This window comes from Paenibacillus sp. FSL H8-0537 (genome assembly GCF_038051995.1).
Lineage (GTDB): Bacteria > Bacillota > Bacilli > Paenibacillales > Paenibacillaceae > Pristimantibacillus.
In genome coordinates this window covers 701199-758869 of sequence record NZ_CP150290.1, presented here as the reverse complement: position 1 = coordinate 758869, position 57671 = coordinate 701199, and the positions used below count along the sequence as shown (strand labels likewise).

The 57671-nt window shown below is 45.3% G+C and carries 58 protein-coding genes (2 of these 58 cut by a window edge); 21 read left to right on the top strand and 37 right to left on the bottom strand.

What is annotated here, in order from left to right; translation table 11 throughout:
- The 4 genes from MHB80_RS03195 to MHB80_RS03180 form a co-directional block, all read right to left on the bottom strand.
- Positions 1-53, bottom strand: partial view of an alkene reductase gene (locus tag MHB80_RS03195; protein ID WP_341280811.1) — the start only. It extends 1033 nt beyond the left edge of the window; the window shows 53 of its 1086 coding nt (coding positions 1-53); the start codon lies at positions 51-53; the stop codon falls past the left edge of the window.
- A gap of 48 nt (positions 54-101) precedes the next feature.
- The gene (locus MHB80_RS03190; RefSeq protein WP_341280810.1) at positions 102-854 is read right to left on the bottom strand and encodes an SDR family NAD(P)-dependent oxidoreductase; all 753 of its coding nucleotides are present in this window, start codon (positions 852-854) and stop codon (positions 102-104) included.
- A gap of 339 nt (positions 855-1193) precedes the next feature.
- Positions 1194-1766 (bottom strand): TetR/AcrR family transcriptional regulator, encoded by a 573-nt coding sequence (locus MHB80_RS03185; protein WP_341280809.1) that lies wholly within the window; start codon positions 1764-1766, stop codon positions 1194-1196.
- A gap of 155 nt (positions 1767-1921) precedes the next feature.
- On the bottom strand, positions 1922-4000 hold the full coding sequence (locus tag MHB80_RS03180) for a LamG-like jellyroll fold domain-containing protein (protein ID WP_341280808.1): 2079 nt from the start codon (positions 3998-4000) through the stop codon (positions 1922-1924).
- A 442-nt stretch (positions 4001-4442) separates the two neighbouring features.
- On the opposite strand from MHB80_RS03180, the gene MHB80_RS03175 reads away from it, so the two are divergent.
- Together MHB80_RS03175 and MHB80_RS03170 are read left to right on the top strand one after the other, a co-directional pair.
- Positions 4443-5357 (top strand): phosphotransferase, encoded by a 915-nt coding sequence (locus MHB80_RS03175; protein WP_341282845.1) that lies wholly within the window; start codon positions 4443-4445, stop codon positions 5355-5357.
- A 329-nt stretch (positions 5358-5686) separates the two neighbouring features.
- On the top strand, positions 5687-6109 hold the full coding sequence (locus MHB80_RS03170) for a GNAT family N-acetyltransferase (protein WP_341280807.1): 423 nt from the start codon (positions 5687-5689) through the stop codon (positions 6107-6109).
- A gap of 257 nt (positions 6110-6366) precedes the next feature.
- On the opposite strand, the gene MHB80_RS03165 is transcribed toward MHB80_RS03170, so the two are convergent.
- The 5 genes from MHB80_RS03165 to MHB80_RS03145 all read right to left on the bottom strand — a co-directional run bounded on the left by MHB80_RS03165 (position 6367) and on the right by MHB80_RS03145 (position 11174).
- Entirely contained in the window at positions 6367-6948 is a 582-nt protein-coding gene (locus MHB80_RS03165; protein ID WP_341280806.1) for a TIGR00730 family Rossman fold protein, read from the bottom strand.
- A 19-nt stretch (positions 6949-6967) separates the two neighbouring features.
- Entirely contained in the window at positions 6968-7288 is a 321-nt protein-coding gene (locus MHB80_RS03160; RefSeq protein ID WP_211720661.1) for a MazG-like family protein, read from the bottom strand.
- Between the two features lie 344 nt (positions 7289-7632).
- A complete protein-coding gene (locus MHB80_RS03155) occupies positions 7633-8379 on the bottom strand; it encodes a (2Fe-2S)-binding protein (RefSeq protein ID WP_341280805.1) in 747 nt (248 codons plus the stop codon).
- 4 nt (positions 8380-8383) lie between these two features.
- Positions 8384-9403: an ABC transporter substrate-binding protein gene (locus MHB80_RS03150; RefSeq protein WP_341280804.1), complete on the bottom strand. Its 1020-nt coding sequence runs from the start codon at positions 9401-9403 to the stop codon at positions 8384-8386.
- Between the two features lie 124 nt (positions 9404-9527).
- Entirely contained in the window at positions 9528-11174 is a 1647-nt protein-coding gene (locus MHB80_RS03145; protein WP_341280803.1) for a helix-turn-helix domain-containing protein, read from the bottom strand.
- A 409-nt stretch (positions 11175-11583) separates the two neighbouring features.
- Here MHB80_RS03145 and MHB80_RS03140 point away from each other — a divergent pair, with 409 nt between their 5' ends.
- Positions 11584-12153, top strand: a complete 570-nt coding sequence (locus MHB80_RS03140; protein ID WP_341280802.1) for a hypothetical protein — start codon at positions 11584-11586, stop codon at positions 12151-12153.
- Between the two features lie 59 nt (positions 12154-12212).
- Here MHB80_RS03140 and MHB80_RS03135 read toward each other — a convergent pair whose 3' ends face one another.
- Both MHB80_RS03135 and MHB80_RS03130 read right to left on the bottom strand, forming a co-directional pair.
- On the bottom strand, positions 12213-12782 hold the full coding sequence (locus MHB80_RS03135; protein ID WP_341280801.1) for a nitroreductase: 570 nt from the start codon (positions 12780-12782) through the stop codon (positions 12213-12215).
- Between the two features lie 30 nt (positions 12783-12812).
- Positions 12813-14783, bottom strand: a complete 1971-nt coding sequence (locus MHB80_RS03130) for an ABC transporter substrate-binding protein (RefSeq protein ID WP_341280800.1) — start codon at positions 14781-14783, stop codon at positions 12813-12815.
- A gap of 213 nt (positions 14784-14996) precedes the next feature.
- Here MHB80_RS03130 and MHB80_RS03125 point away from each other — a divergent pair, with 213 nt between their 5' ends.
- The 4 genes from MHB80_RS03125 (at position 14997) to MHB80_RS03110 (ending at position 18810) form a co-directional block, all read left to right on the top strand.
- Complete coding sequence (locus MHB80_RS03125) at positions 14997-16193, top strand: MFS transporter (protein WP_341280799.1); 1197 nt, start codon at positions 14997-14999, stop codon at positions 16191-16193.
- A 38-nt stretch (positions 16194-16231) separates the two neighbouring features.
- Positions 16232-16540, top strand: a complete 309-nt coding sequence (locus MHB80_RS03120; protein ID WP_341280798.1) for a hypothetical protein — start codon at positions 16232-16234, stop codon at positions 16538-16540.
- Between the two features lie 204 nt (positions 16541-16744).
- The gene (locus MHB80_RS03115) at positions 16745-18091 is read left to right on the top strand and encodes an Ig-like domain-containing protein (protein ID WP_341280797.1); all 1347 of its coding nucleotides are present in this window, start codon (positions 16745-16747) and stop codon (positions 18089-18091) included.
- Between the two features lie 326 nt (positions 18092-18417).
- Positions 18418-18810, top strand: a complete 393-nt coding sequence (locus tag MHB80_RS03110; RefSeq protein WP_341280796.1) for a hypothetical protein — start codon at positions 18418-18420, stop codon at positions 18808-18810.
- Between the two features lie 78 nt (positions 18811-18888).
- Here MHB80_RS03110 and MHB80_RS03105 read toward each other — a convergent pair whose 3' ends face one another.
- A complete protein-coding gene (locus MHB80_RS03105; protein WP_341282844.1) occupies positions 18889-19602 on the bottom strand; it encodes a helix-turn-helix transcriptional regulator in 714 nt (237 codons plus the stop codon).
- Between the two features lie 209 nt (positions 19603-19811).
- Between MHB80_RS03105 and MHB80_RS03100 the strand changes: the two genes are divergently transcribed.
- Positions 19812-20210, top strand: a complete 399-nt coding sequence (locus MHB80_RS03100) for a hypothetical protein (protein WP_341280795.1) — start codon at positions 19812-19814, stop codon at positions 20208-20210.
- Between the two features lie 231 nt (positions 20211-20441).
- Here MHB80_RS03100 and MHB80_RS03095 read toward each other — a convergent pair whose 3' ends face one another.
- The 8 genes from MHB80_RS03095 to MHB80_RS03060 all read right to left on the bottom strand — a co-directional run bounded on the left by MHB80_RS03095 (position 20442) and on the right by MHB80_RS03060 (position 25696).
- On the bottom strand, positions 20442-21329 hold the full coding sequence (locus MHB80_RS03095) for an IS3 family transposase (RefSeq protein WP_341280794.1): 888 nt from the start codon (positions 21327-21329) through the stop codon (positions 20442-20444).
- Between the two features lie 29 nt (positions 21330-21358).
- Positions 21359-21682 carry a transposase gene (locus MHB80_RS03090; protein ID WP_341280793.1) on the bottom strand — a complete coding sequence of 108 codons (324 nt, stop codon included), beginning with the start codon at positions 21680-21682 and terminating at the stop codon, positions 21359-21361.
- Between the two features lie 128 nt (positions 21683-21810).
- Positions 21811-22344: an isochorismatase family protein gene (locus MHB80_RS03085; RefSeq protein ID WP_341280792.1), complete on the bottom strand. Its 534-nt coding sequence runs from the start codon at positions 22342-22344 to the stop codon at positions 21811-21813.
- A gap of 43 nt (positions 22345-22387) precedes the next feature.
- Positions 22388-22882, bottom strand: coding sequence for a hypothetical protein (locus MHB80_RS03080; RefSeq protein ID WP_341280791.1), 495 nt, complete (start codon positions 22880-22882; stop codon positions 22388-22390).
- Positions 22879-23280: a ribosomal-processing cysteine protease Prp gene (locus MHB80_RS03075; protein ID WP_341280790.1), complete on the bottom strand. Its 402-nt coding sequence runs from the start codon at positions 23278-23280 to the stop codon at positions 22879-22881. The genes MHB80_RS03080 and MHB80_RS03075 overlap by 4 nt, the downstream gene beginning before the upstream one ends.
- Before the next feature lie 371 nt (positions 23281-23651).
- Positions 23652-24491: a hypothetical protein gene (locus MHB80_RS03070; RefSeq protein ID WP_341280789.1), complete on the bottom strand. Its 840-nt coding sequence runs from the start codon at positions 24489-24491 to the stop codon at positions 23652-23654.
- Positions 24484-25305, bottom strand: a complete 822-nt coding sequence (locus tag MHB80_RS03065) for an ImmA/IrrE family metallo-endopeptidase (RefSeq protein ID WP_341280788.1) — start codon at positions 25303-25305, stop codon at positions 24484-24486. The genes MHB80_RS03070 and MHB80_RS03065 overlap by 8 nt, the downstream gene beginning before the upstream one ends.
- Positions 25306-25327: 22 nt before the next feature.
- Complete coding sequence (locus MHB80_RS03060) at positions 25328-25696, bottom strand: helix-turn-helix transcriptional regulator (RefSeq protein WP_341280787.1); 369 nt, start codon at positions 25694-25696, stop codon at positions 25328-25330.
- A gap of 415 nt (positions 25697-26111) precedes the next feature.
- Here MHB80_RS03060 and MHB80_RS03055 point away from each other — a divergent pair, with 415 nt between their 5' ends.
- From MHB80_RS03055 to MHB80_RS03040, 4 genes are all read left to right on the top strand, one after another.
- Entirely contained in the window at positions 26112-27719 is a 1608-nt protein-coding gene (locus tag MHB80_RS03055) for a helix-turn-helix domain-containing protein (RefSeq protein ID WP_341280786.1), read from the top strand.
- A gap of 113 nt (positions 27720-27832) precedes the next feature.
- Positions 27833-28759, top strand: coding sequence for an ABC transporter substrate-binding protein (locus MHB80_RS03050; RefSeq protein ID WP_341280785.1), 927 nt, complete (start codon positions 27833-27835; stop codon positions 28757-28759).
- On the top strand, positions 28759-29328 hold the full coding sequence (locus MHB80_RS03045) for a nitroreductase (RefSeq protein WP_341280784.1): 570 nt from the start codon (positions 28759-28761) through the stop codon (positions 29326-29328). Before MHB80_RS03050 ends, MHB80_RS03045 begins: the two co-directional genes overlap by 1 nt.
- A gap of 278 nt (positions 29329-29606) precedes the next feature.
- Positions 29607-30083: a hypothetical protein gene (locus MHB80_RS03040; RefSeq protein ID WP_341280783.1), complete on the top strand. Its 477-nt coding sequence runs from the start codon at positions 29607-29609 to the stop codon at positions 30081-30083.
- A 72-nt stretch (positions 30084-30155) separates the two neighbouring features.
- Here MHB80_RS03040 and MHB80_RS03035 read toward each other — a convergent pair whose 3' ends face one another.
- The 5 genes from MHB80_RS03035 to MHB80_RS03015 form a co-directional block, all read right to left on the bottom strand.
- On the bottom strand, positions 30156-30344 hold the full coding sequence (locus tag MHB80_RS03035; protein WP_341280782.1) for a VOC family protein: 189 nt from the start codon (positions 30342-30344) through the stop codon (positions 30156-30158).
- 42 nt (positions 30345-30386) lie between these two features.
- Positions 30387-31313 (bottom strand): hypothetical protein, encoded by a 927-nt coding sequence (locus MHB80_RS03030; protein WP_341280781.1) that lies wholly within the window; start codon positions 31311-31313, stop codon positions 30387-30389.
- Between the two features lie 122 nt (positions 31314-31435).
- A complete protein-coding gene (locus MHB80_RS03025) occupies positions 31436-32593 on the bottom strand; it encodes a glycerate kinase (protein ID WP_341280780.1) in 1158 nt (385 codons plus the stop codon).
- Positions 32594-32704: 111 nt separating this feature from the next.
- Complete coding sequence (locus MHB80_RS03020) at positions 32705-34324, bottom strand: DUF4179 domain-containing protein (RefSeq protein ID WP_341280779.1); 1620 nt, start codon at positions 34322-34324, stop codon at positions 32705-32707.
- Positions 34296-34862: a sigma-70 family RNA polymerase sigma factor gene (locus MHB80_RS03015; protein WP_341280778.1), complete on the bottom strand. Its 567-nt coding sequence runs from the start codon at positions 34860-34862 to the stop codon at positions 34296-34298. The genes MHB80_RS03020 and MHB80_RS03015 overlap by 29 nt, the downstream gene beginning before the upstream one ends.
- Positions 34863-35405: 543 nt before the next feature.
- On the opposite strand from MHB80_RS03015, the gene MHB80_RS03010 reads away from it, so the two are divergent.
- The gene (locus MHB80_RS03010) at positions 35406-36479 is read left to right on the top strand and encodes a hypothetical protein (RefSeq protein WP_341280777.1); all 1074 of its coding nucleotides are present in this window, start codon (positions 35406-35408) and stop codon (positions 36477-36479) included.
- 9 nt (positions 36480-36488) lie between these two features.
- Here MHB80_RS03010 and MHB80_RS03005 read toward each other — a convergent pair whose 3' ends face one another.
- On the bottom strand, positions 36489-36728 hold the full coding sequence (locus MHB80_RS03005) for a helix-turn-helix transcriptional regulator (RefSeq protein WP_341280776.1): 240 nt from the start codon (positions 36726-36728) through the stop codon (positions 36489-36491).
- Positions 36729-36928: 200 nt separating this feature from the next.
- Here MHB80_RS03005 and MHB80_RS03000 point away from each other — a divergent pair, with 200 nt between their 5' ends.
- Together MHB80_RS03000 and MHB80_RS02995 are read left to right on the top strand one after the other, a co-directional pair.
- Complete coding sequence (locus tag MHB80_RS03000) at positions 36929-37576, top strand: Imm50 family immunity protein (RefSeq protein ID WP_341280775.1); 648 nt, start codon at positions 36929-36931, stop codon at positions 37574-37576.
- A gap of 664 nt (positions 37577-38240) precedes the next feature.
- The gene (locus tag MHB80_RS02995; protein WP_341280774.1) at positions 38241-38696 is read left to right on the top strand and encodes a GyrI-like domain-containing protein; all 456 of its coding nucleotides are present in this window, start codon (positions 38241-38243) and stop codon (positions 38694-38696) included.
- A 253-nt stretch (positions 38697-38949) separates the two neighbouring features.
- On the opposite strand, the gene MHB80_RS02990 is transcribed toward MHB80_RS02995, so the two are convergent.
- The 6 genes from MHB80_RS02990 to MHB80_RS02965 form a co-directional block, all read right to left on the bottom strand.
- Entirely contained in the window at positions 38950-39522 is a 573-nt protein-coding gene (locus MHB80_RS02990; protein WP_341280773.1) for a hypothetical protein, read from the bottom strand.
- The gene (locus tag MHB80_RS02985; protein WP_338554265.1) at positions 39503-40000 is read right to left on the bottom strand and encodes a sigma-70 family RNA polymerase sigma factor; all 498 of its coding nucleotides are present in this window, start codon (positions 39998-40000) and stop codon (positions 39503-39505) included. Before MHB80_RS02985 ends, MHB80_RS02990 begins: the two co-directional genes overlap by 20 nt.
- 255 nt (positions 40001-40255) lie before the next feature.
- The gene (locus tag MHB80_RS02980; RefSeq protein WP_341280772.1) at positions 40256-40696 is read right to left on the bottom strand and encodes a hypothetical protein; all 441 of its coding nucleotides are present in this window, start codon (positions 40694-40696) and stop codon (positions 40256-40258) included.
- Between the two features lie 136 nt (positions 40697-40832).
- The gene (locus MHB80_RS02975; protein ID WP_341280771.1) at positions 40833-41552 is read right to left on the bottom strand and encodes an SDR family NAD(P)-dependent oxidoreductase; all 720 of its coding nucleotides are present in this window, start codon (positions 41550-41552) and stop codon (positions 40833-40835) included.
- Positions 41553-42363: 811 nt separating this feature from the next.
- A complete protein-coding gene (locus tag MHB80_RS02970) occupies positions 42364-42684 on the bottom strand; it encodes a hypothetical protein (protein ID WP_341280770.1) in 321 nt (106 codons plus the stop codon).
- A 5-nt stretch (positions 42685-42689) separates the two neighbouring features.
- Complete coding sequence (locus MHB80_RS02965) at positions 42690-42869, bottom strand: hypothetical protein (protein WP_341280769.1); 180 nt, start codon at positions 42867-42869, stop codon at positions 42690-42692.
- A 422-nt stretch (positions 42870-43291) separates the two neighbouring features.
- On the opposite strand from MHB80_RS02965, the gene MHB80_RS02960 reads away from it, so the two are divergent.
- The 3 genes from MHB80_RS02960 (at position 43292) to MHB80_RS02950 (ending at position 45554) form a co-directional block, all read left to right on the top strand.
- On the top strand, positions 43292-43570 hold the full coding sequence (locus MHB80_RS02960; RefSeq protein WP_341280768.1) for a DUF2564 family protein: 279 nt from the start codon (positions 43292-43294) through the stop codon (positions 43568-43570).
- Between the two features lie 211 nt (positions 43571-43781).
- Positions 43782-44156 carry a BlaI/MecI/CopY family transcriptional regulator gene (locus MHB80_RS02955; protein WP_341280767.1) on the top strand — a complete coding sequence of 125 codons (375 nt, stop codon included), beginning with the start codon at positions 43782-43784 and terminating at the stop codon, positions 44154-44156.
- Positions 44157-44165: 9 nt separating this feature from the next.
- Positions 44166-45554, top strand: a complete 1389-nt coding sequence (locus tag MHB80_RS02950; protein WP_341280766.1) for a M56 family metallopeptidase — start codon at positions 44166-44168, stop codon at positions 45552-45554.
- Positions 45555-45798: 244 nt separating this feature from the next.
- Here MHB80_RS02950 and MHB80_RS02945 read toward each other — a convergent pair whose 3' ends face one another.
- The 3 genes from MHB80_RS02945 to MHB80_RS02935 all read right to left on the bottom strand — a co-directional run bounded on the left by MHB80_RS02945 (position 45799) and on the right by MHB80_RS02935 (position 48417).
- Positions 45799-46524, bottom strand: a complete 726-nt coding sequence (locus MHB80_RS02945) for an ABC transporter substrate-binding protein (protein ID WP_341280765.1) — start codon at positions 46522-46524, stop codon at positions 45799-45801.
- Between the two features lie 138 nt (positions 46525-46662).
- The gene (locus tag MHB80_RS02940; protein WP_341280764.1) at positions 46663-47544 is read right to left on the bottom strand and encodes an AraC family transcriptional regulator; all 882 of its coding nucleotides are present in this window, start codon (positions 47542-47544) and stop codon (positions 46663-46665) included.
- 96 nt (positions 47545-47640) lie between these two features.
- The gene (locus MHB80_RS02935; RefSeq protein ID WP_341280763.1) at positions 47641-48417 is read right to left on the bottom strand and encodes an alpha/beta fold hydrolase; all 777 of its coding nucleotides are present in this window, start codon (positions 48415-48417) and stop codon (positions 47641-47643) included.
- A 302-nt stretch (positions 48418-48719) separates the two neighbouring features.
- Here MHB80_RS02935 and MHB80_RS02930 point away from each other — a divergent pair, with 302 nt between their 5' ends.
- Positions 48720-50828 (top strand): methyl-accepting chemotaxis protein, encoded by a 2109-nt coding sequence (locus MHB80_RS02930; protein WP_341280762.1) that lies wholly within the window; start codon positions 48720-48722, stop codon positions 50826-50828.
- Positions 50829-50971: 143 nt separating this feature from the next.
- On the opposite strand, the gene MHB80_RS02925 is transcribed toward MHB80_RS02930, so the two are convergent.
- Together MHB80_RS02925 and MHB80_RS02920 are read right to left on the bottom strand one after the other, a co-directional pair.
- Complete coding sequence (locus MHB80_RS02925) at positions 50972-53014, bottom strand: helix-turn-helix domain-containing protein (RefSeq protein WP_341280761.1); 2043 nt, start codon at positions 53012-53014, stop codon at positions 50972-50974.
- A 221-nt stretch (positions 53015-53235) separates the two neighbouring features.
- Positions 53236-55947 carry a YDG domain-containing protein gene (locus MHB80_RS02920; RefSeq protein ID WP_341280760.1) on the bottom strand — a complete coding sequence of 904 codons (2712 nt, stop codon included), beginning with the start codon at positions 55945-55947 and terminating at the stop codon, positions 53236-53238.
- A gap of 441 nt (positions 55948-56388) precedes the next feature.
- Between MHB80_RS02920 and MHB80_RS02915 the strand changes: the two genes are divergently transcribed.
- Entirely contained in the window at positions 56389-56628 is a 240-nt protein-coding gene (locus MHB80_RS02915; protein WP_341280759.1) for a hypothetical protein, read from the top strand.
- Between the two features lie 82 nt (positions 56629-56710).
- Positions 56711-57671 carry the 5' portion of an MDR family MFS transporter gene (locus MHB80_RS02910; RefSeq protein WP_341280758.1) on the top strand. The gene runs 467 nt beyond the window's last position, so the window shows 961 of its 1428 coding nt (coding positions 1-961); the start codon lies at positions 56711-56713; its stop codon lies off the right edge, out of view.

The following is a 57671-nucleotide window of genomic DNA, read 5'->3' as shown; positions in this document are numbered from 1 at the left end:
CGATGAGGTAATTCCAAAGCTCCAATTTTCGTTTTGCTCCACAATTTTTTCAAACGGGCACTCTCCTTCTTCAATGTAGTCAATAAATATAAGAAGTGAATTTATAATTCTGAAATAACCGGATAGATTTGGCCTCGCAGATTGAATTCATAGTTCTGGTCTACAATTCCTACCACTTCGTTGCTATCATAAAGCTTCACCATGAAGCCCGCCATTTCGTTGGCAGTATGGTACTTAGGCATGTTCGCTTTGTAATCAAATTCTTCTGCTCCTAATGATTTCTTCACGAATTCCGTTTCCGTTATTGCTGGTGCTAACACCTTTGCCTTTAGTTTTGCACCTTTCAGTTCTAATTCTTTTGCAAGCCCTTCTGTGAAGGCACTAACGTAATATTTAGATGCAGAATAAGAAACACTCCCAACAGCAATGGCATATCCAAGTGCGGATGAGACATTAATTAACTGAGTTCCTTCGACCTCTGCATAATCTCGCACATATAGGGTAGAGAGGATCGTCAAGGATTCGATGTTAACACGCAGCATCGTTTGGACTTTGTCCAAATTCTGGTCTGCTACAAAAGCAGCTTCGCCGAGCCCCGCATTGTTAATCCAAGTCTCAATTTGGTATTCCTTTAGCTCGCTATATAGGGTGTAGGCCTGATCTGTAACAGACAGGTCGCTTGTACGAACAATGACCTTTACATTAGGGTCCATTTCCTGAATGGTTGATTTAAGCTCCTCTAATTTATCCAATCTTCTTGCTACCAAAATTAAGTTTTTGCCACGTGCAGCAAACGCCAATGCCGTCTCATATCCGATCCCTGAGCTCGCTCCTGTAATAACTGTGTATTTCATCTTATTCTCTCCTTCATAACATGCAGATTCGTGTAAATGAGTTGAAAGCTAATTATAGAACGATCGTTCTTAATAGGGCAAAAAAAAAGGAGTTAGATCTAACTTGCTGTTAGCATATCATTTCTAGAACGAACAGTAAAGAATTTTTTTATAATTGAAACTTATGGCTAAAACTTATGGCTAAAATGATCCCTTTGGGAGCGGCACGCCTTGGTTTGTTCCAAGCATGGGATACAAGCTCCTACTTGCACTAGAGGGACAAGAGGGAACTTGCACACCAGCAACAAACAAGCTTCCATTTAGCGGACTCCTTTTGCCAGCCATGCTGGAATACCACTTTTAGTCTAAAATGGACAGTGTCATATCAATAATATTTTTTAATTTTTGTTGATCCTTTGTTGTCTTAACCAGCGTACGCAGCCCCAACCACGCATTCATTAAATAATGGGAAACCATTTTAGGTTCAAAGTCAGTCTTGATTTCACCCGATTGCTGACCCTCCAGTACAAGGGTAGTCAACAATTCCTCTGTTCGTGAATAACTATCCTCAACCAGGGATGCAACTTCTGGATCCAGCACACCCAATTCCACACCTGAATTCACGAGAAAACACCCTAGCGGCTCTCCTTCATTTTTTATTGTCGCTTCAAACAGCTTCCGAATGATTTCCTTGACCGACAAACGCTTTTCAACCAAAAATTTCATTTTATTGGCTTGCTTAGCTTCATATCGTTCAAGTGCTTTTATAAACAAGGCATGCTTATCCCCAAACGTATCATAAATACTTCTACGATGGATGCCCATAAAGTTGACCAATTCATTCATTGAGGTTTTCTCGTACCCTTGTGCCCAAAATAGTTGTATGGCCTTATCTAATACTTCATTAATTTCAAATTCCTTCGATCTTGCCATCGTCATCACCTCGAATAATCATTATACATTTAAGTGAACGATTGGCAAACTGCAAATAAACAGAGGAAAGAGCAAAGGAGATTCTAATCACCTTTGCTCTTTCCTACAAGCCTACTGTATCGGTTGCTGCAAAATTTGGACGCTTAGCTCATCGCTTAACTCGTTTGCAGCCAATTCACTTTAGCCCACGAAAGCTTGCCTGATCCTGATCCATTTGCTGCAACAAGCCTTGCTTTTAACGTCGCTGGATCATCTGCGGCATAGCTATAAGGAAGCGTTGTGAAGCCGTTCCAGGAGAAAGGGATAATGGCTGCTGGCACAGGAGATAGCGGGCTCCCCGCCGTATCGCTATTTCCTCTAAACGTGGTGCCATTCAGCGAATAGATCGTATCTGTGGCTGCTATTTTCCCCGTATAGACAGCATTGCTTGCATCCTTCTGATTATTGCGAAGCGGGTAATAAACGTCGATAATGACTGATTTTTCGACCAGCACAGCTCCATTCTCTGTGGAAATCGCTCCGTTGCTCGTTATGCCAAAATGATAGCCATTGCCAGAAATGGCTGTCTCCATCGCCGAAGTAATCCGTGATCTGGCGCTCCAAGCGCCTGCGCTGTCTATGACGATGTTGTAGGCGTGGACGTTTCCAGCTCTCAGGCGAGGCATCCGGTCCTGCTGATCCTGATAATAGTTGTGATGAAGCGTTACTTCAAGCGCAGCATTATCGCTGGCCAGCTCCGTTGATCCAACCAGATGTCCTTTCTTTTGGCTGGCAGCCACCGCGATAATATCATCCTTGCTCAGGCCCACTGCACTGCTTCTTAAAAAAGCATACATCGGATAGGCGGACGGGTTCGCTTCCATCGCATTGATTTGCTGGGTAACCCAGCTGCCTGCGCTGCGGTCATCACTTAGGAAGGAGGACCATGAAATGGTGACGCCATTGCTTCCTTTTTTCACATCGACCAATCCGTCATACGCTTTGTGGAATGTGCAGTGATCGATCCAAAACTTGCTGCTTTCTTCGATTGTGATATAGTCCCAGTCATTTTTGTCGTAATCGCCCTTGGTCGCTTCATCCCACTCCCATAGCTCATCAAATGCAAGATTGCGAATGATGACATTCGAGCTTCTTTTGAAGGTAAAAGCAGCATGCTTGATCGTCGCACCGTTGGCGGAGAAAATGGTCAGGCCTGTGAAGCCATCCACTGTAATTTTGCTGACGCCTGTATGGAGAAGAACCGGGTGCGTTAATGCGCTGTTGTGAGAGGCGAACGGTGAGACTTTCGCTGCTGCCGGGATCTCATTCCAGCCCAAATCGAGGTCATTCATAATTTCCACAACCTTGTAGCCTGAGCCTTTCTTCAGCGCAACGGCAAGATCTGTCGCATTATAAACTTTAATATAAGCGGCGTCCGTTTCTGGAAGGGCCCCTCCTCCTGTGTTCCCTTCGGCAAAGCCAGCCAAATTATACTCGCCCGTCTGCCCAGCCGTTGGCGAAGGCGTCGGTGTTGGCATTACAGTTGGGCTAGGTGAGGGAGTAGTAGTTGGCTGCACCGTCGGAGTTGGCGTTGGCGTCGCGCTTGGCGTAGGTGTTGGTGTCGTTGGGACCACATTTAGATTGTTAACGCTTACATTATCGTACTTAGCAATAGACTTTAACGTAACCAAGCCTGCCGCACCCGCAGTCAAGCTCGAATCAGTTGCCGAAAGCTCCAGTTGGCCGTTCACATACATTTTAATCGAGGCTCCACTCATTTCGAGCTTCACCTTATACCATACACCTGTTGCTAGGCCAAAATTCGTTTTGCTGGCTAAGGTCGTCGTGGAACCACTTACTTTTTTCCTTATTTCAAGCGTGCCTCCACTGCTATTATATAAGGACGCTGCATAAAAGTTATTTCCATTCAAGTATCTGCCCGTAACATACGTTCTAGTCGACCCATTAAAGTCAACGATCTTCACATCAGCTTCCACCGTATAATCCGTCCAAGACAGGCTGCCAGCAGAAGTGCGGCCCTCGCTTGTACTCGACTGGGAATACACCGCATTTCCATTGTCTTGAACAACAGACCAGCTTCCGCTAGTGGCCGTCCAGTTGCCCACCCCGCTATCAAAACCATCCTCCAATAGTGCAGCGGCGCTGGCCTGATAAACAAAGCCGACTGACCCCGCTGACAGGACAAGCGCTAAGCACAATACAAAAATCACATTTCTCTTTATAAAATATTCCATTTCCATTTTCCCCTTCCATATTCTAGTGGTTTACATTCTAATTATAGTAATTAATAGTAAAATTTGAATAGTCTCAAAGACCTAACTCATCAACATTCAAAAGCTAAACGAATCACCACACTTCTTGTCCATGAAGATGCAGCAGCTGCCAGCAGAAAATAAAGTATTTTCTTAGTGCTTAGGTTAAGATAAGTCCCCTGTTTAAGCACTACATGCTACCCGCGTACGTTCTTTAATTAGTAATTGGAAATGGATATAATGAGGAGGACGTAGCCCAAGCGAATGCGCGGGAGCGTCCTTTTTATTGAACTAACGGGAAGGATAGAGGAACAGACGGTAAGGTTGTTCTCGAACAGAAGAACAAATTAATGATATGATGTTGTAAATGGAACAGGCTAGTCGAGCCTATTTTCTATTTTCGTGAGGGAGTCGATAAATGGGTATGGGAAGTACGAATCAATGGGATGCGGAATGGGAAGTATCAGAAGAATTAGCTCATAAATTAATAAGCAGTCAGTTTCCACAGTTAGCTTCACAAAGCGTACAAAAACTAGGATACGGCTGGGATAATACTGTTTTTCTTGTTGGGGCCGAATATGTATTTCGCTTTCCAAGAAGAGAAGTTGCAATGAATAGTTTAAGGATGGAAGGAAAGGTACTACCTAAGCTTAAAGATTATTGTTCCATTGCATATTCGATACCGCTATTTTTTGGGGAAGGGGATTATAATTATCCTGCGCCTTTCCTAGGCTACCCCTATTTATCAGGAAAGTTTCCAATCGGATTAACTGACAAGCAACGTGCGTTATCAGCAACAACGCTCGCGCAATTTTTAAAAAGCTTACATGCATTCCCTGTGCAAATTGCCCAAGAAAATGGAGTTCAACATGACCACAGAAATTTGATTGATATTGCAATGCGTAAAGAAAAGTTGCATAGCTTCATTTCCAACCTTGCCCTTCATTTTAGTGAAGAAGAGTATCGTGAATTATCGAACTATTTGGAACAGCTTGGGACTAAAAAAGTGAACCCCAAAAACGTATTCCTCCATGGAGACCTTCATTTTAAAAATATGCTGGTAGACGAGAATGGAATAGTTTCAGGGATTATCGACTGGGGCGATATCAATATCGGACATCCTGCTTGCGACTTGAATGTCGCGTATAGCTTTTTGCCTCCGGATGCACGTTCAGACTTTTTCAAAGAATATGGGGATGTCGATGAAGAAACGAAGATATTAGCCCGATTAATAGCCATATACATTCCCATTTTGATCATGATGCAGGCAATTGATTATAAAGATGAAAAGTTGGTTGCTGAAGCAAAAACGATCATAAAACGTGCTCTCGCTGATTAAGAAATGTCATTCCGCTAACGGATACGTTAGACTGACCCTACAAATTGAAACAGCGACAGCCAAGGACGAGAAAATATAGTCCTAGACTGTCGCTATTTTATTGTGCTATCGTTCGCCGTTAGCTCAATGGTGGCTCAGTTCTTCGCAGCCACAAGTATAACTTTAGCTCCCTTCATCTTCAACGCTTACTCTAATGTAACAATGAGGGATATTGAAGGGACACATGTCTCGTTCATTTTAACGATAGCATGGTCAAATGTTCTATACACTTATTAGACATCTATGCTAGAATTCAATTTGATATCTTGCATCGAAAGGATGTTGTTATTTTGATTAGAAAAGCGTTTCTAAGAGATTCCCAAGAGATCGCTAGGCTTTCAAGCCAATTGGGCTATCCAGTGGATGTCTCCCAACTTGAAGAGAGACTCAAATATATCTCTAACCACAACGACCATATTGTTTATGTGATGAAATCAAACCACGTTTTGTTCGGTTGGATTCATGCACATGTACGTTTTTTAATCGAATCGCCACCATTTGTTGAAATAGCTGGACTTGTCGTCGACAGTGCCTATCGAGGAAATGGGATTGGCAAACAATTAGTACAAGCATGTGAGCAATGGGCAGCAGAATCCGGATTCACAAAAATTAGAGTGCGTACCAATCAGACTAGATCAGATGCCGTCCAATTCTATAATCGAATTGGTTTTACAATAAAAAAATCGCAGCTTGTGCTCGATAAAGAAATTTAGATCGACACCACTCATTTCTTTTTGGTGGCACAAATAACCCAAAACTTGCGAAAAAATTAGTGTCAATATTCTCATTGTTTTCCCCATTAAACTGCCTGTTAGCTCAATGAAAAAACGGGCTTCCGTAGCGCCTACTCATCAATGTATATCATTCAACTATATTTTCCCGTTAGCGTAATGAAAAAGCAGCCGTAGTTTGGCTGCCTCTGCTCAAATGGGCTATTACAATATAATTTCAGGTAAATAAAGTTCAAAAATTAAGTGCGCGGTTCGGTGAGATACGTTTTGACTGAAGGAGCCTTATAAATCGAGAACTGCTTCAGAATCCCTTCTGGAGTATTATCTGTAATGACCATAGCACGATACTTCGATTGCATGAAATGGTCGCGTTCCATAGTATCAAACATGGATACAAGTGGATCAAAATATTGATTGATGTTCAGCAATCCACATGGCTTTTGATGCAATCCTAACTGACCCCATGTGAAGATTTCAAAATACTCTTCTAATGTTCCAGGTCCACCAGGAAGAGCAATAAACCCATCTGCCAATTCCGCCATCTTTGCTTTACGCTCATGCATCGAATCCACCATTATAAGCTCTGTTAAGCCCGTATGCGCTATCTCACGGTTTTGGAGAAATTGAGGGAGTACTCCAATAACAGAACCTCCATGCTCCAGCACAGCATCAGCAACAATACCCATAAGTCCGACATTAGCTCCACCGTAAATTAGAGTGACTTGTTGTTTGGCAAGCTCTTGTCCTAATTTAAGTGCGTTTTCTTTATAAATTGAAGAAGCTCCTTCACTAGAACCACAAAATACAGCGATTGATTTCATAACCCATCTCCCATTTATTTTAATTTTCTGAATAACGTGCCTGAAGCTTTTGTTTATGCGATATCAGGATATCTTCAAGCGAAATATCATATTTATTGGCGATCACAATGAGATTGCCCAAAACATCTCCAAGTTCTTCTGTTAATTCAGACTTATTCTCTTGAAATGTGCCTGCAACCTCATCTGGACGATCCCTACCAATCTCTAATGCACGAATTGCACGAGCTACTTCCCCAGTTTCCTCAGCAAGAAATCCAATTCGGACAAATATATCTAAGTCTGACCAGTTACGATTCTTGTAATATTCCTTAACCCATTGTTGAAATTCAATGATATCCATGTTTCCCTCCAACATAACAAGATTGCTCGATCTCAAAAACTCGAAAATAATAATAGCATATTGAAGTTTAATAATCTATTAAGCCAATTTCATCGGTTGCTTTATGTGAATTAATCATTGGAACTAATCTGCCTGTTAGCTTAATGAAACATCGTTAGTCAAATTCTTTATTTTTCAGTCTAGAAATTTATTTTCTTCTGACAGTAGCATCCTTCGCTTAACTGCTAGGCAAGCTAACAAAGCAATTGACTCAATAACAAAAGAAAGCCTGCGCCCTCTATATGAGCAAGCAGACCTTCTTCTTTGTATCATGCAATTTTAGTTAAGCCATATAGTCAGACACTCTATCTCTGCACAATTGGGCAGTTGCCGCAATAGCCACGAAACGCTGCGAGCCGATAGGCGAGGCAGCAGGTCGCCTTCACAAATATCATCTGATCGGGAGCAGACGGATGTGCCATAAATTTGGGCGTCATGCGAAAAGGATTGCGGCGCAGCCCGAAAATTTCCGGCTCCATGTCCCAAGTCCAACGCCTGAAACGCTCGCGGACTGCTGCCTGGCTCTCCTCATTGGCTGCCTCCATAGCTTCATCCTCCATATAGTCATAGAGCGAATTATAAATCTGCTTCCACAGCAAAGCAGCAGGGGTTTTTGAGGCCTGCGAAAGCGCAGCAACAATCGGCCTCACTTCATCCCGGTAAAAAATAGCTAACGCGGCTTGAGCATTTCCAGCAGGTGCCTCGGCAGAAATCGCGGCGGGAATATCCTCACTCCAGCCCTCATGAATACGAAAGGAAAACAGCGGCATACCATCCATTCGGCTGAGCTGAACCGACATATTCGTATTCTGTAAAGCTGCTGCTTTACTAACTGCGGCGGCGAGCATGCTGTGCATGGCTCCACAAACGCCCGCATACCAGCTGCAAAAAAAAGCTGCTGCTGCGCGCATGTCCTCGGTCCCAAGCATCGGTGCATACTCTCGGAGCAGCAGCTCAGCATTTTGCGGCTCGCTCAGCTCCACCAGCGTATAGCTCAATACCGTGTTTTCTGCTGCCACCGAAGTAACAAAAAATTTCTCCGATAAAGACATTCCTCTATTGGCCTTTATTTTCAAAAATCTGAAGAATGGCATCTATCGCATAGCTGTTCGCCAGAGGGGACATGCCCAGATTAAACCATTCCTCTCCGCCTACCAGATAAACCTGATTTTTCTTCACGGCCGTCATGTTTTTCCATAAGGAGCTGCTTTGGATTTCCTTGTAATATTGCTGGATGGTTTCATTGCTATCATCATTCATCTGCAAGATAATATGATCCGGGTTGTATTCCGGCAGTTTCTCGAGCGATATCGTAATGGAAAGCTCATTCTGAGGGAAATTCTCAACCGCTTTAAGCCCCAGCGTCTTATGAACAAAGCTGCCGCGATCAATATTTTCGCCATAAAGAACAATGCCATCCGGCATAATCATCATATACATGACCGTTTCGTCGCCAACGATTGTATCGAGCTTCTCTTTGGCTGCCAGTTCCTGATCAACTAAATCTTGAATGACCTTATCCGCAGCCTCTGGCTTGCCTAATACGCCGGCAATGTCCTTCAGCTCATCACGCCAGTCATCGCGTTGCGGCAGCAATACAGTTGGTGCAATCTTCGTAAGCTGATCGTAGTCTTTGTCTGACCACCATATCGGAGCAATAATCAGATCAGGCTCAGCGGCTAATATTTTTTCAAAATCAGGCGTCGTGGCGATGCCCATTTTAGTTGTATTTTTGAATGGCTCCTCCAAATAAACCGGGAACTCCGGATGAAAATTTTGCACGGCAATTGGCGTAACGCCCAAGGCTTGCAGAAATTCCGGATACACAACGGAAAGCCCAATCACCTTGCTAGGATTTGCCGGAATCGTGATTTCGCCTTTCTCGCTTGCTACAGTACGAACGCCATCCTCTGCCGTCGCACTTGGCTGGCTGGATGATTGGGCCGCCTCTGGCGATGCGGATGGCGATGCTGTTGCGGTCGTATTTCCTTGTCCATTGCTGCCTGAGCAAGCAGCCATCACTAGCGTCAGCAGCGCGATCATGACTAGCAGTAATCCTGTCTTCGATTGTTTCATTTTTTTCTGTACCCTCCTGAGCGATCGATATGTCTAATTTCTCTTTTGAAAATGAGAATCAACATCACTGTTAGGAGTATAACGGATACGTTCCTCTTCGCCTATCGACGATCTCGCCAACATTTTATGCACGATTACGCCAAAGCTTTAACACCTCGTCCAAAACCAAATCTTGCGTGAACGCTGTATATTCGGTCCATGGGTAAGAAGGAAGATAGTCGATTCGCTTGTTTCTAACTGCCTTCAATTGCCCCCATGCCTCTGCCTGCCGCAGCTCCTGCCAGGCCGCTTGTGCCAATGCATCGTCATCTACAATGAGCAGCAGCCTATCTGCATCCGTATGCATCAGCTCATCCCGTGTCCATTGCTGCTCGGGCTGATCTGGAACAATGCCCGCCGCTGGCGTAATTTTGAGATCGTCATAAAACACCTCGCCCAAGCTTCTGCTGCCCAAAATGTGAATCGCCTGCCCTGATAATCGGGCAATGAGCAGACGATCCTTACCCCATATTTTTTTCACCTGCTCCCGCACAGCACGTGTTTTTCGTTCGTACTGATCGAGCCAGGCTTCCGCTTCTGAGGATTTGTCCAGCCACTCCGCAAGCAATCTTAGCTGCATTCGCCAATTATGCTCCAGCCGCGGTATTAAATAAGTTGACGCCAGCTCTTCCAGCTTTTTCTTCGCTTCCGCGCTCGTGAATTCTTTAAGCCCGACGATGTAGTCCGGATTCGACTTGCGGATCTGCTCTATTTTCACATCATCCTCCTGCGCCAGGGGCAGAACCGAATCGATGTCGTATTTTCGGCGGTAATATTCGGTCCATGGATGGTCGGCTGGAGCCGCATGAGGCGTAATATGCAGCGCCAGCAAATGTCCGATCATATTGGCATGATAAGCCACGATCCTTTTTTTAGCATTTTTCATATATGCAGCCGGCGGCGTGCCCGTTATTTTTTTAAATTTGCGCCGAAAATACAGCTCATCCGGATAACCGACGTAGCTCGCGATATCCTTAAGCTGGTATTCCGAATCGGGCTTCATCAGCTCCTGGGCTTGCCTAATGCGATATCTCGCCAAATATTCAATGGCACTCCAGCCATAGGTTTGCTTAAACAGCCGGATAAAATGCCGCGAGCTAATTCCAGCCTCCCGCGCCAATAGCTCAATTGTCAGCTCCTCGCGGTAATGCTGTTCCATATATAGCTTGGCACGTTCCATGGCAGCCTCGGAATCCGTGTCCCATACGCGCTGGCCATCTCGCAGCAGGCTGTACAGCAGCTCATAAAACTGAATTTGGCCGCGCAGTCGCTGTAAATGATCCTCGCTTTTCATAGAATTGCCTATTGCCTCGCAAAGTGCACACCATTCAATCATGGAGGATGCCACGATTTCTCCTTCGATGGGAAACCGCAGATTTGGGAGCTGCGGTTCGTTCTGCGTTTGCCGCTCCGAAGTTTCAGGCTGTGCAAATACATCAAAGCGCACAACGTATAGTCCGCGCTCGCCCGGAGCCTCAAGAAAGGCCTCGATTAATTGACCAGGCGTACAAACAAAAGCACTGCCTGCCCTTAGCTCCAAATACCGGCCGTCCACGGTAATCCAGCCCTTGCCGGATGCTATTAGCAGCAGCATATGCGATTCAATGAACTGCAGCCGAAACGACCAGCTCCCCGAGTCGCTATTATTTTTCTCGACTCCTCTAAGCTTGAACCACATGTTGTCCAGCAGCTCATATTTGCCCGCTTGCAAGCCGTATTCATGATCAGACATTTTGCTCGCCACCTTCTTCTCATCCGCTTTATGCTTATCATTTTATAGGAATAAGCCACGATAAGAAATACAACGATTCTCACCCTAAAGTCTATTCTCTTTATGGGTTATAGCAGGAAAATCAAGGGATATCGCGAAGATATAACCTTTAACAAAATATGAAGCATTTCGAATTAGTTGGTATCAAAAACAATCCGATCGAATAACTTGGAAAATAATGGGCTTCCACTCCCGTCACTCGCCTTTTTCCATATTCCTTTGCCTGAATACAATGAAGTGTGGAATGATGTCACCAATGAAACTAGACCATGGTCGGGGAACATCTATTACCTTAGAAGGTTCCACAGCATTCTGTCCTGTATTAAAGTTAAGAGTAGACGTACGTTCTTGAATGTGGAGGTCATATGGAATGAGTATAGAAAAAGAAATTTACGTACTTCTAACGGACACGGGAACCGTCTTAACCAAGATTATCCGATCGTTCACGAAGGATCCGCTGAATCACGCTTCGCTTGCTTTCGATTCGGACCTGCGCGAAGTGTACAGCTTCGGCAGGAAAAATCCGAATAATCCGTTCTTCGGAGGATTCGTGCGGGAGGATGTAACGAGCACGTTTTTCGGTGAGTCGATGTGCGCCCTTTATCGCTGCACGGTAAGCCCCGTGGTTTATGACAATCTAAGAAATCAAGTACAGCATTTTGAGCAAAATCAAGATCTGTACAGCTATAATTTGGTCGGGATGTTAGGTGTCGTATTCAATATTGAATGGGAGCGCAAGCATTCGTACTTCTGCTCGCAATTCGTGGCGACGATGTTCCAGCGAAGCGGAATGATCCTGATCGACAAGTCGCCACTGCTCGTAACGCCTGGCGATCTGCAGCATACGCCCACGCTGGAATTGGTGTATCATGGATATTTGAATTCCTATGTGGGCTGTCAGACCAGCATAGCCGCGGCAAGCTCGTTTCGCACGGCATAAAAGGGATCCCGGAAGAAGTCGGGATCCCTTATTTTTTCATAAACGGAACGAAATATCTTTTATTCCCCCGTAACACAGGTTAACAGTTTCCCCACCGGTGTGCGAGGTCTAGGCTTAGGTGTCTTATCGGGATCAAAATAACCAAGATGCAGCGTGCCAATAATGCGTTCGCCTGGCTTCACGCCCGTAAGCCTGCAAAAATCCGGGTCAAAATTGTATTCATTCGTCTTCCATACGACGCCGATTCCCTGCTCCCACGCCAGCAGTTGGATATTTTGAATCAGCGCGGAGCCTGCCCCAACAGCATCCTCCCACACGCGCTGCCTAGCGTCGGCCTCTATGACGATGAGCAAATGGGCTTGCATGCGTTCGCAATAATCAAGCTGCAGCTTCTGTCCCCATTTTTCCCGCTCGTCCTCCGAAAACGTATGCAGCACCGCATCTGAAAACTGCTGCCTTCCTGCGCCCATGAACAAAATGAATCGCCAAGGCTCCTTGCGCGAATGAACCGGAGCCCATACTGCCGCATCCAACAGGTTGATGACGGTTTCTTTCGCCAATGTCTGCCCGTTAAATTGACGTATCGTTCTTCTTTCGCGAATTAGCTGCTCAATTGCCGATATGGCCATTTCGCACCACCCTCCTCTTCTCGCCTTCCCTTATTGGGTAAGAAACTGAACCGTTTCTTCGATAATTTTCGTTTGGCCGATGGGGCCGCCGGGACCTTGAAACCATAGGCCATAATCCACCAAGTGAACATGGTTATTTTGAACGGCCTTCAAGCTTTTCCACACTTCAGTCTTTTGCATTTCAGTCGTTTCTGTAGGATCGGAGGATAATAAAAAGATGTGATCTGGGTTAATAGACGGCAGCTTCTCTAGCGAGATCACCTGCATCGATTCGGCTGGGTCCGGTATAGACGCTGGCGCTTGCAAGCCTAAATCGTCATAAAGAACTTCATAGTTCCGTTTGCTATAATAGCGCACTTCCTTATCGGACAGGCGCAAAAACATAACTGTTTCATCACCGATCGCTTGCTTAATTTTCTCTTTGCCCTCTGCAGCCAGCTTCTCGTATTCCGCAATGACCTGATTCGCCTGCTCCGTTCTTCCGAGCATGTCACCGATTTTAAGGAGACTCGTTTTCATTCGAATGATGCCCTGCTCATCCTTCACTTTTTCCGCGAACAACGTAGGGGCAATTTTATTTAAGTTAGCGAAAGCTTCGCCCATAAAATCTTGACCAATAATCAGGTCTGGCTCCAAAGCTAAAATACTCTCAAAATTCGGCTCCACCTGCCAGCCTAAATTTTTCTGCCCTTGCAGGCGATCGGCAAGATAGGTCGGAAATTGATCGCTGCCTTCTTCATTGCTTGATGCCGCCTGCGGCACGATGCCAAGCGCCAGCAAATAATCGGTAGCGGCGGGAAATAAAGAGATAATATTTTTTGGCTCCCCTTTAATAACCGTTTCTCCCCATGCATGCTTAATGACTTTTTCCTGCGTAGATGGCGGCTGAGTGGCTTGCTCGCTATTTGTTTGCTGCGCTGCACTGCTGCTTTGACTATTGCCACTCGCAGCAGTTGTGTTTGTTGTGCCAGAGCATGCTGACAGTAATAGAGTAAGGCTAAGCATAAGAAGTAGCGTAATCGACTGTTTCGGTTTCATTGGTATGCGTGAATCCCCTTTTTGTTTATATTGATAATGATTATCACCATTATGAATATAACGGCGAAAGGTACGCCTGACAATGGAGGATTCTGACTTACCCGTAGCATTATACTGATCGAATGGCAAATGAACGTAGTTCGTTTTGAAGCGTCCCGGCGAAATGCCTGCATATTTTTTGAAAATACGATTGAAGTACATCGCGTCTGGGATACCTACGCTTTCCGCAATCGTCTGTAGGGACGCATCGGTATGCAAAAGGAGCTCTCTCGCTTTATTGATTCGAATGCGGGTCAAATATTCAATGAGGCTGCTTCCTGTCTCTTTTTTAAACATTCTTGATAAATGCCCCGAACTGCAATCCAAAAGCTCCGCCAACCCATCCACCATAATCGGCTCTGCATATCGCTCGTTAAGATAACGGACAGCTTGCGTTACGATATTAGGCTTAATCGTTGGAATGCCCTGTGTATCCAGCTGCCGCAACAGCTCGTGGACAAATTGATAAAATAAGGTTTTGACTTGAAATTTAGAGAGCGCATCCGCTTGTCTCCATATTTGATCAAGGCTTGTAACATAGTTGTATAAAGCAATCGGATAATTGGGAACGAAGGCGTACTGAATGTGAAAAGGCAGCTGCTGCTCCAGCAGCGCTTTAAGCTCTCTGCTGCTGGGCAGCGGAAGGCTGGCCCGATAATAAATCATATAATATTCGAAGCAGTCCTCGACATCGGAAATATCCAGACCTATGCCCTTGCCGCCGTGCAGCACCTGCAGCTTGTTCACCTCATAGGAATTTCCGTCCAGAGCAACCTGTGCGCCGCCTCTTGTTGTGTAGATAAAACCGCTGGCTGGCAGCCGGTAGCCCTTCACCTGCTCCCCAGCGCGCATAACCAGATGCCGAATATCTAATATTTTAATAGAAGCCTGATTCCAAAGCTTAACATGCTGTTCTACATCCATCGTTTCACCTTCCGCAAAGTCCAGATCTGTATGCCTCTCTATTTTATCGAGAATAATTCTCAGCTACAACTTAAATTTGTTTAACGCCATTTATAAATAGCTTGATATTACACTCAAAAACCTAAATAATGATGAAATAGGTCTAATTGCTTGGATACATATTGTAAAGATTGGACTCTTAGTTTGCACAGCAGAAAGGTTGTCATTTACATCATGGAGTTCTCTCAACGTTTGACCCAGAAGCAAGCCGCCAAAGAGCCGTTCCCCGTCTCGATTCTCTCGCTTACTGTCGGAGCATTTGCCATTGGCATGACCGAGTTTGTCATTATGGGGCTGCTGCCTAATGTCGCCACAGACCTGCATGTCAGCATTTCGGCTGCTGGACAGCTAATTACGATGTATGCGCTTGGCGTAGCAATCGGCGCTCCCATATTAACCATGCTCACGCAACAAATCCCGCAAAAGCAACTGCTATGTCTGCTGATGATTTTATTCATTCTCGGCAATGTCATCTCGGTTTTTGCGCCGAGCTATGCCGTCCTGATGGGCGCGCGTGTCATTACCGCATTGACACATGGAACCTTTTTCGGCGTCGGAGCAGTGATTGCCTCTAATCTCGTGCCGCCAAATAAACGGGCCGGAGCCGTATCCATCATGATGGCCGGGCTGACGATTGCCAATATTATAGGCGTTCCTCTCGGCACCTTTATCGGACAAAACATGGGCTGGCGCGCCTCTTTCGGAGCCATTGCCATCATGGGCGTTATCGCCCTGGCAGGCATACTGATCTTCATTCCAAAAATAAAGCAGGAACAAACGGCGAGCATCGTTCAGCAGCTTGCCGCTCTTGCCAGACCCAAGCTTCTTGTCTTCCTGCTAATCTGCGCGCTAGGCAACTCCGGGTTATTCGCCGTCTTTACGTATATTACACCGCTGCTTACGCAGGTGTCAGGCTTTGCAGAGCACAGCGTCACGTGGATTTTAGTGCTTTTCGGCTGCGGTGTAACGCTTGGCAACATCGTCGGCGGCAAGCTTGCCGATTGGAAGCTAATGCCTGCCATATTGGGACTTTATGTTTTCATATCGGTCATTTTGGCCATCTTAACTTTTACGATTCATAGCCCTATAGCGGCTGTTGTGACGATTTTCCTTTGGGGAGCCGGTTCCTTCGCGGTCATGCCCGGGCTGCAGGTCCGGATTATGAGCCTGGCGAAAGCGGCGCCCGCCCTCGCCTCCACCTCCAGCCATTCCGCAGGTAATTTAGGAAATGCTGTCGGCGCTTTTATCGGGGGCTGGGTCATCACCCATCTGTCCTTAAATGCACTCCCGTGGGTCGGGGCTGTGCTTGTCGGGCTAGCACTAACGCTGGGGCTGGCAACCTATATGACAGAACGCAAAGCTGCCAACTAAAAAATAGTCATTCCACATCTTAAATTGGAGGGTTTTCAATGAGCAAACGCTATCGCATTACAAGAGCCTTGCAGAATAACAATTCGTCGGCACTGACGATTTCTTTGGAAGAATGCAAACAATATTTTGCGTCCAAGCCCGATTTTTCGTATACATCGGTATTTACCGTAACAGGGGCTACCACCATGTCCATTGAGGGAGATTTCTTCATGTGGAGCATTGGCGATGCTTCGATTCCCTTCCGGCATTATCAAGGGGATATATACGTTTCTGGTACGAACGATGTGGTCATTCCTAAAGTCATTGAGGTTGCAAGCGAGCTCGTCGCTGATGTCGTGAACGAGTAGTTTTCGAGCCCATTCTAAACGATTACCTCATGCACAAGCAGCCCCCACCTCCACTACAACATGGATGCGGGGGCTATTTCTCGCGTTTTTCTTCTTTAATTGTATAAATTTTAACAAAAGGTTCACAAAAATAAAATTGTAAAAAATAGATAAATATGTAATGATTATTCTTGTAGTCTACTAGAATAAAAAGGAGAGTTTACCATGCTCAAGCGGATTTTATTGGCGGTTTCTCTACTAGTCACGTCAGTATTTGGCGGGTTTCCCTTCATGCCTAGCGCGAATGCCCAGGCCATTCCCGAGGTAAGTCTGACAACCAGCAGCACACAATTGCCTTCCTTCGACATTCCTGAAAGCAGCAAGCTTGACCTTAATGATGCCTTGCCTGCACCTTCAGTCATCTCTAGTTCGACACAAAGCCTACAGCAGCGCTCCCTCGACTCCGTCACTCAGGCGGTATACAATACCGACCCTGGCAACGCCTATACGATCAATACGGGCCAAGTCTACTTTGATTATATTGACCAAGCTGGCGGGCAGAAGTGGTTTAATTTCCAAACGACCGCGCCTAGCAAGCTGACTGCTTTTTTACAAACGGTGCAATCCGCATCTGTCGATTATGATTTGCACTTATTCCGCTTAGATTTAGATACCTTGCAATTGGTAGAGGAATATTATTCGGTTTATGGGCCGCAAATGGATGAGCAGGTAAGCCGGATTGCTCCAGCAGGCATCTATTATCTGGCTGTAAATACGGTATCAGGCTTTGATGCAAGCAATCCATTCTATTTCACAGTCGTTCAATCCTCTGTCTATGACAGCGCCGAGCCTGATGACAACTATGTGTATGCCAAGGCAAAAACGAGCGCCTTCACCGTCAGCCAGACGATCGACAACGCTTTTGACGAGGACTGGATCAAATTTACCGTAAGCACCGCTAAGCAATATACGATTTCATTCAACAATCCGGCGGCTGGCACCACCTATCAGGTTAATATTTATAATCAGAACTTAAACCAGCTTGCTACCATTAACCAAAATTCAAGTGGAACCTATAACATGAGTGCCGGCACCTATTATTTTAGAGTATTAAGCACTTCTTCGTTCAATGCTTCACAGCCTTACACCTTCAGCGTGAGCAATGCCGCTTCGGTTGTCACGGTAACAAGCATCACCTCTGATCCTAACGTTTCAGGTTATATGACTTATGGATATGGGAATAAATATCGTATTCAAAACTATATAACCGTGACGGGATCAGCTAGAGATTCAAGCGGCAATGCAGCTGCTAATGTCCCTATTACCGTGAGCATCAGAACCGTCCTTAACAATCTGCTTTATACGGCCACTACGACGACTAATTCCAGCGGCGGCTTCACTGCCACCATATCCAATATTCAGCCTGGTGTTGGGCTTTACGGCTATGATAACTGGGTATCCTACCATTACTTTGATATTATTCCGATCCAGTTCAGCTCCAATAATGCTGTTTTGAGTTCAAATGAAACGACGCTTTACCACTTTGCTTATCAGATTTATCAGCCTCATTAAACATTAAATATGAGATTGTAACAGCAGACTATATGCATAATAAATGCATATCAAATACGGTACGAAACAAAAGCCAATGCTTGCGATCTATCGCGGCGTTGGCTCTTTTTTTGAAAGTAGCTTCCTACTTTATTTGTGGCGATCAGCCTTCACAGGGCAGGAAGGTTAATAAGGCAAGTCAAGTAACCATTTGTTCCTTTATATAGGTCTTTGCTTGTGAATCACATCGCCCGTGTAAATCTATTAGAACTCTTCTCTACTTGAGCTTTGTGCTATAATACCAACGATTTACATAAATTAAGTAACAATAGGAGGCCGAAGAAGCCATGGGTAAAAAGAAGGCGGAAACGATCCGCACCATGAAATATCGTTACAGTGGGCCTAAAAATGGGATCGGCTATTCCTTTAGCCCCATCCGTTATGACGAAGCAGCAGCAAATAATCGAATTTTTATTTATGATGAAGATTTCAGCGATATGCTGCCATTTATTCAGAAAAAATACCCGCTTGCCGATATACGCACAGGCGAGATTTATGCTGCTTTCGATCCTTGCTGGGACAACCCCATTCCGAAAGCGGTCTGGGAACAGGTCATACAGGAGCTCGATGCCCTGTCTGTAGAAGACCCTGGCCAGCTTGCCTTCATTCATTCGTTCACCGCCTGGGTTCGTGAGGTGCTGGAGCAGGCTGATGAAATTGTGATTTACGGCAATTTGTAAACTGCCTGTATGGACGCCCATTCATTCGAATCTACCTCGATTAGCCGAGGCAGATTCGCCTCACAGTCTCTGTTCCTTCTATAAAATAAATGGACGATCCTTTGCTGCTCGCTGCTGGCGTTCTTTAGTCTGATAGCGTGCAGGCGACAAGCCGGTCTGTTTTTTGAAAATACGACTAAAATAATACACATCGGGATAACCCACCTGTGAGGCAATATCGCGCAGTGAAGCATCTGTCTCCACCAGCAGTCTGCAGGCGTGGCTGATTCTAATGCGGATTAAATATTCAATGGGACTGACACCGATTTGCTGCTTGAAGCTGACTGCCAAATGGCGAACGCTATAATTCAGCCTCTCCGCAAGCGACTGCAGTGTTATGCTGTCTTGGTAATAATCATGCAAATAGCGAGTGGCACTCGTGACAAAATCGGTTTTTGCGATATTTTTCTCCTCCGACCTCAACTGCCACAACAGCTCATGGATGAACTGATAGAACAGTCCCGTCGCCTGCAATCTTCCCAGCTTCTCCCCCGCCACCCATGTACGCTCCAATTCGCAAAGACAGTTATATAGGCCCAACGGCTCACAGGGCTGGAAACCGTATTGAATATTAAAAGGGTTGCTGCGCTCCAGCAGCCTGCCAATTTCCTTCCAGCGCAAAAATACGGGCTTTGTCCGGTAAAACAGCAAATAATACTCGAATGGCTCATTTGTGCCGATATTCAACCGCATTTCTTTTGCTCCATGCAGCAGGAAGAACGGTTCGGCCTGATAGATGCCGCGATCCAGCATCACACTTGCACCACTACCGCGTGTACTATATAGAACACAGCTGGAGGGCAGGCGGTGGCCTTCCATTACTTCATCAGCGGTCATTTTTATATGGCGTATATCAGAAATTTAATTGTTAATGTGAAAAAGGCGATATTTCATTTTGGCTGCGAGGCATATTAGAATAAGATTACGAAGGTTAGTAGAATTCATATAAGCAGGTGATCAAGTTGTCGAACAAGCTGCGCAGTATAGCAATTGAAGGGGTAGACTATAAATATACGCTGTTGATGCGCGTGGAAGGCCAGACATGTGTTCATGAACTGAAAATTTTTTTAAAGGAATCAAAAATCAACCCTATGCACATTCGCATCCGCACATGGGATGATCCTATCGCTGGGTGTCCACTGAATTCGGGATTTATATTGGCTAATAATCGTAACAACATGCCTGATGAGGTTTACAATCTCAATCATCCAAGGCGGGTTCGGGAGTGGATCTTATATGGTTTAAGCAGTGGTTGGTGGGACGGATCAAAGACGGTTGTCATCGAGGACGGACTTGCCGCTATGATGGAGATGGGATATGAGATAGAGCGAATACAATCTAGTGCGTCTGCGCAAAGTTAAACTTGGCGGACACAGAAGCCGCTATTTAACAGGATCACGGGTTAAGGCACTACCTGCGGACACAGGAGCCGCTAATGCCCTAGAAATGGATATTTTTACAGGATAATGAGGGCGATAAAGGCTTTCCTGTCCGCTTGCGGCCTGAATTCGCAGAAAAATCCACAATAGCGGAAACCCACGGTTTAACCCCCTAAAATTGGACACTAGCCCATTCATTCTCGCAAAATCGTACTAAAGCGCAAGGGTCTTAGGAGATAGCATTCCCGTTTGGACCCTGCGTAGATATTCCGTTGGAGGCCAGTCATATAGACTGCCGTGAATACGGTCATGATTGTAATAGTGAACGAAACGGTCCACTTCGGCAAAGGCTTCCTCATTACTTTCAAAACAGTGGCGCTGGTAGCATTCCCGTTCCAAAATACTGTGGAACGACTCAATAAATGCATTTTTGTTCGGGGTACGAGGCGGGATTCGCTCGTGTTCCACCCCCACCTGCTCACAATACGCATGGAAGGCTTTACTGATGAATTGGGGGCCATTGTCTGTGCGAAGAATCAGCGGGATCTCCCTTTGACCCACCTTGCGGGCTTCTATTGCCTTCTGTATGGTTTTCAGGATCTCTGGCGTGCGGCAGGTAGAACCCCGGTAGTAGGCAACAATATTCCGGTCAAACACATCGATGATGCTAGCCAAAAAAAAGTGTCTGCGCTGACCCGTTACGTATCCGTACTTAATATCCATCTGCCAGAGCTGGTTGGCGCCAGTGACCACGCGGTTGTTTGCGATCTTTCGAGGGACCACGCTCATTTTCTCCCGCTTTGGAGCCAGCAGATTCAGGGATTTACAGAGCCGATACACCTTCTTTTTGTTAATGAGAAGCCCGTGTTTTCGCCGCAAAAGGACGGTGAGCTTTCGGTAACCAAAAGCCGCATTGGGTCCCTGTACCAAGCGCCGCAGCCACGTCTGAATGCGCCCATCCGTCACCTGCGTCCCTGTCTGGTCGTATGAAAATCCCGGTACGGGACGGCCTTTACCAGCAGGACGCTGAGGCTCTGGATGCAGGAGACGGTAATAGTAGGTGGAACGAGGAACCCCACAAATTCGCAGCACGGTACGCACGGGGTAGCCTTGTCCAATCCAATGGTTCGCTACTTCCAGTCGGGATACTTTTTTTTAACCAGGTCTCGCAGGACATGGATCTCCAGTTCTTTTTCACCCAACAGTTTAACGGCGTCCTCGTATTTCTTCTGGAGGTCTTGGAACTGTGCAGCATCTTGCTGGAGCTGCTTGTCCTCTTTTTGCTTTTTTTCCATAAGGTCATCCACCTCATCTTGATATTGGCGAACCCAGTTTCCGAGTGTTTTGGGGGAGAGACCATGCTGACGGGCTACCACCTCTATCCGATACCCCAACAGCACCTCCACTACAAACTCCTTCTTCGTTTGCACTGTGCACCGAAATCGTCTTTTCATGGATACTTCCTCCACTTCTTGTAGTTTAGCTGAAGGGATTGAAAGTGTCCAAGTGGATTAGGGGGCTAAAAAGCCCAGTCCTCCAAAAAAGGATCGAGCTTCCAGAGCTGCGTGGTCTAGGTCTAGGGTTAAAATACATGCTCATTCAATCCACGAATGGTGACAAACCTTCCATTCCAAATGTGCTCGTGATGCTCAATGATTTGAGGTGCAGTCAGAACCGCATTCGCAAGGGTGCTGTGGCTATTTTTCGCCAAAATATTAGACTTATAGCCACGACTGTACGCGGCTCGAATCGTTGTATCCAAACAAAATTCGGTTTGTGCTCCAGCAAAAATAAGCTGTTCAATTGATTTACCCTCCAATAAAACGGGCAATTCGGTGTTGTGGAACGAATCCCATGTTGTTTTTCGGATGACGGCATCCCCTGGCTTAATATCCAGCTCGTGGTAGAGCTGCCAATCCGGTGAATCTACGTAAAGTGCGCCATTTACGTTGTCATATACCGTATGCTGGATAAAAATCACTGGAACATCTGCACTGCGAGCAGCCGCAATCCATTGGTTAATGCGGAGCACCAAATCCTCTTTCTGATGTAGGTAATTTTCTGGCAAGTTAAAAAAAACCTCCTGCACATCAATAACGATTAACGCTTGTTTCATCCGTTTTCCCTCCATTTTATAATTTAGTAGTCACGAATATTTTTTAAGGCTTAGATGCTATGATCGGTGAATAATATAACAAAATTCTTTTTGGCATTTCAAAGTCCGCAAATTTCACGGTTAATTCTGTATCCAGACCTTCACCAATAATTTTGAGAATTGTCCCTCTACCAAATTTACGATGCCAGATTTGATCACCTAGATCCAGAGCTTCTAGCGTATCTATTTTTGGAGAAGGTAGTTTATGTTGTGGTATATCTCTGCATGCTGATGAATTCAAATTTGAATCTGATGCTGTATAAATTTCACCATCGTCTCCTTGGACAATAGCGTTTATTGGGGAAGCTATTGCGATCATTAAGTTGATTATATTTCCATTTGCACCACACAAGGTAAGCCTCCCCCTTTGAAATAAGAAAGGAATTTGCTCGTTAGCATCAAGAAAATGAGCAATTCGGGCTAGATCCTCCTCTGTTATCGGGTTACTGTCGCTGTTTACCCAATGGTCTGCCTTTGTAATATGAAGATCATAACTCAACTCTTCCCCACCCTTATTTCCTCAATTACTAAGTATTGTTCGCCATAGGATCGCTGAATGTCTTCCATACCTAGCCGGAGTGATCGCAATAAAATTTGCGAATCTCGACTGACTTTTTCATGAATGATGCATTTCATATAGTTCCTGCCCATGTCTACCTCAGGACTGTCATCTGTAAATTCATTGATAGAATTAACGGCATTAATGGTAAGCGTGGACACGGCTGCGGCAATAATATCTAAGCCATATTTGGAAAATCCCGTGCTGCCCTTAGCTACAAAACCATAAATATCCTGATTGGCGAAGGTGAAAAAGGTTATTACGAAAGGATCTCTATGTTCCTCTGCTAATATGTCCCTTTGTCTATCCATTCTTATGTTGATATCATCATGCTCCATGAAATCCATCTCCTCGATAGTTAAAGAATGCTAAGTCCGCTATTGAAAATGGGATAATCCCCCTGCTGCTGCTTAAATTTGACTATAGCATGCTATTCAACCTACGTATAGCTGATTTGAAGGTAAGACAGACGTTAAACCTATTTCCCCCTCACCGCCTTGCATAATATATACTCGCATCCTCGGCTAGCGGAAATTCGCCCTTAAGCTCTACTCGAACTGCACGGTCGAGCGTATTGACCATTTCACGAAGAACACTTCATTAATACCGCACAAGTAACTAAAATAGAAAAAGAACCTCAACTTTTCTGAAAAAGGTTCTTTACTTTTACTATTATGTAATTCTGTGATGTTCTAGATTATAAGTTCAATCAAAAAATGATTTTGTATTTATCAGGATTTTTACAAATCTCTATAAAGGAAGGAGTGTCCACCACAGCTTCATGCAATGCTGAGCTTCCATCCCCAAAATGTTCAACATAAATGGAGGACTTGGGATTAGGACGCATCCGCTGAATATGATCAGGCAGAATAATACCTGTTTTAATAGCTTGAAAAAGAGATACGTCTGTACTCAAATAGGAGAGAGGTGGAACTGGAGACACATCTAAATTTAACGATGGAGAGTTTGCTTCACACAGCAATTTTTTCTTCAAAGCAATGATTCCAAAATCACTTGTTGCAATAGATATATTAGAAACTTCATCTCGATAATGAGAACACAAGAGGAACGCCAACGTAAGGATAGAAACCTCTCCAGCATTTTTCTTTGTCGTTAGCGCACCTGTTTGTCTCGTTGTGAACCCCTGTTCATAAAACAGCTCAATCCAATCATCAGGCAACTCATCTGCTGGCATCCGTCTGTATTGACCAAAAAACCTTTGAGCTTCACCATAAGGAGAGGCCAGTCGAAACAATTCCATCAATCTTGTATCCTGATAGCCAACCATCGGTAAATAATCTTCAAACTCATCAATATAATGAATAGCGGTTGGGATACTTGTTACATACTCCGATTTACCAGTGTGGTGTACGTACTCGGCGTGTACCCAACCTGGGATAAAAACCATATCATAAGGCTGAAATAAATCGCTTGGAGGTAAGGTATCTTGATGCTGGTAATAAAATTGGAGATTATTTGTGTCCAATATCAATATTTTAGCATTCGTTTTTCCTCGTAATTGACCTTCGATGTCCCGATAGCTACTCATTCGACCGCTCCTTTAGTTCCCTTTGAACATTTTTATACTTTTCCTCCCATTCTTTTACGACCTTTAAGTTATCTTTAAATAACTCTACATCAGGGTGTTGCAGAATCTGATTCTTGATCGCATTAATAATTGAATTGAGATTTGTTACAAATGAAGGTTTAATTAAGTTATCATCCAAAGCATGTTCTTGAAAAATAGTTTTCCAATCATCTGGTGTCCATTTCTTATCAAAATACAATTTGATTTGATTTTGGAGTTGTTCATTATTATTCTTTTTTGCGATCTGATACAATTGAATTAAAACAGCCTTGTAAGGTGCTTTAAACGATTTCATACAATGGGCAATTTTCACGATAAAATCCTCATACTCCAGAGAGTAGAAGTAATTAAGTAGGTCCGCATATCCAAAAATCATTTGGCTGGCAAAATAGTCTGCTTTACGTTCGTTGAGGTCAAACTCTGTCATGATATTATAATTTTCTTCGTTGTGACTATTGATTTCTTCATTTTCGGTTAAATGATAGATTTCATGCCAATAAATAAAGTACTGGTAGATTCTTGGTTGTGCCGTATTAATAATAGGCACGGCTTTGTTGCTATGAAATTTCCGAATAGCTCCTCCCCAGTTCCCATCAGGAATGGGAATTTCGACCAAATTGTGTTCCTTTAAAATCCCTAACGCTTGTTCCTCAATCGGGAGAGATTTCCACTTAATTAACCGTCTTTCAATGTAACGAATGTGCTCTTGTACTTGTCGATCAATTTGTTCGTTTAGGCTAATGGTTTCATCTAAATTTTCACTTGTTATTCTCACTTATTTTGTTTTCCACCTTTCATTAAACATAGATTGAGTAAATATCAAGTATGTTATCTAAACCCTCCAATAGATTTATGGCTTTATCACTCCTATTATTATCGATATCACCATAGTCTGAATAAGCATAAGCAAGTGGTGGTGACTGAACGGGTATAACTTGTACCGTAATCAGATAGTCCGCTGGTAATTGAAAGGTTTCATTAATTTTCGAAATTTGCGTGTTAAACGTCGTTTGATTAGGACTCTCACCTTTAATAATTTGATCAATCGTTGGTCGAGATATACCTGTTAGTATGGATAATGAACGCTTCGAATAACCATGTAATCGAATGAAAGCAACTAAGTTCTTTGCAATTTTTTTTTGATGTTCAAAAAAATTGATAATCATATCACACCTCTCTTCTCTATATAGTCAATATTATATCTTCCCCTATACGTAATTGTAAAATTCTTTTTTACAACAATGTAAAAACTTTATTAGTATATGCCGATTCCCTGAAAATATACCTCCTTTTTTATCCTTTTTTGAATGCTATCAGGAGTCCGAAAAAAGGGTGCATATTTTGCAAGCTTTTTTTGTAGCGAAAGGGGAAAGAGTGATGCTCTACATCATGAGCTTCTACTAACCTATTGTGCAAATTATATTTACAACGCAGCAGCCGGAATATACAATGGGCATACCCGTACCTATGGAGGAGCTTATGAATATTGGAAATATCGGCTTTAATCACAGCCACGACAGCGATTTTATGATTAACAGGAAATCGAACATAAGCTTTTATTACTAGCTAGGAGGCGCCTACATGTCCGGCAAAAATGTTCCGTTCCAGGATCTGTTCGTGACGATGACAAAAGTAGCAAAGGATGCCGTCCCTATAGGGGGGCTAGTCCTTATTCCACCGAAAAACGAGCATCAGCTGTTATTTGTGCTAGGCGGCACAGCGAAGGTCCAAGTAGATCATAAGCACAGTCAGCCTATTTTGGCAGCCGATACTCATTTCATAATAAAGCCGGGGCAGTCGTTGCAGATAACGAATCAAGGCAGTCATTTATTGGACATCAGCATCATTGCATGTGAAGTTGTTCAGCTCAGCCGAGCGGATCATAAACTGTCAGCGGCTTCCGTCAAAACATTTGCTTATTTTCAATATGAGACCGTGTCGCATACTCCTCGTTCACTCCGGGCTATGGTGCAGAAGCTTCAAGAGCCTTCCACTTTCATAGACATGCAGAAGCTGCTTGAAAACCAGTTTCTATTTCAGAAGCTTATCTATCTGCTGATGGATTCCCATGCTTCGCAAACCGATGCTGACCCTCGCCATGCCGTCGAGAGCACGATCGAATATTTAAAGCTTCATTACGATGAAGCCATTACAATTGAAGATTTGGCGGGCATCGCGCAGCTCAGCAGACGTTGGTATACAACGTTGTTTAAGGAAATAACCGGTGAAAATCCGAGCGATTATTTAATCAGACTGCGTATCGATAAAGCCAAGGAATTGCTCACAATGTCCAAAGAAAGCCTGTACGCTATCGCCCGTAAAGTCGGCTTTGAGGATGAGCATTATTTTAGTAGAAGGTTTAAGCAAAAGGTTGGTGTATCTCCCCGTTTTTATTTGCATAATCGGCGTATTCTGGGGACGACGGTCACTCATCCCGAATTGATGTACCTGCTGGGAACCATACCGATTGCTGCCTTTTCTCCGGATCAGGAATTCCCCAGTTATTTGCTAGAGGCATTCAAGCAAGTACCAAAGCTGAACAACAGCCATCACTTCGATCCTGAATATTTCAAACCGTTCAAGCCCGATGTCATATTGGCTGCAGAATGGAAGGATTATGAAAACTATGATGCCCTAAGCCGAATTGCCCCCACCTTCCTGCTGCCAAGCCATAATGATTGGCGGGATGAGCTGACAGATGTGGGCGAGATTTTGGATAAAAAGAAGCAGGCCCATCGTTTTATTCGCTGGTATGATGACAAGCGCGATGAGGTTCGAGAACAGCTTAAGCTGCTGACAAATAATGAAACGGTTGCTTATGCTCGTATGACCCAGGAGGGCCTCATCGTGTTTGGCAATCAGTCATCGAGAGGAAAAATACTGTATACCGAGCTTGGTTTGATTCCACCTGAAAAGTCGCTGCTGCATATCGATGGAAAAATTTTGTCAGTCGAACAGTTAGCTGGGCTGGGAGCTGATCACATCATTTTGCAAATAGGTGAGCAGGCTGACAGCAGCCGGGAAGCTTTATTACAGCAGCCCGGATGGAGAAAATTAATGACATCCCCTACAAGTCGGATATATACCGTGGGGCATCGAGAATGGTACAATTTCTCCTTCTCTCCCCTGTCTACTGGATTTGCCATGCAGCATATGCTGCAAATGTTCGAGCGCGGCGTAGTTCGCTGACATAGGGAAATGCGCGAAAGTCCACGTCTGCTTCCCTTTTCTCCATTCCCATTTGGCTGACACATCCTATAATGAGAATGAGAATTATTATTACGTTTGAGAGGGATGGAGAAATGAATCGCGCACGAAAATGGGGTTTTGCAGCTATCGCGTTATCACTGCTGCTTATAGCTGCTTGTGGAGGTAAGGAGAATAATACAATAAACAGTCCAGTTACACAGACCGATGCAGCCGAGAAAACGCTTCGGGTAGTGGCGACTACGGTAACATATCCAGATTTTTTATATTCGCTAGGTGTCATTCCAGTAGCTGCTGAAAATGCAAATGCCGAATTTCCAAGCTATTTAAACGGGGCATTCGATGCTGTGCCAAAGCTGGGCGGCGTTCTTAACCTGGAGGGTATTTTGGCGTCAGAGCCTGATCTAATTATCGGAGCAAATTGGCGGGACGCGAAAAATGTTGATCAATTGAATAAAATCGCAAAAACGATTTTACTCCCTGATCGTGACAATTGGCGCGACGAATTGCGCGATATGGGCGATGCACTTGGCAAGAAGGAGCAGGCTGAGCAGGTTATTGCGGATTATGAGGATCAAATCAAAAAAGCAAATGAAAGTCTAAAGCCCCTAGTCGGATCAGAAACGTTCATGTATATGCGAATTATTGGCAAAGACAGCTATGTCATGGGACCTCTAGCGAGCCGCGGCAAAGTGATACATGGCGAATTGGGACTGAATGCAGTAGCCACTTTCCCTAAGGACGAGGAGAGCATCGCCATTTCGCTCGAAATGCTGCCAGAGTTTAATCCTGATCACATTATTCTTCAGGTAGAAGCTGGAGATGATGCAGCGAGCGCACAAAAAATATATGAAGATATGAAAACCAATGCGGTATGGATGGGCCTTAAAGCTGTGAAGGAGAACCATGTCTATCTTGTCGGAGATAAAGACTGGATGAACTTCAGCTTCTCCCCCGCAGCTACATTGAATGCCGTGAATGAAATTGTCGAGACGATTAAACAGCATAATGGAAATGAATAATGAGCCATTCTATTGAGCGTGTCATTCGTGAACGTCGAACGATTAAGTCATTCACGGATCAGCCCTTGTCGAAACAGACGTTGTTGGATTTGCTCAATGCAGCGGTATGGGCGCCCTACCATTCAAGTGAGGAGCCCTGGCGGTTTATTATTTTTATGAATGAGGATCGTCGCCAGTTTGCCGATGCCGTCCTAGCCACTTACACAGAGGATGAGCTTGCGCGTTTTGGCGAAGGCGTAATGAAGGAATATTGCTTGGAAACTCCTGTCCATCTGCTCGTCGTTATTAAACAGGATAAATCCGAAATCAGACGGGAAGAGGCGCTGCTTGCAGCCGCCACCTTGATTCAAAACTTGCAACTGCTTGCCTGGGAGCAGCGAATTGGCTTTGTGTGGAAGACGAATGAATACAATCGGGAAGCCGATTTTCACCGCAGCGTTGGCATTCAGACGGATGAGAAGCTTGTTGGCACCCTGCATATGGGCTATATCAACGAGGATAAAATCCCTAAAGCAAGAAGAAGAAAATCGGCAGAGGACCTCATCACATGGCATGAAGGCTCAGATTAGAGAAATCTATACACCGATTTGTAATTCGCCAGCAGCCGCTAGCTGCAGAAAGGATCGCTAGATCCTCTCTGCAGCTAGCGGCATTTTTTATAGGCTGCAGCTTGGTCCGCCTTTGTTAACAGCAGCTCGTACCCTACTATGAAATTAGGACCAGAGCGAAAGCCTCAGTTACAGCAGGTATTTGCTATGGTAAACTGAATGGCGGTATTGTTTTTTCTTTCCAGAAACCGTTGGTTGCTGTATAAAAACAAGTTCATCTAAAAAAAGGGGTTGTCTCTATGAAAAAGATCGATAGACGATGGTTAGGCGGAGTGGCCCTTATATTGTCACTGTTCACTCTATCAGCGTGTGGCTCTTCGGGACCGACACAGACGGATTTTGACAGCCTGCAGGAGCGGGTTGCGGGACTGGAGCAGCAGCTTGAAGCTAAGGAACAAGAGCTTAAAGAGCTGCAAGCTACGGTTGTAGCTATTAATCAATCTGGCAGCAGCGTCGATGCCTCTGCGCCAAGCGATAATGGACCCGCTGACAAAGGGGATAATGTTCGAATTACCTTTGATCAGTATCAGCAGATTGAGATTGGCATGACCTATGATGAGGTGAAGGATATTGTTGGCGGCAACGGCAGAGCTTTGAGCGAAACCGCAGATATGGTCGTCTACTCCTATTATGGCGCAGGGGATACAGGGGCGAATGCTGTACTCTCTTTCAATAAAGGAAAGCTGTTATCCAAAGCACAAGCAGGACTCGACTAAAACGGACGATTGGGCAAAAAGAACAGACAGCCTTCACTCATTAATAACATGAGATGCGGGCTGTCTGTTTGTTTAATTTCTACTGTGGACTCGCTTCGATGGGATTGAGCGCAAACAACGAATTACGACCCCGTTATTTTCAAACTCCGCATAATGCCCTTCTTCCACAACCGTCTGAAATCCGAGCACTTCACGATAAAAGCTGGCCAAACGGGATACATCATTCGATAATACAGTAATGCCTTCTAATTGCACTTTCATCCTTGCAGCTCCCCTACTCGCTTTGTCCTATTAGCAACATAACTAAACTAATTCTTCGATCGCCACTTGATACAAGCAGCTGCCTTCACTAAACAGCAGGCGGTCTTCTCGAAAATCCCAGGTATGCGGTTTAAGCAGCTCCCCCTGCTCATTCAAAAACTGGATCTTATGCCCTGCACTCAAGCGGCCTGGTTTTTCATTTTTCTTCAAAATAAAGGTCTCATGCTTGCCGTAACCGCCATCAAACAAAAAATGGTACCCGTCCGTACAAAACCCGGCAGAGCCGGAAATATGCGGGTCCATAAAGGAAACCTTGGCCTGCTCGGGTCCACCGGAAATACGGCCTAGCAAGAAGTCCGTATAAAAGTAGAACCAGACCTCTTGTTCATTCACAACATTCAGCGCATAACAATCGGCGATGTCCGACGTATGGTCTTCATATATTTTGTTGCCAAGCTCATCCCAAGCCAGGAGACCCTTGGACCCGATTGGATTCCCCCACCCATTATTTCCAAAGACGCCTTCGTCGAAATAACTGGTCCAAATGGTGCCTTTCTCCGTTACCTGCACACTCTGAATGCCATCTCCCAGCAAAAACTCGCGAACGGTCTCGCCTTTATAATTACATACTTTGGCGTTCAGATCATATTTGCCAACACCATAATAAGTGCAGCGCGCGCCGACCAACAGCAGTTGATTCCGCAGCGGCTGGACATAATGATAATTGAAATGCTGGCCCTCCATTATCACTGCTTCCATATAATCGTCTTCTATAACGAGCACCTTGTAGGTGTACGTTTCCTTTAGCACCGAAGGAACGAACATACCTTGTGTCCGTTTCGGGATGCGGTTAATTAGCAGCACATACACACATCCATCTCCGCCAAGCTGGGCCGAAACCACATCAAAACCTTCCATATGTGCTGACATATCCGCATAAGGCTGCAGCTTCACCTTTTTATCAAACATATCCATTCCTCCTCCTCATACTGATCAAAAGCACCGTCTGTATTCAATAACTGAATTATGTCTGAGCGCGGTACTCCTGAACAGGGTGGAAGTATGGCAAAGGCGGCACAAGGAAGGCTTGCCTACCTTCTATCGGTAATCAGGCCCAGTTTCAGCACCCTCGCAATATTCTCGGTAGTACGCTCCACATTATCCGGTCCTTCCTTCAGAAGCTTCTCCAAATCGGATGCTCCCGGAACAATGCCGAATACCGCATCAATGCCCTCGGCGTATAACGTTTCGATTCCTTCCCCAATGTATCCAGCGATTGCTATGACCGGCTTGCCCGCCTCCTTGGCAGCGCGAGCTACACCGTATGGGGTTTTGCCAAATTTCGTCTGAAAATCGATGCCGCCTTCACCCGTAAACACGATATCGGCCTCAGCCAGCTTGTCTCGCAGCTCTGTATATTCGATTACAATTTCAATGCCCTTGCGCAAAACCGCCTGTGTGAAAATCAACAAGCCTGCGCCCAGCCCGCCGGCTGCGCCTGCTCCCGGTATATCCCGCACATCCTTATGCAACTGCTGCTTCACGACATCTGCATAATGGGACAGGTTGGCGTCCAACTGCTGCACCATTTCCGGCGTCGCGCCCTTCTGCGGACCAAATACCTGCGAAGCGCCATGCGCCCCGCATAACGGATTCGTTACATCGCAGGCGACAATAAATTGCACTTCCCGCAAACGCTCGTCCAGATTCGACACGTCGATACAGGTCAAGTGGTCAAGAGCCCCTCCCCCGCGCGCAAGCGCATTTCCCTCTGCATCAAGAAATTTCGCACCGAGCGCTTCAGCCATCCCGGTTCCTCCATCGTTGGTGGCACTGCCGCCAATCCCGATAATTATTTTGCGAATTCCCTGATCCAAGCAAGCCTTAATCAATTCGCCTGTCCCGTAGGTGGTCGTGCAAAGCGGATTTCTCATTTGCTTGTTCACCAGATGAATGCCACTGGCCGATGCCATCTCGATGACCGCCGTTGCACCATCACCCAGAATGCCATATGCTGCGGCTACAGTCTGGCCAAGCGGCCCGCTTACCTCTTTATGATGAATCGTACCGCCGGACGCATCCACAAGGGATTGCACCGTCCCTTCCCCTCCGTCGGCCATTGGAACATGAATATAACCTGCTGTCGTATAGACTTTGCGCAGCCCTTTTTCCATCGCGATACAGACTTCTTTTGCCGTCATGCTTTCCTTGAATGAATCTGGCGCCAGCACAAATATCATTTCCTTCATTTTCCTTCACTCCATCATGTCAACTTCACCTTGCTTTACTTCATGATTCGCTACCTTAATACCTTTATTTTTGAGCATCGTTCAGTTAAATAAACATCCATTACTGCTTGCTTATTGCGGAATGACACCAGTCGTTCCGGTAGACGGAATGACGAACGACAAGTCAGCATCCTTGTACTGGCGATTGATGACGGTGCGTTTGATCGTCAGTTGTTTCGGCATGCTGTTCATGCCACCCATCATGAATTGGAGATCAGCACCGTCGTCCAAATTCGGATTTTCTTCGCTATATCCCCCGCCTGCATACATCTGGTATTCCTTGCCGTTCTCGTCAACGGCGATCCAGGTATCCGACGCGAAGTTGGGGTTGCTGAACGTGCCGCCAATTGGAATTCTTCCGTAGCCATCTGAATCGATCGTCAATCCTTTGAGCAGGAGTGAATCGCCAGCGTCTTCGAATAAGACAGGTTTTTCCGGGGAAGCTTGAGACGGATCAAAGACGACCGAGGCCTCGCTTTTTTCACGGATTACATAGCTGTCCAGTACAAACCGGATCTGCTGCTTGTCATAGGCAAAATCATCGAATTGGTAAAACCATTTCGTCAGCCCGCTCCATCGGTCAAGCTCGTAGCGACGGCTTGAAAATTCCATTTCCGTCATGCTCGGGCTCTTCTCGAGCACATGGCCTTGTTCATCTTCCAGATGGTAATTAAGCAAATGAAATCCACTTTGACCGTTTATTGCACGGCTTGCCGCATCTGGCGTCAGCGACGTCGTAAACTCGAGCGAGCCTCCGCTCGGCGTACGGGTTGCTCCTTGCATCTGAATCCGAACGCCGCTTGGCGTCTCATAAGAAATGTCGATAGGGGTGAACAGCGTCTGGGCTTTCGCCTTGCTCAAATCGATATCTACATGTAGCGTCCATCGCCCCTTGACTGTCTTAGACGAAAAGTCATCCGAACCCGGTATTCCTTGATGCAAGGCGATCTGGTTAATATAAGCGCTGAGCTGCATCTTGTCCTTCAATACTGGCCGTCTAAAAACAAATTCGAATCGGCTCGTAGTCGCATTGCCTCCCGTCATGATTCCATAAGGGATATCTCCAATATGCCCTCTATCCACATCAAAAAGATTGAAATTCCCATTAGTAGATTGAATTTCGCCAGCTACCGGATTTCCTTTCGCATCATAAATGTCGATTCCTACAATGAGACGGGTCGAATCGGCTATCACTTCGTTGACCTTCAGCGTATAGCCTTGATCCTCGGCGCTGGCGTCGGAATGCTGTACCAGTCCTGCTTCCTGCGCCTGCTTCATGCCACTGTCCACATAGCTGTTCTGGGCAAAAAGCGACCGCACCATATCCGCAAGCGTCGGCTGTGCGTATAACAGCGTGCTTCCCGCGAGTACAACGGCAGCGGCGGCAAGCCCCCAGGCTTTGCGTCTCGATGACCTTCTAGCCGCTTGATGCCGTTTCACTTGGCAGGCAATAGATGAGGCACCGGGCTCAAAATCAATTTTATTGCCATTTTCCACTGGCTCTATGTCAATGCCCTCCAGCTCCAACATCACCCTATCGGTAAAATCATCTTGAAGCTTGTCCTCAAACAAGACGTTTTCTATTTTCTTATCTTCCGCTGTCGCTATTCCACCCCCCGCTTTAAGATCGGCTTTTTCAGCTTTTTCAGCTTTTCCAGCTTTTTCAGCTTTTGTACGATTCCAAAATGTCATAACGTTGTCCCTCCTTGGCTTCTACCATTTTCCGCAGCCTGATTTTAGCGCGGTGAACGATGTTGGTGACCTGCCTTATCGACATGCCCGTTACGCTGGCGATTTCCTCGTGGCTCAACTGGTTCGTGTAGCGGAGAACCAGCACCAGCCGATAATGCTCTGGCAGCCTCTCCAGCAGGCGGCCGAGCTCAGAGCGCAGCTCTTTTTGCAGCAGCTTGGATTCTGGTGTCTGGCGTTCGCCGCCTTCATCCAATACGGGTGGTTCTGGTTTTTTCCGCCGCCAGCCGTCCTTCTGCAAATTAACAGCGATTGTATAAAGCCAGCCAGCAAAGCTTTGCACCGGATTATGCGATGCCAGCTTGCGGTACGCCTTGAGCAGCGTCTCCTGCGTTAAATCCTCAGCATCAGCCTCGGAAGCTCCCATTTTGCGAAATAACCCGTAAAGCTTATTCTGATAGCGCCGGACGATATCTGCGTACGCTTGTTTATTTCCGTTCAGCACGGCTTCGATAATCATATGATCGTCTCTCAGCTCCACTTGCTCCCCTCCTTTTACGGCCCAACTTTTGTTTATCTCACTGCTAAGACTCCCCATCCCTGTACATTCTCTCACTTGATTTTAAAAGTTTCTGAGCCTAATGTGGAGAATTGGCATTTATTTCAGCAAAAAAAGCCAGCTGGCCGCAGAAACAGCCGTCCGTCCGACTAAGACACGTGTACGGCACAAAGTTAGATTTGGCGGACTCAGCAGACGCTATTTTAATAGAATGATGGGTAATGGGACAGGCTGCGGACTCAGGAGACGCTAATGCACTTCCAATAGCCATTTTGCCAGGATTATTAGGTAGATAACGGTTCTCCTGTCCGCTTAAAGCCTGAAATCGTTGAAAAAGCTAGAATAGCGGCGCCTCAGTCCGCCAAAAAAAGGGCGAGCTTTCCAAGCCGCGTAGCCTCAGCAACAATGGCCTTAGTCATTAAGCAAGAAGCAGCAGGCCGACTCTATTTTGTAGGCACGCCCTAGTATTTGGAAGATGCATAGGAATAGCTTAAAATAGAGCTACTAATGAAAAGGGGTGGGAACATGCCATTGTATCACGTTTCTTTGCCAGCACTTAGCACCTCCCCAGGCTCCATCGCTGTTATGCAACCTTTGCCCGATGAGCAAAATAGGTCAGTGCTTGCCTTAAATCATGCATGCGAGTTGTGGAAGCTGAATCTTGCTACAGGACTTACTGAACAACTGCTTCAGATTGATATCCCTGAGCTTAATACTTATCATCCGGTGCAAATCGTCGTCAGCAAAAATGGACAATATGCCGCGATTTCGAACCGTTTTGGCCGTCATGCCGCAGTTTATGATTTACTCGCCCGCCAACCAATCATGAAGCTGTCTCGCGATGACTACCATTCAGAGGTATGTACCTTTCCGTTAGCTTTTGCCGAGATTGACGGGCGTTCGCTACTTATTCATGGCACAGAATGGAACCGTCTAGACTTGACTGATGTGAAATCAGGGGAGCTTCTAAGCAACCGTCCCCAGACCAACTATGACGACGATGGCTATCTTAATTATTTTCATGGCAAGCTTTACGTGTCACAGGATCAGCATTGGGTCGTAGATACGGGCTGGGTATGGCAACCGGTCGGTGTTATTCGGTTCTGGAATGTGCGAGATTGGATGAACAACGCTCGTGAGTCGGAAGATGGCGCTTCCGTAGGCACACCTTGGCATATGCTTGTGGACTGGGATTTGCCCGTCGCTTGGGTAGATGCACACACTATGGCAATCTGGGGACAAGTGGATGGCGATTTTTTCGAAGAGGAGGATTTGCCGGATGAAGGCGCATTGCCTGTCGTTATTTTGTTCAATGTGGTGACGGGTGAACGCTCTATTTTATTAAGAGAGGCTCCTGCCTATAAGACCACTTCGCAGCAAGAGGGTGTGTTTCCTCATCCACAAGGACAATTAGCAGCAGATGGCGTTCGCTTGTTCTTATGGGGAAAAAGGATGAATATGACCGTATGGAACAGGCATGATGGTGTACAAGAAGTGACGGAGAAAGACTTCTGTCCCGATATCTATCATGAAGAGGCGCGGCTATTTTTACAATTGGATTTGCAGGGCGAAATTTCAGCTTGGCGATATACGCCTTAGATGAGCCTCCTATTCGACTCTGGGAGGGACTTCGGCTTCGATCGCGATTAATTCATACAGGTCATTTACCGAGCATCCAATCGTATCAGCGATGGAAATCGCTGTCTTCAAGGGCATCATTCTTTTATTTTCTATAAAATCGTTTATCCGTTCGTGTTTATAATGCAGCGCTTCGATTAATTGACCAATGGTCATGTGTGCTTCCGCTAACCGCTCAAGCAGCAAGCAGCGCCCAAGTTCAAATTTCATTTTATCTCCTCCTAGAACTATATTTGACCTATTCATAAGAAAGTGGATCAGCTGCCTGTTTCCGCCCTTAAAATAATGCCCAAATGTTCGCCACTTTATCAGTTTCGAACAGCAACTACTATTTTACCCTGTAAAGGTGAGGTTGATATGAAAAAAAGTTCACTGGACGATGTAGATTCCGCTAAGGAAAAAGCATGAATATGGCAGCAGAATGGAGCATCCGTGTACTGTCAGTAGAGCCAGAATTGCTACATTTTCCTGATGTGCATCAGGATACGATAGGGTATCGCACAAAGCTCATTCATCCGCAGAAAATAGAGCTGTATCGCTATGAGTGCATTCAAGTGACCGCGGGCACTGCTGGCACTTCGTCCTGGGTAGCTTTCACAGCGATAGTGATGGAGATCAACCCGGAATCGCTACTGCTCTTCACAGCTCCCATGTATCAGGAGCCGTTAAAGGAAGCACATACAATCAAGCGGATTTTCTCCCCACTCCATTCGATTCAAGGTGCGGAGCAGATCATCGCGTGTTTTGGTTATTTCCCGCCCTTTCACTACGATGAAATATGGGATGCAAGGTGGGATAGTGAAAATGAAGGCTCTAGTGATGACAAATGCTTGACCATTGCCATTAAGCCCTCTTTAGTTGAAGCGGCAGTGAACAATGTCATCTTCCGTTTTGAGGGTGTCTATGAAGAGAATCTCTCTTCTATCGAGGAGCACAATACTATTCTTCAATTGGAATTCGCTTACCAAGAAGAAGCGATACGGGTTGTCATCGACTCAGAAGAAGGCTTTGGCGGACAATTTCTGTGCCGCAGCGTCCGTGTCAGTTGGGGAAATTAAATAAGGCTGACGCCGGTCAATGACCGATGTCAGCCTTGTGCTGTATATTTCCTGCAAGCTACTGTTGCAGAAGCGCTTTATTTTTATCAAAAAAACGGGCATTATGCGAGGAAACACCAGCCATATCAGAAGCCGCTGGCTCAAGATAAAGCTTTGCGCTATTGACGGCTAATCATCTATGTAAGAAATACTCATAGTATGCGCCTTGCATGAGTAATACGATCTCCCCAATAATCCCTATACCAAAAAAACAGAAATAGTAAGTTGCCGATGATACCTCTTTGTTGAATAGCTCTTTAAAAGCCTGAATAAACACGCGGTCGAATTTGAACCAACTTAGAATCCAGCCAATAATGAGAAAAGTAAGGATCGCCATATTCTACACGCCACCTCCAAATAACGATGTTTGGTTAAGTTTATTCTATTATAGCAGGAAATCCATCAGACCGATAAAAGCGAAAGGTATTGAGTTAAGGAGAAGCTGACACAGCCCTTAAATTTGCGTCTGCAAATCTTTATCCCGCTAATCTTAGCCGTCAGCTGCGTTTAGATATCCTTACTATTGAATAGTAATAATGATTATTCCAAAAAAAATAATGAATATTATTTTATAGCATGATAGCATTCCAATTGTATTCCAATCTATTTGCGAAAGGAAAAAACAATGGATATTAAAATCGAAACTTTGCCGAAATACCGCATTGCCTATGTGCGACAGGTTGGGCCATATGGTCCTGCCAATTCTCAAGCCATGGAGAAGCTGAAAAATTGGGCCAAAGGGGAACATCTGCTTACTGAATCGACAATCCTGCTCGGGGTGCCGCAAGATAACCCTGAAACAACACTACCGGAGAACTGTCGATATGATGCATGTATTGTCATTTCAAGGGAATATCCAGATGATGATTCCATTTGCGAGGGCCAGCTTGATGGTGGAACGTATGCTATTTGTACAATCAAACATACAGCGGAAGCCATTCAAAGAGCATGGAATGAAATTTTTCCATACTTACAAAACGGCGGATACCAAATGGACAATAAACCGATTTTAGAAAGATATATCGGTGATATGCTTGAGAATGATTTTTGCGAAATATGCGTGCCTGTTAAACCCCTATAAATTCCAATAACACGTAGATGGAGTTATGACAGGTCAATTGCTCACAAGAGCTACACTTAATAGCCGGAGATTACCACTGCTTACTCCTACGAAAGCTTGAAGGTGATGGCAGGCAACCGCAGCGATTACAAAATGGAAGAATCACATCGACAAACACAAATAGGCCGCAGTCACTCGTATGAGAGTGACTGTTGGCCTTCTTTGTGCAACGGTAAACTTCAAAACCATCTGCGTTACGCTCCTGGTATCTATCTTATTTCTGCGGAGCCATATTATTGTAGATGCGTGCTGCATTCACTTTTCCTGTGCTTACATCCTCTGTCGTAAATCCAGATACGATATTGCCGACTTTAAACTCCTTTTGCAGCAGCTCTTCAGACGGCTCGGCTGCCGTTGGCCCTTCGATGCCCATTCCAGTTTCTGAGGTTACGGTTACCCATAAGTCACCAACCTTAAAGCTTTTTCCATCTGTGCTCACTTCCGTAATCTCACCCTCGATATTGACAACCGCTTTGCCACTCGTAGGAGGCTTCGTTGCAACAGCAGCCGACTCCGGTGTTGTATTTGGCACATTTGTTGTATTTGGTGTATCCTGATTCATCGCGAAGATGCCTACCGATAATACTGCACATGCTGCAATACCAACTGTCCAGCCTGTTAACGTTCTTTTTTTAGCTTTTTCCATTTTAAACGACTCCTTTTGATTGCTGCTATTTGGTTGTGCTGTCTTTTCCATTTCCGACATTAGCTTCTGATAGGTTGCCTCTTTAAAATTCTCACTTGTTTTCACACGGGACATCGCGGATTTATAAACAGATTTCTTCATCCTCCAGGCCTCCAATCTTGTCTTTTAAGATAAGACGTCCTCTTGCGAGCCATGTTCCTACCGTTGCTGACTTAGTCTGCATGATATCCGCAATTTCCTTGATGGAATATCCCTCATAGTAGTGCAGATGAATTGGAATTCGATATTTCTTGTCCAAGGCCAGTACAGCCTGCAAGATCCCATTTTCTTCTGGTGGGAGATAGCTAAGATCTTCGGGAACAGGATTTCTGCTTTTGAACCATCCGGTTTTCAGCATATTTTTACTTTTATTAATGGTTAATCGAATCAACCACGCTTTTTCGTGTTCACTGTTTTCAAACACAGGGCGCTTCTGCAAATAGGTGAGAAATACCTCTTGGGTCACTTCTTCTGCATCAGCTATATTTTTCAGGTACGTAAAGGCTATTTTAATCAAGCTGTGTGAATATAGATCCAAGGCCCGCCGTACAGATTCATTGAGCTCATATGAATTGTACACCTCAGCACCCCCTTTCACTTTTAATACAACTGAGAGTTCTAATATTTTTCATTGCGTCTACTTTTTTTTAGCATGTAATGATTTCCACTAAAATATCCGTTTCATTCAAAGGGTGAGAACAAAGCCATGAGCCTCTCATGACTGCCCCTTACATTGCAATATTAAACATGTGCCGATTGCTGTAGCTATAAGACGAAATTAAAAAAGGCACCTGCTCGGGCGCCTTTTTGGTTCTATTCCCACTTACTTCACCTTCTAGCGCCACCGCTCCCCGCGCTTCTTCACGTAGTTCGTCAACACATACCGCCAAGGAATAATGAAAGGAAAAATCACGACCAACAAACAGGCTGAGGCCGTCTCCCATGTTGACTCATCCATTTGGCCAGCTGTCCATAATGGCAGTGCAACAACGATCAGCCAAATGGACTTCCACCCCAATTCCCACAGCAGCAAGGGCAGCATCTGCAGCGGATAGCGCAGTCCCAGTATGGATAAAACCGAAAAGGAAGTCAGCATGCAGGCAACCACTCCATCCATTAGCTCCCACGACTTCTCCTGATGAATGATCTGATCGATCACTGTTGGCCATTGCACAATACCGAGCCCCACAACAATGAGAAGGTAAAGCGCCCTCAACAAATAAAGACGTAGCAATGAAACCTCGTTTATTTCTGTGTTTTTTTTGATCAAATTCATTCTTATTCCCCCTCTATTCAATATAAATTGGCTATTCAGTCAGTCATGAAATAAATATAAAAAAACAGTCTGGCATGTATCCAGACTGCGCTAAGAGGTTCATGCACCTTAATATGTATTTTGTATCGAATCATGATTAGGTGTTCATATCCGTTAAAGCTGGGATATTGATTTCTTTCACACACGATGCCTTGGACAGACTGACTACGCATTTCACTAGAGCAACGATATCCTGAAGTGGAATTCGTGTCCCATTATAGGCGGAGAGGGCCCGCTCACTTCCTTCTTCATAAGGAATTTCAGCTGCTAGCTCACCCGGGTTGATACAAGTAACGGCAATACCGTCACTTCTTGTATGCTCTCTGAGAGCTTCTGTAATGCCACGAATGGCAAATTTGGACGCGACAAAAGAGACCTGCGTGCTGTTTGAATTGTTCAGACCGGCGGTCGAACCGATGAGAATAATTTTACCAGCTGTCGATTGCCGGATATGGGGTAATACTGCCTGAATGCATACAATGGCCGAAGTGATATTTACATGAATCAATTGACTTATATCCGCTGGTTCATCTTTATCAAACGTATAATGATCTTCAAAACCTTCCTTTTCCCAAAGCCCCACATTGTAAATGAGAACGTCCACTGTTTCGTTTTGCAGCTTATCCGTGACGAGTGCAGCGGCGTGCAACTCAGACAAATCAGCCTGTATCCATATCCGCTCTACACCATCATTCAAGTCCAAACTTTCAGGCTTGCTTCGCGAAACGACCCATACTTTATCTCCTTGCTCAGGAACTCCTCTGACGAATGCATCTCCTAATCCTTTGCTGGCACCGAATACAAGATAGGTTTTCATGTTGAATACTCCTTCCTTCCCTATAAAATAAAGAATATCTTTTTAAATCATGCTAGTATTCTATGATCCTGTCAATTCTTAAGCAATGATGAAGCTGAATAAATGGGCAAAGGGAGAAAATCTGCTTACCTAATCGACATTCCTACTCGGAGTTCCACAAGATAGCCCTGAAACAACAAAAACGGAAAACTGTCGATATGATGTATGTATTGTCATTTCAGAGGATTATCCTGATGATGTTCCATTTGCAAAGGACAGCTTGATGGTCAACGTATGTTATTTCCAAAATATGCGTGTCTTTTAAACCAATATTTGCTACGTCGTGGCTCTCTACCCAGAAATCTTTGTTTGAACTCACACAAACAGCGCTTAATCCTCCAGTTAAGGACGATCAAACGCATATATTGGCACCTCTTCAAATTCAAAAAACTAGATCTTAAAGTATAAGTCTGTTGTTTTTATCTTTTCAATTAGGAGTACACCAAACTGGACCTACCCATGGTTGGTGCACATAGTACCCGTTGTTATTCCAATTACAAATTTCACCTATACCGTATAAAAAGAATAAAGCAGCGGCCCATACCGCACTAATTCCACCTAAAGCCGTCGCTATACCCGCTGCTCCTCCACCCGCAGCTAATACTTTCTGTATCTTACTAGCCTCACTAGCGTTTATAAAAAGAACATGTCCATACCATTCTGTTTCGACTGTGAAAGAAGGTTGAACCATATCGATGATCGTGTCATCGGCTTCATTATTGATTTGTAAATCTAAGAGACTTCCATTTGTTATAAAGATTCCATCTTCAACTTATTTATTAATTGCAATTAAGGTTTCATTAAATTTGTCAAAAGCTACTTTAGAAACGTTTGCGGATTCATAATCTTTATAAAAATTATCAAAACCACCATTAATAAATACAGCCGTTTCTTCTAGATCCGAGTTAGCGATTTCTAATGCAATTCCCAAATTTTCATCGGTTATTTCTGGAAGCCCAATTACTGCTTGATTGTATATTTGATTTTCATTAGGTAAGGATGATGCAAAGGTCGCTGATACATTGGATGTCGAAAAAAGCAGAGCAAAAGCAGAGATTGCCGTTACAAATTTCAATTTCCATTTATTCCTCAACAAAATCACTCCTTTTTTTTATTTTTATCTCGTAAAGCAAAATACCCTATTAACAAAGAGATAATAGCAATTAATATTGCAAATATTTTCTTCACAAATATCATTTCACCAAAAATATTTCCGAAAGAATCTAACAATAAAAATATAGCTACTATGCAAAGTGTTATTTTAATTGTTTTATTCAAAATTGCTCCCCCCACTACTTTTTTGTGCTGTTATACAAAGTGCCGTAATCCGACTTCCTCCACCTGTTTCCGCTTACAAATCACCCTTCTTTTCAACGGGGATAAGTATACAAAAGTAATTGTATCTAAATTTTACCTTTTTTAAAACTCAAAAAAAATAGTCCTAACGAATCAATTCAATTATCTAAAATGGTATGCTTTCAATACTTACAGGCAGTTCTACGTTTTTTTCTTAGAGTAAAGAGCGTGCGCTTTTAAACTTGCGTCAATTGTACCTTGAGTCAGCTATTTAGCTTCCGGCTTTATTATATTTTCCGCTCATATGTTTGTTCGTTAGCTGCAATCCATGCATATTTTATTGGATATTTTACAAAACTATAGTGTGAACAACATGACTTAATCGAGAGGGGGAAAAAGCACAGTTGGCTAAGCACACAGACACAAGCTGGAAAAATGATCATCCAAGCACTTTGCTCAGTAACTCTGTCCAAAAGGCAAATCATGCGGTGAAGCAAGCGATGTCTTATCCGGAAGAGCAAACAGCTAAGCAAGCATACGATTCAATAGCACATGCAGAAAATGCGCTAGATAATGCAGAGCAACATCACGAACACATGGACACCGTCCAGCAAAATAAAGAGCAGCTAGAGCTTTTGGAGCATCAATTGGACGAACTACAAGAAAATAGGAAAGATCGGTAATCATAAGAATAAAAATAACCTCCTTACGTTGTTCATAACGAAGGGAGGTTATTTTTATTGCACACTCTGACCAATATGCAAGTTAACTTGAGAGCGTCAATCCCATCCGCTAACTTGACAACCTACTACAAATTGTAGTAGGTTTTAGTTACTACATCATGTAGTAACCAAGCTCGTTATGGACGCATAACGAAGTAAAGAGGTGTTCACAGTGAACCAGATTCAAAAGTTGTCGGATACGGAATTAGAGCTAATGGAGGTGATTTGGGAGTGCACCCCGCCAGTCACATCTACTGAGCTTCTAAGCTTGTTTGCTCTAAAAGGAAAGGAATGGAAAGCACAGACCATTTCTACTTTCCTCTCGCGCCTAGTCGAGAAAGGTGCGCTGACTACTACAAGGCATGGACGGATCAATAAATACGAGCCGCTTATTTCGGCCGAGGATTACAGGCTAATAGGGACGCAGCACGTCTTGGATGGCTTATATCAAGGCTCCGTAAAAAACATGGTTTCGGCTTTGTACGATGGTGATAAGCTATCTGACGAGGATATTGCGGAACTTAAAAAATGGCTGTCGGAAAAGTAGGTGCTGCATATGAATAGCCTTTTTGCATTGATGTCCAGCCTAACCGTAGCTGGAACTGTCGTTGTCACATTTATTTGGTTAACACAGCACCTATCCACCGCGATTTGGCCTACGAAGTGGCGGTACGTCATTAACAAAATGGCGGTAGGCTTGTATTTATTACCCGTCGTTCTTATCATTCAGTGGATTTCGCGAATGGTTCCATTCCGTACGCCAAACGATCCCAGCATGAATGAATCTACTTCGAGCGTACAGCACGCCCATCCCGGAGCATTATTGAGCTTCAAGCCTGAGCCGCTCTTTCCAGAATGGTCGATTTCAACAAATGCGGCCTTTTTTGTAATAGCCATATGGGCAATCGGAGTTGTAGCTTTTGCAGCCTGGCAGACTTATTGTTACCGTAGATTTTTAAAGCAGCTGGCAAATACGAGCACTGCCGTCCCATTAAACAGCGAGGCGGTTAACCAGCTTTACCTGATTAAGCAGGCTCTTGGAATTAAAAGCAAAGTCCGGCTTGCTTATAGCTCCTCTATTCAGAGTCCCATACTTGTTGGCCTTTGGAAACCTGTCATTTATCTTCCTATGGAGAGTACCGCAAACGTAGACATGAGCATGATCATCCGTCATGAGCTGATTCATCTGAAACGCAAAGATTTATGGATTAAAGTGTTTATGCTAGGAGCCAGCGCCCTGCATTGGTTTAACCCTTTTGTTCATTTTCTTCGTAAGGACATTCATACATGGAGCGAGCTATCCTGCGATGAAGAAGTGGTCAAAGGCATGTCCCAGGCCGAGCGCATACGTTACGGGCAAACGATTTTAAACGTAATTTCAGAATCAAGAAATATCCCCGTACAGTTTGGCGCCTCTTTATCCGGTGATGGAAAACAATTAAAAAGGAGATTATCCCTGATGCTAAATGTTAAGAACCTGAGCAAGAAAACCATTTTTCTATCTGTTTCAACCGTATTTGCGGTAGCTTTAATCAGTACATCCGCTGCGGTATGGGCATCAGACAATACGCCCCAGGTAGCTGAGGATAAAGCGGTCAGCGCTCAAAATCAAACGGCCAACTCATCAGCGGAACCTGTTCCGGTGCCTTCCTCCGCTCCATCTGAGGCAGCTAGTGATATTCAACCGAGCGTAACAGAAGCCGTTCCCGTGCCTTCCACAGATCCATCTGAGTCGGCTGGTGATATTCAACCGAGCGTAACGGAAGCCGTTCCCGTGCCTTCCACAGATCCATCTGAGGCAGCTAGTGATATTCAACCGAGCGTAACGGAAGCCGTTCCCGTGCCTTCCACAGATCCATCTGAGGCAGCTAATGATATTCAACCGGGCGTAGCAGAGCCCGCTCTAGTTCCTTTTACCACTCCAGCTGAGGCAGAAGTTAAATAGTCTTTATTTAGTCGTAGGCTTATTGTGAAGGGACCGTCCCAATAGTGATTAATTCTGTGGTGCACATCCCCAATGAGCTAGACAGGAATCGTTTCATGAAGAAAGCGCAGGTCCTTGGGCAGAATTAACCCAAGACCTGCGCTTTTGGCCTCTTAGAAGCTCTCTTAAGTAAATCGTGAACAAGATACAGCCCCTCCTCCCCCTCTAGACCAGGAAAAAGCTTCCCCCAAAGGAGGAAGCCTATTCAATGATTCAGGATTCCACCCAAGTAGGCTACCTTATCCCGGATTTGCAGAAATGCCACGTTGCCTTCTACATCGGCCAGCTTTTCCTTGGCGTCCTTGATTTTGTTCTCGAATCCAGCGATGAAATCAGTCGCCACATCCTCTTGAGCCAAAATTTCGCCAAACTTCGTGACCAGCACCGGCCAGTTGGTCCACACGTCGGTCTGAGCCTCGTCGACGACAACCGTCGTCGCTATTTTCTCCAGTTGATCGGTTACTTCGGCGTTAATTGCGTTCCCGGCGATAATGAGATCTGGCGCATACTCCAGCAGACTCTCCATGTTAACCGTCGTGTTCTCGCCTACAACTACTAATTCGTCAATCTTGTCTACATAAGGCTTGTAGTTGTCCGATTCCAGCGAGGAGCTCTCCTTCGTAAACGGCAATGCGAGTCCCACGGTCTTCAGATCGAAGAGCAGAATTGATTCTATGTAGCCCCAGTGAACCACCGCGATGCGCTCTGGCTGCTTCTCAATGACAATGCTTCCGTTGGCGGCCTCAATGGTGCGCGGAAATGCCGCTGACTTATCCTGCCCTCTGACGGCACTCGGTGATGGGCTAAGCGAAGGACTCGGCGCCCCTCCATTATTCGATCCCGCATGGCCAGAGCAAGCACTCAAGAACAAAATCAGGCTCAGCAATCCAACGATTACGGGATAACTTGTTTTTCTCGAATTCCAATACATGACTAACATCCTCTTTTCTGTTACCTTTACCGATAACAATTCTCATTCACTATTAAAACAGTACCATCATAAGCACTGGATGAGAATGGAGAGATTCCCGCTCAAGGGATGGACGATTTCCACGGCAGGCATTTCGCGTCAGCGTTCAAGCTCCCTGCTGCTCAGTACAACCTGGCTGGGGGCGATTCCTTTATATTTTTTAAACAATCTGCTGAAATAATACGGGTCTACGTATCCAACGCTGCGAGCAACGGCGGATACTGAGAATTGCTTTGTCTGCAGCCACTCCTGCGCTTTGTTCATCCGGTAGTGAATCAGGTAGTCGATGGGTCCCATCCCCGTATACTTAGTGAATAGATGCGAGAAATACTTGGACTTCAGCTTGTATCGCTCGGCTAGCGCCGCAAGAGTAATGGGCTCCATGAAATGCGCTTGGATATACAGGATAGCATCCTCAATTACCGGATAGCTTTCCTTATTCTGGCCATGCCGCTCCGATTGCAATAGGTTGGCAACGACCTGATAGAAGATCGACTTCTTCTCCAGCAAGTTCATGAAATCGGGGGAGGAATCTGCCTCAATCAGTGCGTCAACGAGCCGAAGAAGATCGGGCGAAAGCGCAGCCTCCAGCACGGCAATATCCTGTGGCTGTCTCGCTGGTGCTGCTCCAGCCGGACTCCCATTCAACTCGATAAATTCGTTAGCTTTGACTTGGATAGAATCAATGGGTAAATAATGAGCCAAACAATACCGAAATCCTTGTTCACCGGAGAGAATCTCAAGCTGCCTGCCCACGCCACCGATCAGTACCTTGCCCGGTACTAGGAGGTAGCGCTCTTTGTCATCGAATATAAACTCCGCTTCCCCATCCAGCGCAATAATGACAGCACACTTTGTCGTCGGCTTGTCCACATGACCACCGTAAATCCGGTTCGCTTCAAGCCGTGTTCGGTACACACCGTACAGCCTAAGCGGCGTATCAGCAAAGTATTGAGCCAACTCCTCGTAAGCGTAACCCACTGTTGGCAACCTCCCAGCTTATTCAATCATCCGTTTTATCTCGTCTACAATTAGACGAGGCTCTGTGTACATAATCATGTGCCCGGAATGCGGAGCCTAAATCAAACGGCCTCTCGCTAATGCAGCGACCGTCTGTCGATGGGCTTCATGAAGCGCAGGCCGAAACTTTTGCTCCATACGAGACATTTGAGTGCCAGAGATGACGGACACCTCTATGGCCTCCAACTTAAGCGGATGCTCCCTAAGCGCTCTTAAGTCCTCAAGGAATGGCGCTCCTTCAGCTAACATCGTTCTAGCTGCCTGCAGAGTGAAGTCCTCCTTGTAGTGTTCCTTATATACATCCTTAGGTAGGAGCCTGCCAGGCCTGCTCCCCATTAGCCGATACAGACCCGTTCTTGCAAGAAGCGGAATCAGCTTATTCATTCTCGCGTAATGCTTCACTGTCGATTGTTCAAAATATAGCCCACAATGCTCGTCCGATGGATCGACCAGAACAAGCCCATGTATGTGTGCTGGATTCATCGCAGCTGCCGTGCGAATGATCGGTCCGCCCCAGCTATGCCCGACGAGGATAAATGGGCCTGTTCCCAAATGGTTCAACAAGCAAGCCAGATCTTCCGTTATTCTAGCCAGCGTCCTTGGCGCCTCGTCCGGCTGGCTCCTTCCGGTGCCCGCGCGGTCGTAGACGACGGCTCGCGCATATTTTGCAACTAGCGGCTGTACAAGCCCCCAAGTGGAGCGGGACAAGCCCATGCCTGATTCGAATACGACGGTAAATTCGCCTGCTCCGTTCTCCATATCATGCAGCTGGCGCCCGTCCGTGGTCTGAATATATTGGCTGTCTCCAAACGTGTGAGTTCTCGTGTCCAGCATTGTCTTTTTCCGCCCATCAATTAAGAATGATTATCAATCATATTTTACGCGAAGGGAGAAGAATGAACAAGCGCCGTTGCTGATGCTGCCGGCACCCAGACCGCTTTTGCAGGACTTGCATACGTAAGAAACATCAGCTAAATAATTTGGGCCACTCTTTTTATCTTTACCTAACACTTCCCCTCTATGATCAAATCAAACCCCATTTTTCGACATAGAATCAACGAAAGGCTTCAGCATTTCCTAATCAATATGGATAAATTGTTAATCTATGTGAAATAAATCATCTTAGGAGTGACGTCATGAGAAGATTACGGAATTTATCCTTGCTTATTAAGCTAGTATCAGTGATAGGGCTCGTGCTGCTCCTTGTGTTCAGCGCGCTAATCACAGTCAATCTAACTCAACTGAAAAAAGTCAGTTCAGCCAAAGGAGAGCTGGAAGCCCAGAATGCCGGCAAAGCGTTCGCCGTTATGCTGGAGAATCAGTTGACATCCGTCCATTCAACACTTGGCGCTTTGTCGGATACCTTGCTTGAGGCAAGAGAAAATAGGAGCATGTCGCGCGCAGATATCGTTTCTCTGTTGACCCGTATGCTGGAGCAGCGCCCGGAGCTTCTTAGCTTCTATACCCTTTGGGAACCGAATGCCTTCGACAACAAAGACGCGGAATCTGTTTCATTGACGGACTACGATGACAAGACGGGGCGCTTCTTGCCTTGGATTGTTCGCAGTGGAGGCGCAGTTGTCGCAAAACCGAACGTAGACTACGAAAGTCCGGGGCTAGGCGATTATTATCACATACCTAAACTGACGAAAAAAATGGTCTATATGGAGCCTTACGCCTGGGAAATAGACGGACAGACTGTACAATTAATGTCGATCATCATGCCGATTGTGGATGAGAAGGGCGAATTTCTGGCCATTATCGGAGCCGATATTTCCTTAGATCATTTGCAGACGGAAGCCGCTAGCTATAAACCACTCGGTGGCCATGTTGCGCTCGTAACCGGAAACGGCAACTATGTCGCCAATCCTGATAACCCCGATTCGCTCGGCCAGCCATTCGGCGATAGCAAGCAAAATGAAAGGCTTTGGCAGCAGGTACAGGAAAAAGAAACATTGAAGGGCTATACGCCGAATTCCCAAGGACTGAATATATTACGTTCATTTGAGCCGATTCAGCTGCCGGGAGGCAATGCTTCATGGTACGCCGTAACATCGGTTAAGGAAGATATTATTTTCTCAACCTATGCCCACAACCGTATGATTTCGATTTTGATGGCCAGCTTTGCGATGCTTATGATCGGTTTGCTTGTGACGCTCCTTCTCCGCTATATTGTGCTGCGCCACATTCGTGCGCTAGTCGGGAAGCTGCAAATAATGGCAGAAGGCGACTTAACGCAAAAGCTGGAAGTGAAATCCGGCGACGAGTTTGGACAATTAGCGCAGCATTTCAATGTAATGACGGACAAGCTGCGAGACATGTTCCACATGGTTGCCGATTTGACAATGTCTATCGGTGCGACGTCAGAGCAATTGACGGCGAGTGCGGAGCAAACGAGCCAAGCATCGGAAGCCATCGCCGCATCGATGCAAGATACCGCTGAAGGAGCGCATACCCAAAATACTCATGCTGAACACACCACGACAGTAATGTCGGAAATGGCTCTTGGCGTGCTGAGGATCGCCAAATCATCCGCGCAAGTGTCTGAATCGGCAAGCGGAGTAGCGGAGCAAACGGCCGACGGCAGCAACCGTATCCTCCAAGCTGTCAACCAGATGGAGCAAGCGCAGCTTGCCGTGACTGATACGGAGCGCGCGATTGGTCGGCTTAGCCAGCGGTCAGAAGAGATTGGCAACATAATCGGCATCATCACAAGCATCAGTTCGCAAACGAACCTGCTCGCACTGAATGCCTCCATCGAGGCTGCCCGTGTCGGTGAACAAGGAAAGGGGTTCGCTGTCGTTGCCTCAGAGGTGCGCAAGCTTGCCGAACAGACGCAGTATGCGGCTGAACAGGTCAGAGGACTGATTGAAGGAGTTAGACATGATACTGCAGAGGCCGCCGCAGCAATGGCCAAAGGCAGCTTGGAAGTCGAAGCGGGGGTGAAATCTGTAGCAGAAAGCGGCAAGTTATTCGAAGCTATCACATCAGAAATGACCGACGTCAACAGTCAAATTCAAGAGGTATCCGCTTCGGTCCAGCAAATATCAGCAAGCGCCGAACAGATCACTACGACAACTGCGCAGCTGGCTCACATCGCACAAGAGACATCAGGCAATGCCCATAGCGTAGCCGCTGCCTCTGAAGAACAGCTTGCCTCTATGGAGGAGATCGCCTCTTCCGCCGATGCGCTAAGCCATATGGTTCAAGAATTACTCGACAAAATGGCCCAATTTAAAATATAACCTGAGCGGTCGTTTCAGCAGGAAGAACCATTCACCCGAAGTGAAAGCACTTTTTTTCCAGCAGAAAAACCCACCTTTAGGCTGAAGCGGCCCAGGTGGGTTTTATGGCTCCCATGCACCATTGCTTCTTTATCGAATGAGGGCTACTTCTGTGCAATCGGCAGCTCTAACAAGGCATCGACAAAAGTATCTAACGAGACTATTCGGCTTGCATAATCATAATCATTTAGAGTGTCACTAATTGGATAAAACATGATATTCTTTTCTCGTACTGCCGGAATCGTATTCCATATGCTAACGGAAGAAAGCTTAGCCTCCAGGCCTTCTATAGTTGGATCAAAATTTGAATAGGCGATAATCCCCGCTTCGGTCAAGTATTGATCAATAACCTCTAATGAAATGGGCGAATAATAGCCCTCCGATTTCGGATTCCCTCTGTTAAAAAACTCTTTTTCGATGCTTTCAGGCGCCTGCATCCCTAGATCCTCGTAGATAATTCCCCTCGTTTTATCACCTTGCAAGCCTGGGGTACCGTCCTCCACTCCTTGCAAAAACGCAATTTTCTTATCATAAAGGCCCGCATCAATAAGACGCTGCTTTGCGGCTTCGACTTTAGCCCTATATTGTGCGATCAGTTCACTGGCCCGCTCGGGCATGCCAAACACTTCACCAAAGAAAGTCATCCGCTCTTCCAAAGCAGCCATTTCATTATAGAAAATGGTAGGGGCTATTTTGCTTAACTGCTCGATCGAGGATGATGACCAGGTTGGAGAACCAATAATAAGATCGGGATCAAGCGCCATAATGGCTTCCAAATCATCTCCCGGAACCACTTTAACAGCTGAGACAAACTGTCCCCATTGCTGTATCCATTCTTCAGGCCGCTCCGATGGATCGCCGTATTTATCAACGCCAACCACGGTCTTGCCGAAAGGTAAAATATCGCCAACATTATTGCCTACCAAATATACAATCCGCTGGGGATCGGCAGGAACCTCAACGTCTCCATGCTCTGTTTTGACAACCCGTGTTGGTGCCACAGTCTCTGTCTCCTTCGCTTCTGCACTTGACGTTGCTTGAGCTTGCGACTGTGCCGGTGCCGAGCTTGGAGAACTTGTATTCGTTGGTGCAGCCGATGTACATGCTGATAAGAGCAGCATGAGGCTTATGGCCGCCGCTAAAAAAAGTTCCTTGCTTCTCGTCTGTCCAAACATTGATAACTCCCCGTCTCCTGTAGTTTTCGCTAGTCTGTCTAGTTCTCTCTCATTGTAGAGGTGGTGAGAATTGTTATCAATATCACTTTTGGTAAAGTTATCAATCATTTTTCTTCTATAATCGCTTGGCGTCATTTGATTATACTTTTTAAACATACGGTTCAAATTCAATTCATCTGTAAAACCGCACCCAATGGCAACCTCTTGAATCGTTACATTGGGTTTTTGCAAATAACGTTTGGCTGCCTCAAGCCTTTTCTCATTCAAATAGGCCTGCAAGCTTTTCTGCTCGCGTTTCCTAAACAATTTGCTTAGAAGGCTCCTGCTAATAGGAAGCATTTCCGCCAGTCGTTCAATAGACACCGATTCGGTGTGATTTTGATCCAAGTATTGCTTAACCAGCTCCACATAATCAGGCTCAAAGTAGTGAATATGTCCTTGTTCCAGCTCCTTGTATATTTCATAGATAAGCTGATAGAGCGTAATCTTCGCATAAAAATGATTTTGAGCAGACTCCCGATTCCAGTGTTCATACATGCTCCGGCACTTCTCCATGAAAAAAACGGGATTCTCTGGCGAGAACCCATACACTTGTATAAACGGATTGATTTGCTCTAGCAAGCGGTGCAGCTCTCTTTTGTAAAATGGGGCCGTTTCGGATTTATACATGACCATGTACATCTCCAAGCTTGTATCGGTAGGATGAATGGACAGTTCTGTCCCTTTTCCCCCATGAAAAATACCAAATCTCCCCGCTTGATAGAAGATACGATCCAATTTTATGCTAGCCGTCCCCCCGTGGGTGTAGACGAGCGTGCTAGTCGGCAGCTTATAGTTCAGCATTGGCGTATCTGGATGAATCAGCTTGTAGCGAACATCTATTAATGAAATGGAAGAGCGTGACCATAGCCGAACAGCCATATCTATCATTTCTTTTGTAAAATGGTTGGTCGATCCCCTATCTCCTTGCATCTGTCTGCCCCCTTGAGTAAGCGTCCTAATTGTATGGTAGTCCAAATGATTATGGTTATCAATAACAAATTAATGACTGGCAGCTAGAGCGACTTTCTCTCCATGACGATCAAATCATTTAAAAAAGCCTCCACCGTCTCATTCGACGGTGAAGGCTTGAGTTACTTTTGCCCTTTCTTTAGGAAGGCTTTTGTAGAGTAAATAGTCTTTGCACAGGAATATTAGCGTGCAGCAGTAATTTCACCAGTACTTACTGTTTGGGTTGCTGGGGCCATATAATTGATTGCATCAGCTCCTGTAAGTGTATATTCAATCGTTATTACTTTATTGGTTCCTACAGCTGCGTCATTGTAAGTGGCTACAGCATGTACTTGTACGTCATCCCCAATAATCACATTAGCTAGTGCACCTGGTGTTACGTCTGCAATTGCAGTTCCATCATACACTTTAGAAGCTGTTAATGTTGGTGCCGTAACCGTTAATTGTTTTGCAGTAATTGTACCTGTCACTGTAATGCTGGCTGGCGGCGTATAGTTTCCTACCTCTATCGGTGGCCCCAATAGAATATAAGACACGGTTATCGACTTATTTGTTCCTACATTTTCATCATCATAAGCTCCTGAAGCAGCTACCGTTACGTCATCCTCCGGACAAATCCCTTCGCCTACACAGGATCCATCTCTTGAACCTGCTGTTACAGCTGCTGCTGACGTTCCATCATACACTTTGGTAGTGGTTATCAGGTCTATGATAATACCTGTATCTACACTCGATTGTACGTATACCGTGTAGTTAGTATTGCTTACAGGGGCCATATAATTCCCATGATCAGCACCAGCTATTGCATAATCAACAGTTAATGGTCTGGCATGATCTGGAGAAGATGTATCATAAACGGCTTCTGCATTCACGGTCACATTTTCGCCCGCAACAATCCCAACTAAAGATCCTGCTGCAACTACTAATGATGTATCTCCATCTTGCGTTTCTACAAGTGTAAATACCGGATCCCCGATCGTCAATTGCGCGTTTGTAATGACTCCTGTATTTACTGTATAGCTTGCAGGCGCCATATAATTGGCTGCATTTGCTCCACCCAACGTATAAACCACGGTGATTGTTTTGCCTATACCGATTGCTGCGTCATTGTAAGTAGCTACTGCATTCACGGTTACAGTGTCGTCAGCTGCAACTCCGATTAATGAGCCCGCTGTCACAGCTACTGATGTCGATCCATCATACATTTTTTCTGTTGTCAACGCTGAATTCGAGACGGTTAACTGTTTGATACCAATGACTATATCTGATGAAGCAATAGATATGTTGTTCGCATGATCAACGGCATAAACGACATAAGTACCTAATGCTAAACCTACTGTGCTAATCATTGAATCTGTGTTGGCTGTTATCGATTGCTTTTTGCCTAACGAGTTCGCAACAGATTGCTCCAGATCTGTAATGGTTTTCGCTGTTGTTGAAGGAACCAGATACAAATAGCCACCTTCATTGCTTCTACCCGATACGTTATCTCCAGCTGAAATTTGACCACTGGTTATATGGGATAGAGTTGGAGCAGTCGTATCCGCTCCTCCAGTCGAAGGTGAAGTCGACGCAGCTGCACTACCTACTTTATCCAACAGTCTAATTGTGCTTTCAAAAGTCGTACCGTCCTTAACAACGGAGTTAATCGTCACTTTTTCAATAGTGCCCGTTCCTAGAATCTTAGCTACAGTATCTAAGATAAGGCTAACTATATTGGCATCAGTGCCAAGATTAAGCGTCGTATCTGTTGCTGTTAACGCTGTGATAAATTCCTTGATAGTGCCCTCAGGGATATCAACCTGAATTTTACTGCCTTTGACCGTTAAGGAATCAAATGTTCCTTTTAAAGTCACCTTCGAACCTGCGGATAATAACTCGGATAAAATAACCTTGCTGAAGCCAGTCCCCGTGGTGCCCGATTCTTGAAGCGTGGCTGGGGAAAGAATCGCAGCTTCTCCCACTGTTGTGGAACCCTCCACGACAATACGAACAGGTCCTTTTTTCTTATCAACGATAAGAGATGTTACGAATGTATGGTTTAGATAGATGGAATTCACGCCGCCACCCTCTACCCGGGTCACACCCTTTATCGTTACATTATTAAGGTGTGCATCGCCTTCTTCAACGCCTTCACTAAATAATAGATTCCCGGTAATGATGATATTCTGCAAAGTAACGCCCGTCACGCTAATGACTACATCACCTTCAATTGTCTCCGTTCCAGTTGCAGGGCCATAGGTTCCTGCTGAGCTGTAAACGGTTGCTTTGGCATTCACTGCACGGTCTAGCGTAACGACTGCCTCAGCACGCGTAATAGGTTTACTAGGCTTGAAGCTATTGTCCTTCGCATAGCCCTGCAGAATACCTTTAGCTACTGTGGCATCAACCGCCGCTTTCGCCCATGAGGCTATGGAGCCTGAATCGGTAAAGCTTGCTTCCGTACTTGATATATTCGAGAGAGCTAGAAGATGATTTACAACAACTGCAACTTCTTGCCTGCTAATAGGTTTATTTACACCGATTGTTCCGTCCACATACCCCTTTATGTAGCCAGCTTTCACAGCTTTGGAAACCTCAGCATATGCCCAACTAGATGATGTCACATCACTAAAGGAAACTGGTGCTGTTTCGGTAAATCCAAATGAACGGTTAATCAAAGCGAAAAACTCTGCTCTTGATATGGTATTGTTCGGTTTAAAGCTGCCATCTTCATAACCTTTAATAAAGCCTTTGTCGATCCAAGCCGTAATTTGTCCTTCTGCCCAGGTTCCCTTGATGTCAGATTCCGAAGACTCTGTTGCACCATAAACGACATTAAACGATGAAAACAACATAACTGTAATCAATAGAGTGCTCAATAGAGTGGTCACAGGCCTTTTAGCATAGTTCATTGATAGTATTCCTCCTATATGATTACAAAGTATTACTAGTAACAACGTACCATAAAAATCGCAGTTAATATATATTATTTAGAAAGTTCCGTAACGAGCGTGCAATCGAATTCTTCCGGATACATCGTACAGTAATAAAGAAGGCTGACAATTCGGTGCCAAAGCACATCGAAAAGTCAGCCTTTTTATTGATTTACCTCGCTCAGTTAACCGGCACGTTATCATAATCGCCAAACCTCATCCCGTCAAGAGATCATTTGCAAATGAACGACATTACTAGGAATCCCCCCTTATTGTGTTGAAATTGGAATGAATTTCAGAGCATGAAGGGCGAAATGGCTTTTTTCATTTTATCCGGTTTCACGTAAAATTTTCTTTAGGTTGATGGGGATATAGAGGATGTAGGGATATGCACACAACGGACAGGAAAGGAAGAATGGCATGAACCGAGTAGACAAAATCAGATTTATCCTTCTTTACAATAAAGCTCCTGAAGCGAACGGTTTCGGGTACATGGAGTTGAATCAGGATGGTCATATGATCGCGCTCTACAATAGCTATGGCGAGGAAATCGATATGAATGGCGGACATGAATTTGTAAGAATACGGTTACTTGGAAAATTCGATGACGAGGATCGCGATAACTTCTATTCCTTGTTAGAAAGTGATGGCGTAGGATAATCTGCGTTCCAAGCTGGCGAATCCGTGTCAAGTCAAGACACTATGCAAGGACAGAACACAATGAATATTCGGGAGGTAGAAGATGAACAAACGGCTACAAGAGGCAAGCGGAATAAAAAGAGGGCCCATGTTAACCGCGCTGCTCATCGGTGCATTTGTTGCGTTTCTTAACGAAAATTTGCTGGCCAACGCGCTTCCCGGATTGATGCGGGAATTCAACGTTGCCGCCTCCACTATACAGTGGCTGTCAACAGGCTACTTGCTTGTTATTGGCGTACTGGTGCCAGTGACCGCATTACTGCAGCAATGGTTCACCACTCGCCAGATGTTTATGACTGCGATGGCGTTATTTTTGGCCGGCACCTGCTTGTGTGCAGTATCCCCAGGATTCGAAATTTTGCTGATGGGCAGGATTATTCAGGCTTGCGGGACAGGATTGCTGGTTCCACTCATGATGAATACGATTCTTGCCCTTTATCCTCCAGAACGGCGGGGCTCCGCCATGGGTCTCATGGGGCTCGTCATTATGGTCGCCCCTGTCATTGGGCCGGCTTTGTCGGGACTGATCATCGATACCTTTCACTGGCGATGGCTGTTCTACATGGTCATTCCAGTCGCCCTGTTTTCAATTATTTATGCAAGCTTTTACTTGAAAAATGTTACCGAGCTGACTAGGCCAAGGGTCGATTTTTTATCCATTGTGATGTCAACCGTCGGTTTCGGCTGCGTCACCTACGGCTTCAGCCAAACCAATGTCTGGTCTGAGTCTGAGGGTTACGGCTTGCTTACCCTAGGAAGCCTCTTTTTGCTCTTGCTTGTATGGCGGCAGCTCCGGATTAAAGAGCCGTTGCTCGATCTTTCCGTATTCCGGCATCCCACTTTTTCTTTGGTTGCGGTATTGGTTGTGATTCTGATGATGGTTCTATTTGCAACAACGACATTGCTGCCGATCTATTTGCAGGATGTGATGCAGTTGACAGCCTTCGCAACAGGCTTGCTACTGATGCCGGGTTGTATTTTGAACGGCATGATGATGCCAGTGT

What these genes read in the sequence shown, in the direction of transcription:
- MHB80_RS03190 (WP_341280810.1), bottom strand. Translation starts at nt 854, where the DNA reads ATGAAATACACAGTTATTACAGGAGCGAGCTCAGGGATCGGATATGAG.
- MHB80_RS03185 (WP_341280809.1), bottom strand. Translation starts at nt 1,766, where the DNA reads ATGGCAAGATCGAAGGAATTTGAAATTAATGAAGTATTAGATAAGGCC.
- MHB80_RS03180 (WP_341280808.1), bottom strand. Translation starts at nt 4,000, where the DNA reads ATGGAATATTTTATAAAGAGAAATGTGATTTTTGTATTGTGCTTAGCG.
- MHB80_RS03175 (WP_341282845.1), top strand. Translation starts at nt 4,443, where the DNA reads ATGGGAAGTACGAATCAATGGGATGCGGAATGGGAAGTATCAGAAGAA.
- MHB80_RS03165 (WP_341280806.1), bottom strand. Translation starts at nt 6,948, where the DNA reads ATGAAATCAATCGCTGTATTTTGTGGTTCTAGTGAAGGAGCTTCTTCA.
- MHB80_RS03160 (WP_211720661.1), bottom strand. Translation starts at nt 7,288, where the DNA reads ATGGATATCATTGAATTTCAACAATGGGTTAAGGAATATTACAAGAAT.
- MHB80_RS03155 (WP_341280805.1), bottom strand. Translation starts at nt 8,379, where the DNA reads ATGTCTTTATCGGAGAAATTTTTTGTTACTTCGGTGGCAGCAGAAAAC.
- MHB80_RS03150 (WP_341280804.1), bottom strand. Translation starts at nt 9,403, where the DNA reads ATGAAACAATCGAAGACAGGATTACTGCTAGTCATGATCGCGCTGCTG.
- MHB80_RS03145 (WP_341280803.1), bottom strand. Translation starts at nt 11,174, where the DNA reads ATGTCTGATCATGAATACGGCTTGCAAGCGGGCAAATATGAGCTGCTG.
- MHB80_RS03140 (WP_341280802.1), top strand. Translation starts at nt 11,584, where the DNA reads ATGAGTATAGAAAAAGAAATTTACGTACTTCTAACGGACACGGGAACC.
- MHB80_RS03135 (WP_341280801.1), bottom strand. Translation starts at nt 12,782, where the DNA reads ATGGCCATATCGGCAATTGAGCAGCTAATTCGCGAAAGAAGAACGATA.
- MHB80_RS03130 (WP_341280800.1), bottom strand. Translation starts at nt 14,783, where the DNA reads ATGGATGTAGAACAGCATGTTAAGCTTTGGAATCAGGCTTCTATTAAA.
- MHB80_RS03125 (WP_341280799.1), top strand. Translation starts at nt 14,997, where the DNA reads ATGGAGTTCTCTCAACGTTTGACCCAGAAGCAAGCCGCCAAAGAGCCG.
- MHB80_RS03120 (WP_341280798.1), top strand. Translation starts at nt 16,232, where the DNA reads ATGAGCAAACGCTATCGCATTACAAGAGCCTTGCAGAATAACAATTCG.
- MHB80_RS03115 (WP_341280797.1), top strand. Translation starts at nt 16,745, where the DNA reads ATGCTCAAGCGGATTTTATTGGCGGTTTCTCTACTAGTCACGTCAGTA.
- MHB80_RS03110 (WP_341280796.1), top strand. Translation starts at nt 18,418, where the DNA reads ATGGGTAAAAAGAAGGCGGAAACGATCCGCACCATGAAATATCGTTAC.
- MHB80_RS03105 (WP_341282844.1), bottom strand. Translation starts at nt 19,602, where the DNA reads ATGCTGGATCGCGGCATCTATCAGGCCGAACCGTTCTTCCTGCTGCAT.
- MHB80_RS03090 (WP_341280793.1), bottom strand. Translation starts at nt 21,682, where the DNA reads ATGAAAAGACGATTTCGGTGCACAGTGCAAACGAAGAAGGAGTTTGTA.
- MHB80_RS03085 (WP_341280792.1), bottom strand. Translation starts at nt 22,344, where the DNA reads ATGAAACAAGCGTTAATCGTTATTGATGTGCAGGAGGTTTTTTTTAAC.
- MHB80_RS03075 (WP_341280790.1), bottom strand. Translation starts at nt 23,280, where the DNA reads ATGGAGCATGATGATATCAACATAAGAATGGATAGACAAAGGGACATA.
- MHB80_RS03070 (WP_341280789.1), bottom strand. Translation starts at nt 24,491, where the DNA reads ATGAGTAGCTATCGGGACATCGAAGGTCAATTACGAGGAAAAACGAAT.
- MHB80_RS03060 (WP_341280787.1), bottom strand. Translation starts at nt 25,696, where the DNA reads ATGATTATCAATTTTTTTGAACATCAAAAAAAAATTGCAAAGAACTTA.
- MHB80_RS03055 (WP_341280786.1), top strand. Translation starts at nt 26,112, where the DNA reads ATGTCCGGCAAAAATGTTCCGTTCCAGGATCTGTTCGTGACGATGACA.
- MHB80_RS03050 (WP_341280785.1), top strand. Translation starts at nt 27,833, where the DNA reads ATGAATCGCGCACGAAAATGGGGTTTTGCAGCTATCGCGTTATCACTG.
- MHB80_RS03045 (WP_341280784.1), top strand. Translation starts at nt 28,759, where the DNA reads ATGAGCCATTCTATTGAGCGTGTCATTCGTGAACGTCGAACGATTAAG.
- MHB80_RS03040 (WP_341280783.1), top strand. Translation starts at nt 29,607, where the DNA reads ATGAAAAAGATCGATAGACGATGGTTAGGCGGAGTGGCCCTTATATTG.
- MHB80_RS03035 (WP_341280782.1), bottom strand. Translation starts at nt 30,344, where the DNA reads ATGAAAGTGCAATTAGAAGGCATTACTGTATTATCGAATGATGTATCC.
- MHB80_RS03030 (WP_341280781.1), bottom strand. Translation starts at nt 31,313, where the DNA reads ATGTTTGATAAAAAGGTGAAGCTGCAGCCTTATGCGGATATGTCAGCA.
- MHB80_RS03025 (WP_341280780.1), bottom strand. Translation starts at nt 32,593, where the DNA reads ATGAAGGAAATGATATTTGTGCTGGCGCCAGATTCATTCAAGGAAAGC.
- MHB80_RS03020 (WP_341280779.1), bottom strand. Translation starts at nt 34,324, where the DNA reads ATGACATTTTGGAATCGTACAAAAGCTGAAAAAGCTGGAAAAGCTGAA.
- MHB80_RS03010 (WP_341280777.1), top strand. Translation starts at nt 35,406, where the DNA reads ATGCCATTGTATCACGTTTCTTTGCCAGCACTTAGCACCTCCCCAGGC.
- MHB80_RS03005 (WP_341280776.1), bottom strand. Translation starts at nt 36,728, where the DNA reads ATGAAATTTGAACTTGGGCGCTGCTTGCTGCTTGAGCGGTTAGCGGAA.
- MHB80_RS03000 (WP_341280775.1), top strand. Translation starts at nt 36,929, where the DNA reads ATGGCAGCAGAATGGAGCATCCGTGTACTGTCAGTAGAGCCAGAATTG.
- MHB80_RS02995 (WP_341280774.1), top strand. Translation starts at nt 38,241, where the DNA reads ATGGATATTAAAATCGAAACTTTGCCGAAATACCGCATTGCCTATGTG.
- MHB80_RS02990 (WP_341280773.1), bottom strand. Translation starts at nt 39,522, where the DNA reads ATGAAGAAATCTGTTTATAAATCCGCGATGTCCCGTGTGAAAACAAGT.
- MHB80_RS02980 (WP_341280772.1), bottom strand. Translation starts at nt 40,696, where the DNA reads ATGAATTTGATCAAAAAAAACACAGAAATAAACGAGGTTTCATTGCTA.
- MHB80_RS02975 (WP_341280771.1), bottom strand. Translation starts at nt 41,552, where the DNA reads ATGAAAACCTATCTTGTATTCGGTGCCAGCAAAGGATTAGGAGATGCA.
- MHB80_RS02950 (WP_341280766.1), top strand. Translation starts at nt 44,166, where the DNA reads ATGAATAGCCTTTTTGCATTGATGTCCAGCCTAACCGTAGCTGGAACT.
- MHB80_RS02945 (WP_341280765.1), bottom strand. Translation starts at nt 46,524, where the DNA reads ATGTATTGGAATTCGAGAAAAACAAGTTATCCCGTAATCGTTGGATTG.
- MHB80_RS02935 (WP_341280763.1), bottom strand. Translation starts at nt 48,417, where the DNA reads ATGCTGGACACGAGAACTCACACGTTTGGAGACAGCCAATATATTCAG.
- MHB80_RS02930 (WP_341280762.1), top strand. Translation starts at nt 48,720, where the DNA reads ATGAGAAGATTACGGAATTTATCCTTGCTTATTAAGCTAGTATCAGTG.
- MHB80_RS02925 (WP_341280761.1), bottom strand. Translation starts at nt 53,014, where the DNA reads ATGCAAGGAGATAGGGGATCGACCAACCATTTTACAAAAGAAATGATA.
- MHB80_RS02920 (WP_341280760.1), bottom strand. Translation starts at nt 55,947, where the DNA reads ATGAACTATGCTAAAAGGCCTGTGACCACTCTATTGAGCACTCTATTG.
- MHB80_RS02915 (WP_341280759.1), top strand. Translation starts at nt 56,389, where the DNA reads ATGAACCGAGTAGACAAAATCAGATTTATCCTTCTTTACAATAAAGCT.